At 40.6% G+C, this 57671-nt stretch carries 52 protein-coding genes (2 of these 52 cut by a window edge); 26 read left to right on the top strand and 26 right to left on the bottom strand.

Annotated elements, in window-relative coordinates:
- The 4 genes from ACIQZ2_RS02800 to ACIQZ2_RS02815 form a co-directional block, all read right to left on the bottom strand.
- Nucleotides 1–301 carry the start of an aldehyde dehydrogenase (NADP(+)) gene (locus ACIQZ2_RS02800; RefSeq protein WP_395767316.1) on the bottom strand. The gene continues 1172 nt to the left of window position 1, outside the view, so 301 of the gene's 1473 nt are visible here — the first part of the coding sequence; it begins with the start codon at nt 299–301; its stop codon lies off the left edge, out of view.
- Nucleotides 298–1125 carry a fumarylacetoacetate hydrolase family protein gene (locus ACIQZ2_RS02805; RefSeq protein WP_395767317.1) on the bottom strand — a complete coding sequence of 276 codons (828 nt, stop codon included), beginning with the start codon at nt 1123–1125 and terminating at the stop codon, nt 298–300. Before ACIQZ2_RS02805 ends, ACIQZ2_RS02800 begins: the two co-directional genes overlap by 4 nt.
- Before the next feature lie 103 nt (nt 1126–1228).
- Entirely contained in the window at nt 1229–1687 is a 459-nt protein-coding gene (locus ACIQZ2_RS02810; RefSeq protein WP_395767318.1) for a hypothetical protein, read from the bottom strand.
- Between the two features lie 76 nt (nt 1688–1763).
- Nucleotides 1764–2357 (bottom strand): IMPACT family protein, encoded by a 594-nt coding sequence (locus tag ACIQZ2_RS02815; protein ID WP_395767319.1) that lies wholly within the window; start codon nt 2355–2357, stop codon nt 1764–1766.
- Nucleotides 2358–2380: 23 nt separating this feature from the next.
- On the opposite strand from ACIQZ2_RS02815, the gene ACIQZ2_RS02820 reads away from it, so the two are divergent.
- The 3 genes from ACIQZ2_RS02820 to rocF all read left to right on the top strand — a co-directional run bounded on the left by ACIQZ2_RS02820 (nt 2381) and on the right by rocF (nt 6769).
- Complete coding sequence (locus ACIQZ2_RS02820) at nt 2381–3943, top strand: NFACT RNA binding domain-containing protein (protein WP_395767320.1); 1563 nt, start codon at nt 2381–2383, stop codon at nt 3941–3943.
- Between the two features lie 82 nt (nt 3944–4025).
- Nucleotides 4026–5708 carry a sodium/sugar symporter gene (locus ACIQZ2_RS02825; RefSeq protein WP_395767321.1) on the top strand — a complete coding sequence of 561 codons (1683 nt, stop codon included), beginning with the start codon at nt 4026–4028 and terminating at the stop codon, nt 5706–5708.
- Nucleotides 5709–5821: 113 nt separating this feature from the next.
- Nucleotides 5822–6769 carry an arginase gene (gene rocF, locus ACIQZ2_RS02830; RefSeq protein ID WP_395767322.1) on the top strand — a complete coding sequence of 316 codons (948 nt, stop codon included), beginning with the start codon at nt 5822–5824 and terminating at the stop codon, nt 6767–6769.
- Between the two features lie 191 nt (nt 6770–6960).
- On the opposite strand, the gene acs is transcribed toward rocF, so the two are convergent.
- Together acs and ACIQZ2_RS02840 are read right to left on the bottom strand one after the other, a co-directional pair.
- Nucleotides 6961–8850, bottom strand: coding sequence for an acetate--CoA ligase (acs, locus tag ACIQZ2_RS02835; RefSeq protein ID WP_395767323.1), 1890 nt, complete (start codon nt 8848–8850; stop codon nt 6961–6963).
- Nucleotides 8840–10501: an MFS transporter gene (locus ACIQZ2_RS02840; protein ID WP_395767324.1), complete on the bottom strand. Its 1662-nt coding sequence runs from the start codon at nt 10499–10501 to the stop codon at nt 8840–8842. Before ACIQZ2_RS02840 ends, acs begins: the two co-directional genes overlap by 11 nt.
- Before the next feature lie 66 nt (nt 10502–10567).
- Between ACIQZ2_RS02840 and ACIQZ2_RS02845 the strand changes: the two genes are divergently transcribed.
- The 3 genes from ACIQZ2_RS02845 to miaA all read left to right on the top strand — a co-directional run bounded on the left by ACIQZ2_RS02845 (nt 10568) and on the right by miaA (nt 13425).
- The gene (locus ACIQZ2_RS02845) at nt 10568–11026 is read left to right on the top strand and encodes a hypothetical protein (protein WP_395767325.1); all 459 of its coding nucleotides are present in this window, start codon (nt 10568–10570) and stop codon (nt 11024–11026) included.
- A gap of 214 nt (nt 11027–11240) precedes the next feature.
- Nucleotides 11241–12530, top strand: coding sequence for a DEAD/DEAH box helicase (locus ACIQZ2_RS02850; RefSeq protein WP_395767326.1), 1290 nt, complete (start codon nt 11241–11243; stop codon nt 12528–12530).
- A 1-nt stretch (nt 12531) separates the two neighbouring features.
- On the top strand, nt 12532–13425 hold the full coding sequence (gene miaA / locus ACIQZ2_RS02855) for a tRNA (adenosine(37)-N6)-dimethylallyltransferase MiaA (protein ID WP_395767327.1): 894 nt from the start codon (nt 12532–12534) through the stop codon (nt 13423–13425).
- On the opposite strand, the gene ACIQZ2_RS02860 is transcribed toward miaA, so the two are convergent.
- From ACIQZ2_RS02860 to ACIQZ2_RS02880, 5 genes are all read right to left on the bottom strand, one after another.
- Nucleotides 13407–13688, bottom strand: coding sequence for a rhodanese-like domain-containing protein (locus tag ACIQZ2_RS02860; protein ID WP_395767328.1), 282 nt, complete (start codon nt 13686–13688; stop codon nt 13407–13409). The two genes, miaA and ACIQZ2_RS02860, sit on opposite strands and share 19 nt — an antisense overlap.
- Nucleotide 13689: 1 nt before the next feature.
- Nucleotides 13690–13989, bottom strand: coding sequence for a rhodanese-like domain-containing protein (locus tag ACIQZ2_RS02865; RefSeq protein WP_395767329.1), 300 nt, complete (start codon nt 13987–13989; stop codon nt 13690–13692).
- Between the two features lie 2 nt (nt 13990–13991).
- The gene (locus tag ACIQZ2_RS02870) at nt 13992–14762 is read right to left on the bottom strand and encodes a PASTA domain-containing protein (protein ID WP_395767330.1); all 771 of its coding nucleotides are present in this window, start codon (nt 14760–14762) and stop codon (nt 13992–13994) included.
- Between the two features lie 347 nt (nt 14763–15109).
- Nucleotides 15110–16435: a Gfo/Idh/MocA family protein gene (locus ACIQZ2_RS02875; protein WP_395767331.1), complete on the bottom strand. Its 1326-nt coding sequence runs from the start codon at nt 16433–16435 to the stop codon at nt 15110–15112.
- Nucleotides 16436–16443: 8 nt separating this feature from the next.
- Nucleotides 16444–17811, bottom strand: coding sequence for a DUF1080 domain-containing protein (locus ACIQZ2_RS02880; protein ID WP_395767332.1), 1368 nt, complete (start codon nt 17809–17811; stop codon nt 16444–16446).
- A gap of 169 nt (nt 17812–17980) precedes the next feature.
- Here ACIQZ2_RS02880 and ACIQZ2_RS02885 point away from each other — a divergent pair, with 169 nt between their 5' ends.
- The 10 genes from ACIQZ2_RS02885 (at nt 17981) to ACIQZ2_RS02930 (ending at nt 28897) form a co-directional block, all read left to right on the top strand.
- Nucleotides 17981–19147 (top strand): trans-sulfuration enzyme family protein, encoded by a 1167-nt coding sequence (locus ACIQZ2_RS02885; protein WP_395767393.1) that lies wholly within the window; start codon nt 17981–17983, stop codon nt 19145–19147.
- Nucleotides 19147–20235: an NADH-quinone oxidoreductase subunit H gene (locus ACIQZ2_RS02890; RefSeq protein ID WP_395767333.1), complete on the top strand. Its 1089-nt coding sequence runs from the start codon at nt 19147–19149 to the stop codon at nt 20233–20235. Before ACIQZ2_RS02885 ends, ACIQZ2_RS02890 begins: the two co-directional genes overlap by 1 nt.
- A gap of 54 nt (nt 20236–20289) precedes the next feature.
- Nucleotides 20290–22692, top strand: coding sequence for a TonB-dependent receptor domain-containing protein (locus ACIQZ2_RS02895; protein WP_395767334.1), 2403 nt, complete (start codon nt 20290–20292; stop codon nt 22690–22692).
- A 2-nt stretch (nt 22693–22694) separates the two neighbouring features.
- Complete coding sequence (locus tag ACIQZ2_RS02900; protein ID WP_395767335.1) at nt 22695–23840, top strand: DUF4249 domain-containing protein; 1146 nt, start codon at nt 22695–22697, stop codon at nt 23838–23840.
- 19 nt (nt 23841–23859) lie between these two features.
- The gene (hemH, locus tag ACIQZ2_RS02905; RefSeq protein ID WP_395767336.1) at nt 23860–24870 is read left to right on the top strand and encodes a ferrochelatase; all 1011 of its coding nucleotides are present in this window, start codon (nt 23860–23862) and stop codon (nt 24868–24870) included.
- A 1-nt stretch (nt 24871) separates the two neighbouring features.
- The gene (locus tag ACIQZ2_RS02910; protein WP_395767337.1) at nt 24872–25741 is read left to right on the top strand and encodes an EamA family transporter; all 870 of its coding nucleotides are present in this window, start codon (nt 24872–24874) and stop codon (nt 25739–25741) included.
- A gap of 380 nt (nt 25742–26121) precedes the next feature.
- Nucleotides 26122–26457: a hypothetical protein gene (locus ACIQZ2_RS02915; protein WP_395767338.1), complete on the top strand. Its 336-nt coding sequence runs from the start codon at nt 26122–26124 to the stop codon at nt 26455–26457.
- A gap of 13 nt (nt 26458–26470) precedes the next feature.
- Nucleotides 26471–27379 (top strand): hypothetical protein, encoded by a 909-nt coding sequence (locus ACIQZ2_RS02920; RefSeq protein WP_395767339.1) that lies wholly within the window; start codon nt 26471–26473, stop codon nt 27377–27379.
- Nucleotides 27380–27403: 24 nt separating this feature from the next.
- On the top strand, nt 27404–28309 hold the full coding sequence (locus ACIQZ2_RS02925; protein WP_395767340.1) for a histone deacetylase: 906 nt from the start codon (nt 27404–27406) through the stop codon (nt 28307–28309).
- Between the two features lie 78 nt (nt 28310–28387).
- A complete protein-coding gene (locus ACIQZ2_RS02930; protein ID WP_395767341.1) occupies nt 28388–28897 on the top strand; it encodes a fasciclin domain-containing protein in 510 nt (169 codons plus the stop codon).
- An 83-nt stretch (nt 28898–28980) separates the two neighbouring features.
- Here ACIQZ2_RS02930 and ACIQZ2_RS02935 read toward each other — a convergent pair whose 3' ends face one another.
- From ACIQZ2_RS02935 to pdxA, 10 genes are all read right to left on the bottom strand, one after another.
- The gene (locus tag ACIQZ2_RS02935; protein WP_395767342.1) at nt 28981–31221 is read right to left on the bottom strand and encodes a hypothetical protein; all 2241 of its coding nucleotides are present in this window, start codon (nt 31219–31221) and stop codon (nt 28981–28983) included.
- A gap of 62 nt (nt 31222–31283) precedes the next feature.
- Nucleotides 31284–32300 carry a polysaccharide deacetylase family protein gene (locus ACIQZ2_RS02940; RefSeq protein ID WP_395767343.1) on the bottom strand — a complete coding sequence of 339 codons (1017 nt, stop codon included), beginning with the start codon at nt 32298–32300 and terminating at the stop codon, nt 31284–31286.
- Between the two features lie 64 nt (nt 32301–32364).
- Nucleotides 32365–33648, bottom strand: coding sequence for a hypothetical protein (locus tag ACIQZ2_RS02945; protein ID WP_395767344.1), 1284 nt, complete (start codon nt 33646–33648; stop codon nt 32365–32367).
- A 258-nt stretch (nt 33649–33906) separates the two neighbouring features.
- Nucleotides 33907–34797, bottom strand: coding sequence for a YicC/YloC family endoribonuclease (locus ACIQZ2_RS02950; protein WP_395767345.1), 891 nt, complete (start codon nt 34795–34797; stop codon nt 33907–33909).
- On the bottom strand, nt 34794–37238 hold the full coding sequence (locus tag ACIQZ2_RS02955; protein ID WP_395767346.1) for a YfhO family protein: 2445 nt from the start codon (nt 37236–37238) through the stop codon (nt 34794–34796). Before ACIQZ2_RS02955 ends, ACIQZ2_RS02950 begins: the two co-directional genes overlap by 4 nt.
- A gap of 6 nt (nt 37239–37244) precedes the next feature.
- Nucleotides 37245–37673 carry a peptidylprolyl isomerase gene (locus tag ACIQZ2_RS02960; protein ID WP_395767347.1) on the bottom strand — a complete coding sequence of 143 codons (429 nt, stop codon included), beginning with the start codon at nt 37671–37673 and terminating at the stop codon, nt 37245–37247.
- A 116-nt stretch (nt 37674–37789) separates the two neighbouring features.
- On the bottom strand, nt 37790–38290 hold the full coding sequence (locus ACIQZ2_RS02965; protein ID WP_395767348.1) for a tetratricopeptide repeat protein: 501 nt from the start codon (nt 38288–38290) through the stop codon (nt 37790–37792).
- On the bottom strand, nt 38290–40722 hold the full coding sequence (locus tag ACIQZ2_RS02970) for an endonuclease MutS2 (RefSeq protein ID WP_395767349.1): 2433 nt from the start codon (nt 40720–40722) through the stop codon (nt 38290–38292). The genes ACIQZ2_RS02965 and ACIQZ2_RS02970 overlap by 1 nt, the downstream gene beginning before the upstream one ends.
- Entirely contained in the window at nt 40719–41627 is a 909-nt protein-coding gene (locus ACIQZ2_RS02975) for an NAD(P)-dependent oxidoreductase (RefSeq protein WP_395767350.1), read from the bottom strand. The genes ACIQZ2_RS02970 and ACIQZ2_RS02975 overlap by 4 nt, the downstream gene beginning before the upstream one ends.
- Before the next feature lie 3 nt (nt 41628–41630).
- On the bottom strand, nt 41631–42638 hold the full coding sequence (gene pdxA, locus ACIQZ2_RS02980) for a 4-hydroxythreonine-4-phosphate dehydrogenase PdxA (protein ID WP_395767351.1): 1008 nt from the start codon (nt 42636–42638) through the stop codon (nt 41631–41633).
- 198 nt (nt 42639–42836) lie between these two features.
- On the opposite strand from pdxA, the gene ACIQZ2_RS02985 reads away from it, so the two are divergent.
- The 6 genes from ACIQZ2_RS02985 to ACIQZ2_RS03010 all read left to right on the top strand — a co-directional run bounded on the left by ACIQZ2_RS02985 (nt 42837) and on the right by ACIQZ2_RS03010 (nt 51225).
- The gene (locus ACIQZ2_RS02985) at nt 42837–46697 is read left to right on the top strand and encodes a pyruvate carboxylase (protein WP_395767352.1); all 3861 of its coding nucleotides are present in this window, start codon (nt 42837–42839) and stop codon (nt 46695–46697) included.
- A 4-nt stretch (nt 46698–46701) separates the two neighbouring features.
- On the top strand, nt 46702–47439 hold the full coding sequence (locus tag ACIQZ2_RS02990) for an alkaline phosphatase (protein WP_395767353.1): 738 nt from the start codon (nt 46702–46704) through the stop codon (nt 47437–47439).
- A gap of 305 nt (nt 47440–47744) precedes the next feature.
- The gene (locus ACIQZ2_RS02995; protein WP_395767354.1) at nt 47745–48638 is read left to right on the top strand and encodes a sugar phosphate isomerase/epimerase family protein; all 894 of its coding nucleotides are present in this window, start codon (nt 47745–47747) and stop codon (nt 48636–48638) included.
- Nucleotides 48639–48663: 25 nt separating this feature from the next.
- The gene (locus tag ACIQZ2_RS03000; RefSeq protein ID WP_395767355.1) at nt 48664–49875 is read left to right on the top strand and encodes a TCR/Tet family MFS transporter; all 1212 of its coding nucleotides are present in this window, start codon (nt 48664–48666) and stop codon (nt 49873–49875) included.
- Nucleotides 49876–49954: 79 nt separating this feature from the next.
- Nucleotides 49955–50686, top strand: coding sequence for an outer membrane lipoprotein-sorting protein (locus ACIQZ2_RS03005; RefSeq protein ID WP_395767356.1), 732 nt, complete (start codon nt 49955–49957; stop codon nt 50684–50686).
- A 92-nt stretch (nt 50687–50778) separates the two neighbouring features.
- A complete protein-coding gene (locus ACIQZ2_RS03010; RefSeq protein ID WP_395767357.1) occupies nt 50779–51225 on the top strand; it encodes a hypothetical protein in 447 nt (148 codons plus the stop codon).
- Here the strand turns inward: ACIQZ2_RS03010 and ACIQZ2_RS03015 are convergent.
- The 3 genes from ACIQZ2_RS03015 to ACIQZ2_RS03025 are packed head-to-tail and all read right to left on the bottom strand — an operon-like array spanning nt 51222 to nt 53209.
- A complete protein-coding gene (locus tag ACIQZ2_RS03015) occupies nt 51222–52142 on the bottom strand; it encodes a sugar phosphate isomerase/epimerase family protein (RefSeq protein WP_395767358.1) in 921 nt (306 codons plus the stop codon). The genes ACIQZ2_RS03010 and ACIQZ2_RS03015 overlap by 4 nt on opposite strands.
- Nucleotide 52143: 1 nt before the next feature.
- Nucleotides 52144–52503, bottom strand: coding sequence for a transmembrane 220 family protein (locus ACIQZ2_RS03020; RefSeq protein ID WP_395767359.1), 360 nt, complete (start codon nt 52501–52503; stop codon nt 52144–52146).
- A gap of 4 nt (nt 52504–52507) precedes the next feature.
- Nucleotides 52508–53209: a tetratricopeptide repeat protein gene (locus ACIQZ2_RS03025; RefSeq protein ID WP_395767360.1), complete on the bottom strand. Its 702-nt coding sequence runs from the start codon at nt 53207–53209 to the stop codon at nt 52508–52510.
- A 198-nt stretch (nt 53210–53407) separates the two neighbouring features.
- On the opposite strand from ACIQZ2_RS03025, the gene fsa reads away from it, so the two are divergent.
- Both fsa and ACIQZ2_RS03035 read left to right on the top strand, forming a co-directional pair.
- Entirely contained in the window at nt 53408–54064 is a 657-nt protein-coding gene (gene fsa / locus ACIQZ2_RS03030; RefSeq protein ID WP_395767361.1) for a fructose-6-phosphate aldolase, read from the top strand.
- A gap of 10 nt (nt 54065–54074) precedes the next feature.
- Nucleotides 54075–54746: a cell division ATP-binding protein FtsE gene (locus ACIQZ2_RS03035; RefSeq protein ID WP_395767362.1), complete on the top strand. Its 672-nt coding sequence runs from the start codon at nt 54075–54077 to the stop codon at nt 54744–54746.
- Here ACIQZ2_RS03035 and ACIQZ2_RS03040 read toward each other — a convergent pair whose 3' ends face one another.
- Nucleotides 54747–56312 (bottom strand): response regulator, encoded by a 1566-nt coding sequence (locus ACIQZ2_RS03040; protein ID WP_395767363.1) that lies wholly within the window; start codon nt 56310–56312, stop codon nt 54747–54749. It lies immediately after the preceding gene.
- Between the two features lie 130 nt (nt 56313–56442).
- Between ACIQZ2_RS03040 and ACIQZ2_RS03045 the strand changes: the two genes are divergently transcribed.
- Together ACIQZ2_RS03045 and ACIQZ2_RS03050 are read left to right on the top strand one after the other, a co-directional pair.
- Complete coding sequence (locus tag ACIQZ2_RS03045) at nt 56443–56739, top strand: HesB/IscA family protein (protein ID WP_395767364.1); 297 nt, start codon at nt 56443–56445, stop codon at nt 56737–56739.
- Nucleotides 56736–57635, top strand: a complete 900-nt coding sequence (locus ACIQZ2_RS03050; RefSeq protein WP_395767365.1) for a Ppx/GppA phosphatase family protein — start codon at nt 56736–56738, stop codon at nt 57633–57635. The genes ACIQZ2_RS03045 and ACIQZ2_RS03050 overlap by 4 nt, the downstream gene beginning before the upstream one ends.
- Here ACIQZ2_RS03050 and ACIQZ2_RS03055 read toward each other — a convergent pair.
- Nucleotides 57624–57671, bottom strand: the end of a protein-coding gene (locus tag ACIQZ2_RS03055) for a DUF3078 domain-containing protein (protein WP_395767366.1). It continues 843 nt past the right edge of the window; only the last 48 of its 891 coding nucleotides appear in the window; the start codon falls outside the window, past its right edge — the gene reads right to left on this strand; it ends in the stop codon at nt 57624–57626. The genes ACIQZ2_RS03050 and ACIQZ2_RS03055 overlap by 12 nt on opposite strands.

The following is a 57671-nucleotide window of genomic DNA, read 5'->3' on the forward strand; positions in this document are numbered from 1 at the left end:
CTGTGATTCGCGCTTCAGGGAGGCCAGATTCAGCGCAAGCTGTTTTGATTAAATCATCACCAATGGCCAAAATTTCTTCGGCAATAGCATTGAGAAATTTAGCTCTTTCAGCGTCCGAAAGATTTCGATAAACCTTAAATGCTGCGGAAGCTTTTAATAAGGCTTCTTGAGCTTCGTCGGCTGTTGCTTCAATAAATTCCTGTGTTAAAACCTCAGCTGTAGCAGCTTGTACGCCTTGAAAAATTCGGTGTCCGGCTGCTTTTGTTTGAAAGCCAATAATCTGTTTTCCTGTTAAGTTCATGCTTGTACGGTTTGAATCAGCGTTCCGATGGGTTCAATTTGAATGTGTATTTCGTCATTTGCTTGTAAGGTAAATGGCGGATCAGGAACGATGCAGGTTCCCGTCATGAGGTAAGCGCCTTGTGGAAAACTCATTTCTCGGGTTAAGTATTCGCGTAGTTCTTCGTGGCTTCGCTTCATTTGCGATATGTGTGTTTCTCCCTGAAAGACTTCTTGTGATGATCGGTAAATGCGCATGGAAATGACCGTATCAGGAGCTAGAGGCTTATCAGTCACCAACAAACATGGTCCAATTCCCGCGGAGGCGTCGTACACTTTAGCTTGGGGTAGGTAGAGTGGATTTTCACCTTCGATGTCGCGGGAGCTCATGTCATTGCCGATGAGGTATCCAGCGATTTGGTGTTGTTTATTGATGAATAGCGTTAATTCGGGTTCGGGTACATTCCAGGCTGAATCTTTACGAATGCGCACATGGCCGTTTTGGCCTACTGCACGCAGTTTATTGCCTTTGTAGAAAATTTCAGGTCTTTCAGCATCATAAACTTTATCGTAAAAGGTGTCGCCACCGGATTCTTTAGACTCTTCCATGCGGGCCACTTTGCTTCGTAAATAGGTTACGCCTGCTGCCCATATTTCTTGTGAATCTATGGGTATGTGCATTTTTTCGTGGTTTATGGATCCAAAAACTTGTTTATCGCAAAATTGAAATAAGTTCTCCTGATTGATGAAATCATCCCAGTTTACGGCTAATGTCGAGCTAAACTCGCCTTGAAGATTTTCGATTTGTACACCCGATTCGACGCGGTAGATTTTATAATAGTTCATAGGTTTAAATGCATGTATGATGCTAAAACAAATCTACAGAATGATTTTGTAAAATGAGAACGCTTGGCGGTGTCTTTTAAATGTTTATTATTAATAAATCTGATTAGATAGGGAACTCATGATATACCCAAAATGGCGTACAGTCAAAAGTATGTACAATGTCGTCAGGTAAAGGAATGGGCCCAAACCAAGTGAGCACTTTACCTGTTCCATCAAATTTAATCCATTGCCTGATTACGACCTTATGTTGGTATTTCTTCATTTCAAATCCATTGATGGCGTACGATAAACGCCAATCCTGCCATTGATGCATGCCAACAATCTTTTTGTCACCCACTTTCATTTGTTTTAATTTTCTTTGAACAACGGGAGAGGTTCGGATGTAATCACTTTGAAGATGTAGTGTTTCTCCATTTCCGAAGCAATAGTGTTTCAAAATGGTTGAAGCTTCAGGGAAAATGATGGCTCCAACAACAATCATCCCCAATACGATTATCTTTTTAATGTATAGGGTAAAAGCAATTAAACATATCAATATAGGCAACCAAACGTATTTTTTCATGAATTTTCTATTTCTGACTTTTGGAAATTAAACGAACAAGTAGCGCCTGATATTGCCTGCTACATCATGAATCAAATCAATACGTTTCTACTGATTTTTCAAAAGCTGCTTGGATTTCGGAAGCAATTCGATGTGGAAAACTTAATTTATACCAACAGTCAATATTGACCTCCTGCTCCACAATCTGAATCGGATATTTTTTGATCACCTTCATAACTTCATTCATCTGAGCATAGCTAAATCGAATCTCTAAGTTATCCATAGGTTCGATTTCAATGATATCGGATGCCGCGAAGGCCTCCAAGCTAGCCTCTTTATATGCTTGTATCAAACCTGGCACTCCGAGTAAAGTGCCACCAAAATAGCGTACAACAGCCACGAGCGTAAAATGGACATTTAGAGAAAGAATGGTATTTAATATCGGTTTTCCCGCACTTCTAGCAGGTTCGCCATCATCGTTTGAGCGGGCTTCCTCAGGACTAAATCCCAGTCGGTACGCATAACAGATATGTCGGGCCTTCGGATGCAATTCTTTTAAAGAATTTATCTGCTCCTTGATATCTTCAAGATCTTTCACAGGAAATACATACCCGATGAACTTACTTCCTTTATCTTTGTAGAGTCCCTCGGCAGGTTGTGCAATGGAAAGATAGGAATCAGGAAGGGACATGGTCAAAATTTAAAATTCAATTTATGCATAACAATCATTTTTTCCTACGAATTCTTGCTCGGGAGCTTCGTCAAATCTTGACCTATGCGCGTCTGAAGCAATGTTTTTCGCAGGAAAAAGATGAGTTGGTCATTGGTTTCGAACGTCAAAATGGGCAAGACTTGTGGATAAAATGTAGTTTTGGCTCACAGTTTTCCAGTTTGCAATTTCCTGATGATTTCCGTCGGGCCGGTCGAAATTCCGTGGATTTGTTTTCGGATCTCCTCTTACATGAAGTTCAAGATGTTCGTGTTTTCGAAAATGAGCGGGCCATTGGGATGTATTTTTTAGGAGAGCAAGTATTGGTCTTTAAATTGTTTGGGAATCGATCGAATGTGATTTTGTTTCAAGCTGGGGAGCATTGTTCCCAATTTCAGAAACGCCTAGGGAAAGATTTTGCCATACAATTGGATCAATTAGATCGAAAGTTGGATCAGCGTTTTGAAGCCTTCCAACAAGCCGACGGGGATTGGATGACATTATATCCAACTCTTGGAAAAGAGGGAGGCGTATATTTGAATAGTTTAGGCTATTCGAAGCAATCAGTATCAGGTCAATGGGCCTTGTTACAGCAAACAATGGAGTTGCTTCATGAACCTCAATTTACAATTATAGAAACGGAAAAAGGAATTGCCCTGTCGCTTTTTCCTGTTGCTGGAGAGGTCTTGTATCAAACCAAAGATGTGTTTGATGCCCTAAATCAATTTTATTCGCTACATTATTCAGTAGGGGAGTTTAGGAGGGAGAAGTCATTACTACGGGAAACATTGGGAAAATTACACCTCAAGGCGATTCATTATTTAGAATCACTTGAAAAGCAGCAAGTTAATCGCGATGCGAGCTTAGCTTATGAGGAAAAGGGTAATATATTGATGGCTTTTTTACATCTTATTCCTGCAGGTGCGAACGCGGTAGTGCTTGACAATTTTTATCAGGGTGGAACGGTCAGTATTAAGTTGAATGCCCAATTATCTGGCCCTGAAAATGCCGAAAATTATTATCGCAAGGCAAAGAATTTTTCGAAAGAAATTGCGCAATGGGAGTCCAATGTTGCACGGAAAAAAGCTGAAATTATTGAACTAGGTGAGCAATTGAAAGCGGTCGAAGCGGCTCAGGTTCGCCGAGAATTAAAGCCTTTCTTGCAATATCTTCAAGTACAGCAGTCGACCAAGCAATCTGCTGAGGAATTGCCCTTTAAACAATTTATTACGGGTGGTTGGACGATTTGGGTGGGGAAAAATGCCAAAAACAATGACCTGCTAACGCTTAAATATGCGAAGAAATTTGATATTTGGTTGCATGCACGAGATGTTTCGGGATCCCATGTAATCATTCGAAATCCCCAACAGCGTACCGTCCCCAAACATGTTATCGAGAAGGCAGCCGAATTAGCTGCGCATTTTTCAAAGCGGGCTAATGAATCATTATGCCCTGTCATTGTTACAGCAAAAAAATACGTTCGCAAGACGAAGGATCTTTTGCCGGGTCAGGTCATTGTGGACCGAGAGGAAGAAGTGGTGCTTGTCCGACCAACGTATTGGGAATAGCATAATTCCGCCTATTCCTTTTCTTTTCTGCTGAAATACCCTATTTTCGTAACTGATTACCAAAAAACTAAACCCTCAATTTATGCAATCACATAGTTTACATCAGCTCGATTACTTAGTCTTTTTGTTTTATTTTATTGTGGTTTCAGGCTACGGTTATTGGATTTATAACAAGAAAAAGTCGAAAATCACAGATTCAAATGATTTCTTTTTGGCTGAGGGTTCATTAACCTGGTGGGCGATTGGAGCTTCTTTAATTGCCTCTAATATATCAGCTGAGCAGTTTATTGGAACTTCGGGTGATGGTTTCCAAATGGGTTTAGCCATTGCTACCTACGAATGGATGGCTGCTGCTACGCTTTTGATTGTGGCAATTTTCTTTATGCCCATCTATTTAAAGAATAAGATTTTTACCATGCCGCAGTTTTTAAATCGGCGCTATAATTCAACGGTGAGTTTAATCATGGCCGTTTTTTGGCTGTTATTATACATCGCAGTTAATTTAACTTCTATTTTGTATTTAGGTGCTTTGGCAGTATCCACGATATCAGGATTAGACTTTACCATGTGCATGATTGCCATGTCGGTTTTTGCGATTGTCATTACGCTCGGTGGTATGAAGGTAATTGGATACACAGATGTAATTCAGGTGATTTTCTTGGTATTGGGAGGTTTGGTGACCTCTTACTTAGCATTGGATATGGTTTCTGACCAATTTAATGGTGATGGCGTAATAAGTGGGTTAAATATTTTAATGACCAAAGCACCGGATCATTTTCACATGATATTCGATAAAGACAATGCAAATTATCCATCATTGCCAGGTTTAGCGGTGTTAATTGGTGGTATGTGGATTGTTAATTTGAACTATTGGGGATGTAATCAATACATCACACAAAGAGCACTAGGAGCTGATTTACCAACTGCGCGTAATGGTATCTTGTTTGCAGCTTTCTTAAAAATGATGATGCCCATTATCGTGGTTTTGCCAGGTATCGCCGCTTATTTATTGTTTAAAGAAGGTACAGATGCAAATTTTCATGCGGCAATGATGAAGGATGGCCTTGTTAGTAAAGATAATGCTTACCCTGTTTTGTTAAACTTATTGCCTATTGGCCTGAAAGGTTTATCCTTTGCCGCATTAACAGCGGCAGTAGTCGCTTCGATGGCGGGTAAAGCGAATTCGATTTCAACAATTTTCACGTTGGATATCTACAAGAACTACATTAATCCAAATGCAACTGAGAAGCAATTGGTTTTGATTGGGCGTATTGCGGTTGTTGCAGCTACTGTTATTGCGGTTTTGATTGCTCCATTTATGGGTATTGATAAGAAAGGCGGATTCCAGTTCATTCAGGAATATACGGGGTATTTTTCACCGGGTATATTTGCCTTATTTATTATGGGATTCTTTTGGAAGCGTACGACGTCAAAAGCTGCTTTATTCGCATTATTGGGTGGGGTATCGTTCTCCATTATTTCCAAATACATTCCTACATGGACTGGAGTCACAGATAGTATTTTCTATAGTTCATTCCAAGATGCGGATGGCATGTATGTGATTCCGTTTATTGATCGAATGGGATGGGTATTTGCATTCTGTATTACGTCGATGGTTGCCATTTCATTACTAGATCCTGAGTCGAAGAACAATCCAAAAGGATTGGAAATCGATGCCTCGATGTTCAAATTGACTCCTTCTTTCATCGTGGGATCTGTGATCATCGTGATGATGCTTTTAGGCTTGTATACGTATTTTTGGTAGACTAAATTTGTAAAGGCGTTTAACTGATTATGCTTCGGTGTGATTTTTTAAACGCCTTTTTATTTGCCTAAGTTTTTCTAATAAGTCGTCAATTTTAAAAATATATCGTTCCATTGGAAATTAAATTAATCAAGAATCGATCGGATATCGGAGCCGGAACGAGAGGTTCTGACATGGGGATCGATGCCTTAGAAATTGCGGCAATCAATGCCGATGATGATTTTTTTCATCGCCACGTGCATGAAGATGTTCAGACGCATAACGAAACGATTTACCAAAAAAACACCAACTGCTTTGCCAAACGGATTGAGCATGTAGTCCAACAATGCGAGCGTGTTTGTTCGGTTGTTTCCAAGAACCTGCAGCAAACTTATTTTCCCATTGTGTTGTCGGGCGATCATTCATCTGCATTAGGTGTGATTAGTGGTATTAAAAAAGCGTTTCCGGATAAAAAATTGGGTGTTGTTTGGATTGACGCACATGCCGACTTACACTCTCCGTTTACATCTCCTTCAGGAAATATACATGGCATGCCGTTAGCCGCCGCTATGCAACTAGATAATTTACCGTGTGCGGTAAATGAGGTTTCAAATGATACGGTTGATTCTTGGAATCAATTAAAAAATATAGGCATAGCGCAACCTAAATTATCAAGTGAGCACTTGGTGTATTTTGGCTTACGGGATTTTGAAGCTGCTGAGGAGCATCTCATTAATCAATTCGGCATATTACATTACCGAGTAGAACAAATTCGTGCCGCGGGATTAACCCATTGTGTGCAAGAGGCTATCGATCGCTTACAAGACGCGGATATAATCTTTGTTTCATTTGATGTTGATTCGCTTGACTGTGACCAAATTTCATACGGGACCGGTACGCCCGTGAAGTCAGGATTTAAGCCAGATGAAGTCCTAAACATTCTTGAATTGGTTTTCGCAACCGGAAAGGTTGTCTGCCTTGAAGTTGCCGAGATTAATCCTTTGCTTGATAACAAAGGGAATAAGATGGCAGAGACAGCCTTTGGGATATTAAGACAGTTGGAGAAAAAGATTGTACAGTAGGCAGTGGGCAGTAGTCAGTGGTAAGTCGCTAGTCATTAGTCTAAAGTCCGGCGTCTAACGTCTAACGTCCAACGTCCAACGTCTAGCGTCCAAAGTCTAACGTCCAACGTCTAACGTCCAACGTCCATCGTCCAGCGTCTAACGTCCATCGTCTAACGTCCAGCGTCCAACGTCTAACGTCCAGCGTCTATTTAAAGAGCTCCTTTAATAATCGAATCAACCACACTTGGATCTAACAAGGTCGAGGTATCTCCCAAACTTCCAAATTCCCCTTCGGCAACTTTCCGCAAAATACGACGCATAATTTTGCCTGAGCGGGTTTTAGGTAAACCCGTCACAAACTGAATTTTATCTGGTTTGGCAATGGGCCCAATCACTCGGGCAACGGTAGCCAAAATATCCTTGCGGGTTAATTCATCATTGATGGTAGGGTGCTCACAGATGACATAGGCATAAATGCCTTGTCCTTTGACATCATGCGGATATCCCACAACAGCCGATTCAATTACGCCTGTATGCATGTTGATGGCATTCTCAACTTCAGCTGTTCCTATCCGGTGTCCTGAAATATTCATGACGTCATCGACGCGTCCAGTAATCCGGTAATACCCGTCCTCATCACGCATACAGCCATCCCCTGTAAAATACAATCCTGGATAGGTCGAGAAATACGTTGATTTGCATCGTTCGTGATCGCCATAAGTGGTGCGAATGATCGATGGCCATGGATATTTGATACACAAGTTTCCATTCACGCCATTGCCTTCAATTTCTTTTCCGTTTTCGTCTACCAGAATGGGTTGAACTCCAGGTAGGGGCAGCGTAGCGAATGCTGGCTTTAATGGGGTAATTCCGGCGATTGGCGAGATCATTAAACCACCTGTTTCGGTTTGCCACCAGGTATCGACGATTGGGCAATTGCCTTTTCCGATTTTATCATTGTACCATTGCCATGCTTCCACGTTGATGGGTTCGCCCACAGATCCAAGCACACGAAGTGAACTCAAATCTTTTCCTGCTAAGAACTCATCGCCAAAGCCCATCAACGAACGTATCGCCGTAGGAGCCGTGTAGAAAATATTGACTTGGTGTCTTTTGATAATATCCCAGAAACGTCCCGCGTCTGGGTATGTCGGGATGCCTTCAAACAATACCGAAATAGCACCATTTAATAAGGGGCCGTATACCAAATAGGAGTGACCTGTGATCCAACCGATATCCGCGGTGCAGAAAAACACATCGCCTGGATTATATTGGAAAACATTGGCAAACGTATAAGCCGTGTAAACCATATAGCCACCGCAGGTATGAACAACCCCTTTGGGTTTACCAGTAGAGCCGGAAGTATAGAGAATAAACAAGGGATCTTCGGCATTCATAGCCTCCGGAGCACAAACTGCAGAAGCTTCAGCTTCTTCCTCTTCCCACCACAAATCACGTCCTTTCAACATGGATACCGGTGTTTTTGTGCGCGTTTTAACGATTACTGTTTCCACACATGGACACGAAAGCAAGGCGTCATCCACCGTTTCCTTCATCGGAATGGTTTTATTTCCACGTACAGCGCCATCCGTTGTGATTACTAGTTTACATTGGGAATCGTTAATCCGATCTGAAATGGATTGTGCTGAAAAACCGCCAAAAACCACCGAGTGAATAGCACCGATTCGCGCGCAAGCCAAAACGGCTATGGCTAATTCCGGAATCATGGGCATGTAAATACATACACGATCTCCTTTGCCTACACCTTGCGCTTTTAAAACATTACTGAATTTGCAAACGCGCGCATGGAGTTGGCGATAGGTCAACGTAATCGCCTCGTCCTCCGGTTCATTGGGTTCATATACGATTGCCGCTTGATCTGGAATCGTATTTAAGTGACGATCTAGCGCGTTTGCGGTAATATTCATTTGGCCGTCTTCAAACCATTTGACCGAATAGTCGTCAAAACTCCAATCTAAAACTTTGGTAAATGGCTTAATCCAATCAAACTCATTGGCAATTTCAGCCCAAAATTGTTCAGGTTTTTCTACACTTAGGGAATACGCTTCATGGTATTCTTGTAAACTTTTAATTCTCATGTTTTTTTTGGTCAAACTCTCCGGTCAAGGCAAAGTATCCGAATAGGGACATACCGATGCTGATGAAAGGAGCTAAAATAAACGTATAAATAATGGCTGGGACTAGGTCATTTCCACCTTTTTCCCACAAGGGTAATGCTTGGAAATAAACCAAATATAAGCCGGTTGATATGCCAAGAATTATCCAAACGATTCCTAACAATCTTTTTAAGCCATTGAGCTGGTATGTCTTTTTGATTTTAACATCCTGCATGTAGACCAAACCGATGATCAAACAAACGGAAATCATGGCGATCGGATAGTTCAATCCTTCCAAATAAGGTTTCGCTATGGTCGAATCGTTCGTTGCCGTAGTGACTAAAAATGTGGCGATGGCCGGCATTAATCCGCCAAAAATTCCATTACCAATGTGGTACGGAAAGGACATGGAAGTATACCTGATTTTGATCGGGAAAAGCTCAACCAAAAATGCGGCAATCGGTCCGTAGGCCATGCTGACAAAGATAATCAAGCAGAAAATCAAGCCGATCATTTTCCATTGCGATGAAGCGGGAATATGGATGGTAGGACCTTTGTCGGTCGTTGTTTCAACTGTGCCATCCGTAAAAGTCCTGATGGTTTTACCTTGTTCATATTTGATGGATTCCGCTACTTCTGTTTTTTGTTTCGTATCCACAAGGTCATACATCGTCGAAAATATCGGTCGGTAAAGGAATAGGGCAAGGGCCATGCCGGCCAACATGATTCCTTTTCTGCCCCATTTGTCCGATAAGGCACCAAATAGTACAAATAGGGGAGTTCCCGCGAGTAAGCCGATGACCAAAATCAGGTTTGTTTGGGTTTCTTCGAGATGGCAAATTTTCAACAAGAATGTTTGGGCGTAAAATTGGCCTGTATACCACACCAAACCTTGTCCCATCGTGGCTCCAAACAAGGCAAGTAACACGAATTTTAAATTTAATTTATTGCCAAAGGATTCTTTCAAGGGGTTTTTTGCGACATTTCCGCTCTTTTTGGCTTCTTCAAAAAGGGGCGACTCCGACATGTTTTTACGGACGATTATTGAACCGATGACCATGACAATGGAGATGAGGAAGGGGATGCGCCAACCGTAATTGTCGAATTCTTCGGCAGATAAGAGGCTACGCGTCAACATGATTACCCCCAATGAAATAATCAGTCCGAGTGTAGCTGTGGTTTGAATCCAGGACGTATAAAAGCCTCTCTGATGCTCCGGTGAGTGTTCCGCGACGTAGGTGGCCGCTCCGCCGTATTCTCCACCAAGCGCTAATCCTTGTAATAAGCGGAGAATTAAAACGAGAATAGGAGCTAGGGCACCAATGCTCTGGTAGGAGGGAATTAAGCCTATGGCAAATGTCGCGCCGCCCATGAGCATGAGTGTCACCATAAAGGTGTATTTACGCCCAATGACGTCCCCAATCTTACCGAAAAAAAGTGCACCAAAAGGTCGTACAACAAAGCCTGCTGCAAAAGTTGCCAAGGTGTTTAAAAAAGCAGCCGTGGGGTTATCGGTGGGAAAAAACTTAGTTGACAAGACCGTCGCCAAACTACCAAATATGTAAAAGTCGTACCATTCTATCAACGTACCTACGGACGAGGCGCCGATGATGTAACTTAATTTTTTATTCACAGGTTTAGAATTTTAAACGAATATATCGAAAAAATAGCTAAAATTTGCCATTAAAATATTCAATAAATGATTGAATTTAAGGAAACACAGCGATTTACGCAGTGGTGGTTATGGTTGATTTTGTTGGGATCGTGGGGTGCGATGGTTTTTGCCCTTTTTATGGATCCGCCCAAAACGCTTGGAAGTCAATTGATAGTAGGAATACTAACAATTAGTTTGCCGACCTTTTTTTGGCAAATGCGTTTGATCACTCGGATTACCACAGAGGGTATTTATGTGCGTTTCATTCCATTTCATTTCAAAGAGCAGTTTTATTCGTGGGATTCGATTGAATCCGCTCAAGTTCGCACCTATGATCCCTTGTCTGAATACGGTGGTTGGGGGATTAAATATGGCTTTAACGGCCAGGGGAAGGTGTATAATATAGCTGGGGACCAAGGGCTTCAATTGGTCTTCAAATCAGGAGAAAAACTATTGATAGGCACCCAAAAGCCAGTCGAGATACAAGCTGCAGTTCGTTTGTAGATTATCAAGTTCTTGAGCAATTTATCTCAGTAAAAAAACGTTCGCAAGTGAGCGGCCACGCTGCCGGGGTCAACGACCGCGGCAGCGTCACCCACCGCACGAGGCAACAACCCAAAAGCGCTAAATGCCAAAATAAAGCCTTAACTTGCGACATCATTATGAGAATGCTTGTTATTTCCAGTTATTACTCATAAGCACACATTCTCATTTTGATATGACATTTCAAGAGTTACACCTCATTGAGCCTATCTTAAAGGCGCTCGGTGAGGAGGGTTACACAAACCCAACACCCATTCAAGAACAAGCGATTCCTATTGTACTTAAAGGCACCGACCTACTGGGTTGTGCCCAAACAGGTACTGGTAAAACCGCCGCATTTACACTTCCCATCATTCAGTTGATGGATGCAAATCAAACATTCCAAAAGCCTAAAAAAATCCGTGCCCTAATTGTTACCCCTACCCGGGAATTAGCCATTCAAATCGGAGAGAGCTTTAAAGCCTACGCACGCCATACCTCACTTAACTATACCGTTATTTTTGGTGGAGTGGGGCAGAGCCCACAAGTTTCCGCACTCAGATCGGGCGTTGATGTCGTGATTGCGACCCCAGGACGTTTGTTGGATTTAATGAATCAAAAGCTTTTGTCAATCGCCAATGTCGAATATTTTGTCCTCGATGAGGCCGATCGTATGCTCGATATGGGATTCATTCATGACGTAAGAAAGCTCCTAGCAGCTTTGCCTCGCCAAAGACAATCTTTGTTTTTCTCGGCCACCATGCCACCTGAAATCGTGCAATTGGCGGCGTCTATTTTGCGAAACCCAGCAGAAGTTTCGGTGACACCCGTTTCGTCAACCGTTGAAATCATTAATCAATCGGTGTATTTCGTTGACAAAAACAACAAGAATACCCTTTTGCTAGATATCCTAGAAGACACCAAAATCAAAACGGCATTAGTCTTTACCCGCACCAAACATGGCGCAGATAAAGTAGTCAAAGTATTATTAAAAGCCAGCATCAAAGCCGAAGCCATTCATGGAAATAAATCCCAAAATGCACGTCAAACAGCCTTGAAAAACTTTACGGCGCAAACGACACGTGTATTAGTAGCAACGGATATTGCAGCTCGTGGCATCGATGTGGATGATTTGGAATATGTGATTAATTTTGAATTGCCTAATATTCCCGAAACCTATGTCCACCGGATCGGTCGTACAGGGCGGGCTGGGGCACGCGGTACCGCAATTTCTTTCTGCGATATTGAAGAAAAAGACTATTTGAAGGATATAGAGAAGTTGATAGGTAAAAAGGTGCCCGTTGTGGAAGCACACCGTTACCCCATGAAAGTATTAACTATCGAGAAAAAAGCTAAGCAAGGACCTCCAAACCGCGGTGGCAAACCAGCCGGTTCTGGAGCCGCAGCAAAACCTGCTGAAAGCCCGCGTTCATTCGATAAAGCCAAAGCTGGCCGTAAATGGTACGGCAAAAAGAATACGTATTAAGATGGAAAAAACACTTTTGGTCATTGCGGGTCCTACGGCTGTTGGCAAAACAGCTTTATGTGTCGAAATGGCCAAAAGTCTTCATACTGAAATCATCTCCGCGGATTCCCGTCAATTCTACCAAGAACTTAGCATCGGTACCGCAAAGCCTAGCCTCGAAGAGCAGGGTGGTGTCAAACACCATTTCATTGATTCACATTCTATTCACGACTATTTCTCCCCGGGGGATTTTGAGCGTGAGGCGCTGCTAGTGCTGACCAATTTATTCCAGATGCATGATGTCGTTATTCTAACCGGAGGGTCTGGTTTATACCTAAAAGCCTTGATGGAAGGACTTGATGACATGCCGGATGTAGATTTGGATTTACGGACAGATTTAATGCGTCGATTGGAAGAAGACGGTTTGGAAAGCCTCCATGCGGAACTCCAAGAATTAGATCCTGAATATGCAGCAAAAGTGGACGCTCAAAATCCGCAGCGGGTTGTTCGGGCTTTGGAAGTATGCCTGTCAACTGGCAAGTCATATAGCTCATTCCGTAGTCAGCAAAAGGCTGATCGTCCTTTTGAGATGATAAAGATTTGCCTTGATCGACCACGTGAAGAATTGTATGCGCGTATCGATATGCGTATGGATCAAATGCTTCAAGCCGGACTTATGCAGGAAGCTAAAGAATCCGAAGCCTATCAAGACCGTTACGCCTTAAAAACCTTAGGTTATAAAGAAATATATGGGTTTTTCCGAGGGGAATATGATGAGACTGAAATGGTTCGTTTGCTGAAGCGCAATTCCCGGCATTATGCTAAAAAGCAATTGACTTGGTTTCGCCATCAGGATGATTTTGAATTTGTGCATCCCGATCAGGCCATTGTTTATATTCAGGCTAAGCTTAAATAAGCTTCCAGACCTCCCGTAACATTTTGGGCTTTATATCCTTTGGCGGATAGGAGCCGACAAGCAATTTGGCTTTGTGTGCCGTTATAGCAAATAACGGTATACAAAACATGTAAATCTAACGCTTGAATTTGAGTCAATAACTCATCGAGAGGAATATGAATTCCCCCTAAATCAAAATCCGCTCGTTCCCTCGGTGTACGAATGTCCAAGAGGGAAAGAGCAGATAAATTTTCCTTGAATTCTTTCGCGGAAATGGATTGCATCTTAATATCCAGCAGCTTGCCAAGCAAGCACGCCGCCTAAAACATTGCGTACATTTGAATAGCCTTCGCTCATTAAATATTCTTTGGCACGTCCAGAGCGAGCGCCAGAGCGGCAATGGATTAAAATTTCTTGATCTTTCCAGGCTTCGATTTCCTCCAAACGATTTGGTAACTCGCCCAAAGGAATCAAGGTTGCCCCGATGTTGAACTCATCAAATTCATATTCTTCACGGACATCTATCAGGTTTAATTTTTCACCTTTGTCCATACGCTCTTTTAACTCTTCAATTGTAATATCCATGATTATTGATCTTCGCCACCTACTACCCAAAGGTCAATTAGGTCGCCTGGTTTAACACTTGGTCCATCACATGTGGCACAGGATTGTTTAAATACAGTTCCTGTAGGAAACGTGTCATGTGCTTCATAACTGATTTTTCCGATACGTAAATTCATACCTGCCAGTATAATTTCGACCTCATCCATCGGTTTACCTACGAAATCTGGCATATCCATTTCAACGTCTGCGGTTCCATTTCCGATATATAAATCGACCATCGTACCTTTTGGAATACTTGCTCCTGCTTCTATTTTTTTACCAAATGCCTGGACTTCAATAACCTCTTTAACGCGTGGATCATTTACTTCATGCACTATACCTTTTCTTAATCCAGCAATGTATAATTGTTGTTCTGCACTACGAACCGATAGGCCTACAAGGGTTGGTAATTTGATGGTTGGCGGAGTCTCAGAATTAATTGTTATGTATATTTTTCGCCCTGATTTAACAAGTGAATTGGGTAGGGGATATTGTGATAAAATTGTCAAGGGTGGTTTATCAGCGGTATAAGTACAATCAGCAACTTCATAGGCTAAGTCCCGCTCATCAATCGCTTCTTCCATTTTTTCTAAAGTCATACCTTTCAAATTTGGTACTTGAATAGATTCTCCATGGTGCGTACTCCAAGGTAAATACACAAAGAAAAATCCAAAGAATAAGACAAGGCTTAACAAGATTAAAATCGCAATGTGCGTTATTAAGTCTTTCTTAGATTGAGTTGGTATTTGAGCCATAATCGGAATTACGAATTTGCGTGCAAGATAGGGAAAACAATAATCCTAGGCAAGAGGAAAAGTAGTCAGTAATTAGTGGTCAGTCGCTAGTCGCTAGTCGACAGTCCGAAGGGAATGAGTCCGAAGTCCAGCGTCCAACGTCTAACGTCCATCGTCTAACGTCCAACGTCTAACATCCAACGTCCATCGTCTAACGTCCAATGTCCAATGTCCAACGTCTAACGTCCATCGTCCAACGTTTAAAAGAAAGTCCGAAGGAAAAAGCTCTTGACTGAATAAACAGACTTAGAACTTTCCCTTCGGACTATTTCCCTTCGGACTGTCGACTAGCGACTTGTGACTAGCGACTAGTACTTAAAAACTTTATCTCCCGCCATCACTTCTTGCGTCTTCTCATTAAAAGTAACACGCTGTCCAGTGCGATAGGCCGCATTTGACATGATGGTTGCGATGGAGTGCTGGTAACCTGCCTCGATCGGAGCATTCGGAGTTTTGCGTGAACGTACACATTCCATCCAGTTTTTCACATGGTTAAATGTTAAGCTATCGCCTCCTGTATCTGCTTCTGTGGCCACTTTGGCACCTTCGATTTTCATGGTAGGCAATAAATTCGCCTGCATACCCATCGCTTTTGCCTCACGCTCGCGCAATCCGCCATTAGGAGAAATCGTATTGGTATCCAAGTTTAACTCACCCGCATTAGAGTAGTAAATCTCTTTCGTTCCTCCCGCTGAATTTGAGAAGCGAGATGTAAACTGAACTTGGAATCCTTTGTTTCCTTGACCATAATCGAACACCACGGTCATCGTATCTGCATTCACACGCCCATCGTTCCATTGGTAAATACCCCCATTGGCTACAACCGAGTTTGGATGAGATAAGCCTGAGAACCAGTGTACGGTATCGATTTGATGTGACATCCATTGTCCTGGAATACCAGACGAATAAGGCCAAAATAGACGATATTCTAAGTATTTACGTGGATCAAATTTATCTGCTGGACGGTTCATTAAGAAACGCTTCCAATCGATATCTGATTCTTTTAAGATGCTAGTTAATTCGGGACGTCTCCAGCGACCTGGTTGGTTTACATTCCACATCAACTCCACCATTTTGATATCGCCGAATTTACCAGATTTGATAAATTCATCCGCTGCCCAGTAGTTTTCACCCGAACGACGTTGTGAACCAATCTGGACAATTTTTCCTGATTCTTTCACTGCTTTCAATACTGCACGGTTATCTTCCATGGTTTCCGCCAATGGCTTTTCTGTATACGTATCACAACCCGCTTTAACCGCTTCTATCGTATGCAAGGCATGCTGGAAATCCGCTGTTGAAATAAACACCGCATCAATTCCCTTAGCAGAATATAATTCCTCATTATTGCGATAGGTTTGAATGGTTCCACCTAATTCCTTCTCTAAAAACGCTTTTCCTTCGTCGCGTCTGCGGTTCCAAAGATCCGACAAAGCAACCATTTCAAAATTCATTCCCTTTGCCAAGGCCTTGAATGGGGGAACATGGGATGCGCGGTGACGATCTGAAAAACCAACACAAGCTACACGAACACGATCGTTCGCGCCAATGATTTTACTGTACGATTTGGCACTAAATGCGAGCGTTCCCAACGTCGCCAAAGCACCTTTTTGAATAAATGATCTTCTTTCCATGGTAAGGTTTAGTTAATTTCTCTGATTTTGATGTTTTTGTAAAATACGGAATCTCCGTGCTCTTGAAATAAAATGGGTCCTTTGTCTTGAGCGCCATATCCATCCCATTTAGCATGTTTGCTATGCGCCACAAGTACTTTGAAAATATTGCTCTTACGCTCATATTCCAATACCTTAAATCCGTTTAACCAATGTTGGACAATATTATTTGGATAAACAATGATACGACCTTGATTCCATTCGCCAATTTTCTTGCGGAATCGTGGATCCAATTTATTGGAAGGGATGATGTCATATAAACTGGCAAGTGTGCGATTGCCAACAGTTCCTAACTTCGCGTCTGGGTGTTTCTCGTCATCCAATACTTGGTACTCTAAACCGATCGCCGACATCCCCGAATTGTAGGTTTCGTTTACAAAATACTTAACACCCGAATTAGCTCCTTCGGTTAATTTGAAATCAAAAGTCAACTCAAAGCTACCAAATTGCTCATTCGTCAAAATGTCACCACCGTTACCCGACTCCTTGCCACCCGATGAATTTACGTGCAAGGTTCCATCCTCAACAGTCCAAACAGATGGAGGCGCCGTGGTTTTGAACGCTGAACGGAAACCGGTTAAATCTTTTCCATTGAATAATAATTTAAATCCGGCAGCCTTTTCTTGCTCAGATAAATTGTTCAACATGTAATTCTCAACGACCGTTTTACCATCTATTGGGCGTGGTTGCATATCTTTTCCTGTTTGAATGCGGATATTTTTCCACATCACTTGCATACCTGGTTTCATCTCGCCATAAATCGCATGCACTTGGAAAGCGATAAATCCTTTGGCCGTCATATCATCCACCAAGTACGTTACAGGAACGTCATTAATCCATGTACGAATCGTAGTCCCAATCGCCTCAACGCGGTAATGATTCCAAACATCGCCTAATTTAAATGCTTTTTTTGCCTCAGGCTTACCTTCGTTTTGAGATAACCAGCCACGACGTGATTCGTCGTAGATACCGCCTGACCAGCCGCGGGTTGAAGGATCAATTTCAGCTTGGTAGCCGTGTACACGACCATTTTGGTATTCAGGAATTGACAAACTTCTGAACTGCACGCCAGAATTCATCTTATTGTCCACCTTCACATCGAATTCCAGGATAAAATCACCATATTCTTGTTCAGTAGCCATGAAAGAATTAGGCGTATTGGCTACGGTAGTTCCTACCATGACACCATCTTTCACCTCATATTTTGCTTGACCATTTAGTTGTTTGAAGCCTTTAAAGGTTTTTCCGTCAAATAAATTAGTCCACTTTTGCGCATTAGATTGCAAAGAAACGCATAAGAGCGCTGCGCTGAGCGCATACAGTAATTGTTTTTTCATAGTTCTATTTTATTGTATTCTAAAGGAATCGCCTCAGCGAAATTTACTCATTATATCTTGAAATAATTCAGTTGGCTTGTATGTCTATTTCAGAGCAAAAAATACTACCTGCTGAATTGGCACGATTTCCCACTATTCTATTACTTTTGTAGATTAATTTTAATGAATGATGCAAAAACAAACGAAAGCCATTCGGATCCAGGCTGATCGGTCATATAACCGCGAACATTCGGTACCCCTTTATTTAACTTCAAGTTTTACTTTTGAAGATGCCGAAGAAGGCCGAGCCATTTTTGCCGAAGAGAAGGCTGGTAATATCTATTCACGTTACATGAATCCCAATGTGGATGAGTTCGTGGAAAAAATGATTATGTTGGAAAACGCTGAAGCCGGATTAGCTTTCTCAACGGGTATGGCCGCCATTTTTGCATCTATGGCGGGTTTGTTGAAAGCAGGTGATCATATTGTAGCTTCCAAAGCACTATTCGGATCATGTATTCAAATTTTAACGAAAATTACTTCTAAATGGGGGATTGAATGTACATTCGTTCCCGGTGCTGATATAGCTGCTTGGGAAAAAGCCATTCAACCTAATACCAAGTTCTTTTTCTGTGAGTCGCCTTCGAATCCAGGTTTGGAATTGATTGACTTACCGGCATTGGCCAACTTGAAAAAAGGTCGCGATATAGTTTTAGCGGTAGATAATTGTTTTGCTACACCTATTTTACAAACTCCGTTAGATTTAGGTGCTGATTTAGTGATTCACTCGGCAACAAAATACATCGATGGCCAAGGGCGTGTTTTAGGTGGCGTTATTTGTGGAAAAAAGATTTACCTAGATGAAATTCGTTTCTTTGCCCGCCATACCGGTCCATCTTTGTCCCCATTTAATGCTTGGATCCTTTCCAAGAGTTTAGAATTATTAGACTTACGGATGCAGAAACATTCGGAAAATGCACAAGCACTAGCTGAAGCTTTGGAAGGTCATGCCGCGCTAAATGTTGTAAAATACCCCTTTTTGAAGTCACATCCCCAATATGATTTAGCTAAACGCCAAATGAAATATGGTGGTGGTATCTTAACCATCGATATCAAAGGTGGATTTGAAAAAGTTGTTGCCTTCAGTAAACATTTAAAAATCGCTTCGATTTCACCCAATTTAGGGGATTCAAGAACGATCATCACGCACCCAGCTTCTACTACGCATTCGAAAATAGCTGCGGAGGAAAAAGTAGCTTTAGGCATTACGGATGGGTTAGTTCGTGTGGCTGTCGGCCTAGAATCCATCGAAGATCTGAAAGCTGATTTCTTACAAGCCTTAAACGCGATTATATAATGTTTATCGCGCTCATCATTTGCCTCCTTTTGTTGACCGTTAATGTCATCATTGGCGTCTATGTCGAGCGTAAATTATCGGCCTTTATGCAAGACCGTTTAGGGCCTATGGAAGTAGGTAAATGGGGGTTATTGCAAGTTTTTGCCGATTTGTTAAAGCTGATTCAAAAAGAAGATATTGTTCCTGCATTGGCACAAAAGCGCTTGTTTTTGATTGCGCCATGGATCATCTTTTTGTCTATTTTTGGTGCTTTTTCGGTAGTTCCGTTGAGTTCAGGTTCTTGGTTACAGGGGTCTCAGACAGAGATGGGGATTATGTTATTAATGGGTATTGTATCATTGGATACCTTAGGCATTCTATTGGCGGGTTGGACATCAAATAATAAATACGCTCTTTTAGGTGCTATTCGTTCTGCGGCTCAATTGGTTTCTTTTGAGATACCTTTGGGATTGACCATTTTATGCGTGGTTATTATTTCAGGTAGTTTGAATTTGCAGGAGATTGCGGGCCAACAAGGGATTTTTTCTTCTGACGTTCAATATTTATTTGGAATAAAATCCCTCGGTATTGAAGTTCAAACGATTGGAGGGGTTTTAGCATGGAATGTGGTTCGCATGCCGCTGTTTTTTTTCCTCTTCATTCTGTATTTCATTGCCTCGTTAGCAGAAGCCAATCGTGCCCCGTTTGATATTCCGGAAGCAGAATCGGAGTTGGTCGGTGGTTTTCACACGGAATATGCCGGAATGCGTTGGGCTTTGTTATTTTTATCTGAATACGGAATGATGCTCTTAGTTAGCATCCTAGGGGTTATTTTATTCTGGGGGGCATGGTATTCTCCTTTTCCAAACATAGGATCTGTGCGTTTGGCTGATTGGACAAATGGCACGCCTGGCACATTAACGAGTACGCTTTGGGGCTTTGCTTGGATTATGATAAAAACGTATATGTTGATTGCTTTACAAATGTGGGTAAGATGGACCTTGCCAAGACTACGTGTAGACCAATTTATGTACCTTTGCTGGAAGGTTCTTATTCCTTTCGCTCTGCTCTTCGTCGCATTATCTTCCCTATGGTCGCTATTCGGGTGAGAAAAGTCTTGGAATTTGTGTATCATTGATGATTGCAAATTTCAAATCCTTTTCATGTATAAAAACTTTACTCAATTTTGGCTATGCCTGCTACTTTTATTTTCAATTAATTTACAAGCACAGGAGAATTTATTGCCTGTTTTAAGTGGAAAAGTTAGTAATGCTCAAACTGGAGAGCCTGTTGCTGGAGCTTCAATTTCCGTTGATTTTAAAAAATCAGGCGTTACATCTGATGCCAATGGACTTTATAAAATTTCACTGCCTTATGGTGAATATGTTCTAAAAGTTAGCTCTGTTGGATATAATCCGTATCGTACGAAAATCTACATGCAAAGTAATTTGGATATTAATGTAGAATTGAACGAAGTAACGAAACAACTGGAAGAAGTAATTGTATCAGCGTCTTCAAATAAACGGGATATTCAAACACCTTCCCTAGGTGTAACGGTATTAAGTCTGAAAGGAATTAAAAAACTGCCTACGATGATGGGTGAGGTTGATGTGATTCGAAGTTTGCAATCTCTTCCGGGTGTTTCTTCCGTAGGAGAAGGCGCTAATGGATTAAATATTCGAGGGTCGAATGTGGATCAAAACCTTATATACATTGATGATACACCGATCTTCAATCCAACTCACATGTTTGGTTTATTTTCGGTTTTTGCTTCCGATGCTATACGTGATTTAGAATTATACAAAGGAGGAATTCCATCTCGTTTTGGTGGAAGAACCGCTTCTGTTTTGGATATCAAAATGATTGAACCCAATACTGAGAAGTTTAAAATGCAAGGGGGCATTGGATTGGTATCTAATCGAATAATGGCTGAGATACCTATTATTAAAGAAAAATTAAGTGTTTTAGTTGCTGGTCGTCTTTCTGCCAATGATTTCCTTTTCAAAGCATTTGCACCCGCTGAGTTAAAAAATATTCGCGCTAATTTCTCCGATATCGCTACCAAGATTTACTACAGACCTGATCAAAAAAATACCATATCATTATCAGCCTACATAAGTCATGATTATTATCGGGTAGATTCTCTATTTAGTATTGAAAATGTGATTGCTAAGCAAACTTCGTTTGATTATGGACATAAAAATGCCTCTTTTCATTGGAATCATTATTTTTCACCCAAATTAAGTATGTTGGTTTCAGGGGCAATTTCAAATTACTTAACGAAAACATATGCGCCTGATTCGGTCAATACCATCGATTTAAATAGTTCTATTTTATATCGTAATGCATCATTGAGTTTTGATTATCAGCCACTAGAAAATCATAAATTCAACTTTGGTACTTCCATTACTCGGTATACGATTAATCCAGGTGTTTTAAATGAAGGAGTCGTTTCTCGGGTATCATCGGTCATTGTTCCTATTGAACAATCCATGGAAGCAGCTCTATATTTAGATGACGAATGGAAAATAAATGAAAAGTTGACTATACAAGCGGGAATTCGGTACACGAAATATTGGCGAATTGGTGCAGGAACGGTAAATGAATATGCCCCTGGCCTCATGCCTTCTATTAATACCGTTTTACGGAAAAAGGAGTATGCTGATGGCGAAATTATGGCAACTTATGGTGGTTTTGAACCTAGGTTAACTTTAAAATATTCGTTGGCGGATAATACAACGATGAAATTGGGATATAATCGCCAACAACAGTTTTTCCAATTGTTATCAAATAATACGACTCCTTTACCAACATCGCGATGGAAAACGGCAGATTCCTTTATAAAGCCTCAGCAAAGTGATTTTGCTTCTTTAGGTTTCTTTAAGACATTCAATGAAAATGTTTTTGAGATTTCTCTGGAATCGTATTACCGTAATGTCCGAAATACACTTGATTTTGTTTCAGGAGCTAATCTGCAGTTAAATCCGAATATAGAAACGCAATTGATTACGGGTAAATCCAAAGCGTATGGTTTTGAGTTAATGTTACAAAAGAAGAAAGGGGAGAACTCTGGTTGGATTTCATATACGTATGCACGAGCCTTCAATCAAATGATTGGTGATTTCCCTGAGGTACAAGCCATCAACAATGGGAATTGGTTTGCTACAAATTACGATAAACCCCATTCATTTAACGTGATGTGGAATATTCAGCCATCAACCCACCATAGTTTCTCATTTACCTTTGCTTACAATACAGGTCGTCCCTTTTCATCTCCCTCGGGTAGTTATAACATTGCAGGAAAAAAATATGCCGTTTTCGCTGAGCGAAATAATGATCGCGTAAGGGATTATCATCGGCTCGATTTTTCTTGGACGATAAGCAATCCTTCTATGAAGCATAAACGCTGGGAGGGAAGTTGGGTATTTACCGTATACAATTTATATGGACGACAAAATCCCTATTCTGTTTTCTTCAAGTCAACGAAGAATGGTCTAAAAGCCTATGAGTTGAGCGTTTTCGCAACGCCATTTATTTCGATGACCTACAATTTTAAATTTTTATAAGAATGCCTTTTCATAAAATATTTCTATATCTATTTGTCCTTTCCTTGTTTTCATGTGTGCAACCCATTGAAAACTTCGTACAAAAGGATGCCACATCTTACGTAACCATAGAGGCTGATTTAGCCGATGACCCGGAGCTATGTAAGGTTCGTTTGTCTAGTTCTGCTAATCGTATTTCGTCGGTTTTAGCGCAGCCTATTACCAAAGCAGAAGTTTATGTGATGGATGAAAAAGGGGTTAAAACCTTTTTTAAAGAATCCATTATGCCCCTTGGTACTTATTTGCCTCCAGCGGAATTCAGAGGACGCGTGGGTGGGATATATAAGTTGTTTGTTAGAACCTTGACAGGTGATCAATACGAAAGTTCAGTTGAAACGATGCGTGCTGTGCCTGAAATAGAAAATGCCATTGTTCGTTTTGAAGCATTGGAACAATATGCAAAAGTCGATCCACGTCGAGCAGGTTTTACGGTCTATTTGGACTTTAAGGATGCAGCTACCGAAGGTGATTATTATATGTGGAATTGGAAGCATTATGAACAACCTCAATTTTGTGCGACGTGTACTGATGGAGGTAGATTTGATTTTGTTAAAACGTTGGATTGTATTTTGCCTCGATTCCCCAATAATAATATATTGAATTACCGATGCAATGGTAATTGCTGGGATGTTACGACAAATAATGATTTGAATGTATTTTCAGATGTTTTGACTAATGGTCAGCGTGTAGTTGGACGCCAAGTAGCTCGTTTGCCGTTTGATGGATATGGGTTATATTATTTTAGATTGGAACAACGCTCCGTTACGAAAAGTGTATATAACTTCTATCAGTCTTTGATTTCATCACAACAATCAACAGGTTCCTTGTTTGATGTTCCTGCAGAAACGCGATTCAGTTTAAACATAAAATCGATAACTAAACCCCAAGAAAGAGTATTGGGTATCTTCAATGTATTTTCGGTTCGTAAAAAAATCTTTAATATTGACCGTAAAATCGATATCCCGGTTGGTTATGTGCCCATTACGTTCCCCATACCGGGCGTAACTTTTGCTTGCCCTCCAGGTTCTGTAGGTTGTCAAGATCTTGCTCCTTGTGTAGAAGGACCTACCCGAACAAAAATTACGCCAGAAGGTTGGGTGTTCCAATAAATTAGCCCAAATTTGTGTTATGATTGGAGTTTTATTAGTGAATTTGGGTACCCCGGATAATCCGAAAACCCCTGCGGTTCGTAAATATTTACGGGAATTTTTGATGGATGGCCGAGTAATTGACATTCCTTACATTTTTCGTTCCTTGTTAGTGAATGGAATTATTGCCCCATTTCGGGCTCCCCAATCAGCCAAAATCTACAAGGAATTGTGGGATGAGCGTGGCTCGCCTCTTAAATATTACGGGGAGGACGTCGCACGTGATTTGCAGGTTCAGCTTGGAGATTCTTATTATGTCCGTTTAGCCATGCGATATCAGTCACCTGATATGAAATCAGCTTTAGCTGACATGCAATCGAAGGGGCTAAAAAAGCTTATTGTAATTCCTTTCTTTCCTCAGTATGCCTCTGCAACGACCGGTTCCGTGTATGAGCGGGTGATGGAATTAATGAAAGATTGGCAAGTTATGCCAGATCTTTCACTGGTGAGCTATTTTTATGACCATCCGGCATTTGCTAAATATTTCGCTTCAAAAGCTGCGAATTACCAAAAGGATGTTGATTTCGATTATTATTTATTCTCTTACCATGGAGTTCCCGAGCGGCACATTCGGAAGGGTGATTATTCCAAAAATACCTGTGTGTTTGGAACATGTTGCGAGTCCATTACCGAAAAAAATCACGGCTGCTACCGGGCACAATGCCATGAAACTACCCGTCGGATTGCGGCTGAAATGGGCCTAAAGCCCGGTACCTATGGAACCGCCTTTCAAAGCCGATTAGGACGTGATCCTTGGTTGCAACCCTACACCGATGTAACGATCAAGCAATTAGTTTCTGAGGGTAAGAAAAAAATTCTCGCATTCTCACCCGCGTTTGTTTCTGATTGTTTGGAAACGACAATTGAAGTGGGAGAGGAGTATAAAGAATTGTTTGAAGAAGCCGGAGGAGAACACTGGCAATTAGTTGAAAGTTTAAACAATTCTCCTGAGTGGGTAGGTATTTTAGAGGATCTGGTCAAAAAGTCATAACATGCTCTATTTAGTTTTAAGTGTTATTTTCTCAGTGCTTTTGCTGGTGAATTTCAGAGCTCATGCACGTTTTCAGGTTGATACGCGCATTGCTATCTTGTTGAATTATCCGGTGTGTTTTTTAACGGCATACTTCCACCAGCCAACTGCCATACCCTTTCATTGGCCTTCTGCTATAGATTCGGCTCTATTGATGGTGATGGGTATAGGATTCGTGATAACGTTTTTACTTTCCGGTTTTTCAACTCAAAAAAATGGCATGGCGCCTACGTCGCTGGCCAATAATATTTCCTTAGTAATTCCGGTCCTCATTAATCTATTTATTCTGAAGACAGGTGGAGAGATTACGTGGTCGATTGCTGCGGGATTAGCTTTCTCATTTGTAGCCATATATTTCTGTAGTCCACAAGTAGATGTTTCAAGTGATTCTAAACCAGTTGTGGCGTTGTTATTAGCTGTTTTCGTAGCTTATGGGCTTACAAACACACTTTTTAGTTATTTAAATAGTACGTTGACTTCGAAGGTTCACGGAACGTTGCCTTTCATCATGATGTTGCTGATCGGCTCCATGGCAAGTTCTTTCATCGTGCTGATATGGAAGTCGGTAAATGGTACCCTCAACTGGAATCGCAATTCAGTTTTAGCTTCAATTCCGTTGGGCTTACCAAATTTCTTTTCCTTTTATTACTTGTTGAAGGCATTGGACGCCTTCCAAAACAATGCGGCAGTTGTCTTGACGATGTATAACCTGAGCGTTATTCTATTGAGTGCTATTGCTGCCTATGTTTTCTTCAAGGAGCACTTAAGTAAAAGACAATGGCTTGGCCTAGCTATGGGATGCGTGGGGATTGCGCTGTTGAACGGTTTGTAAGTAGGTCTAATTTATCTTTTTCTTTCTTATTTTTCTTTTCGTTCGATTGAAACCTAAATTCTATCGCTAGTAAGTTAGGTTAATTTCTAAATCGTATAACAATTTCATTTAGAATTAGTTATACGCTTTGTGAACAATTTGTTCATAGTCGCCATTCTGGCTATTCCGTCGTTTTCACCCTAAGACAATCAACTCATGTTTAAAAAATTTAAGGCATCTGAGATGCTCATTATCGTTTTGGTCATCATTATCATATTTTTTAGTGAATATAATTACTTAGTGGTCGGTGATAAAGACAAGGCGATATTCATTGGTCTTTGGCCTCCTACAATTTTGGGTTTGTTAAATTTTTTCAACTCTAAACTGAATAAATAATGGAAATGGATGTAGTTATATTGACGGCAATAATCGTCACCCTTTTTATCGTATTCATCATCGCGGTATATCGGGAGTTTAGTGTCATGGAAAATGAAACTTATGTTTTTCAAAAAGAGTCGGGGCCTCGCGCAGGACTGGTAAATTTTGTTGGTAATCTTGCGGCCAATAAGTCATTATCTACTTCGGAAAGGAAGTCGATTTACAAAGCAATGAATCGCAATATTGCCGATATGGAATCCGACGGGGTTTATTTTGATGAAATCGTGAAAGAAATGATAAAAGAGCAAATGGCTGAATTGAAAAAACATGACGTATCTGACACTTCGGCCACTAGTTAGTAATTGATTATTTATGAAACTGTATCAACTCATTTCACGTGTTTTTGACACCTTACTTTCGCGTGAGGCTAAGAAGTCCGTAGAAAAGGTAATTCTAATCATTTCAATCATCAGTTTCTTAGTTCATTTGGCATTAATTTACCTTGTAAAGTACGACATCGTTCATTTTCATTCGGACGTTTCCTTATTTAAAAGTCCAATTGCGGCCATCTATACGCCCTTTTCTTTTATATTGATTTATGAGGTTTACTTGCTCGTTTATTATATTCCCAAGTCGGTAACAACCTACGTAAGTAAGCAGTATGAGATTATAACCTTGATTGTAATCCGAAGAATTTTTAAAGATTTGTCCAACTTAGAATTATCTCAAGACTGGTTATCGATTAAAAATGACCGACAGTTTACGTATGATATTTTACTGGCTGTCATCTTGTTTTATTTGATTTATTTATTCAAGGTTAATTTCTTTCCCAAAGGAATGGTAAATTCTATTCAATCTAAAAACAGATTTAATTCTTTTATAGAATTCAAGAAAGCAATTGCCATTTTTCTTGTTCCAGTACTGGTCGTGATGGCCAGCTACAGTTTGTTTCATTGGTCGAATTCCGTATTGAATCAATTACCGTCCGCATTATCTGAGTTCAAAAAAATCAATAACGTATTTTTTGAAGACTTTTTTACGCTACTTATCGTGGTTGATGTTCTGTTGCTGCTCATCTCGTTTTTCTATAGCGACAGTTTTCAAAAAGTGATGCGAAATTCAGGATTTATTATTTCTACAATCCTAATTCGATTGTCTTTTTCAACGGATGGAGTGGTCAACAACGTATTAATTCTATCTTCAATTATTTTTGGTTTGTTGATTTTAGTAATTCATAATCAATTTGAGAAAAAAGAATCTTTGGTGCTAGATGCGGAGTAGTATTAGGCTTGATTTCCCAGTTGTATGTTAAAAATAGCACATAGCTCAATTTATGCTCATCCTTTGCCTGAGGGACATCGTTTTCCAATGCTCAAGTATGAACTCATCCCTGAACAGTTACTGCATGAGGGGAGCATTACAGCAAAGCATCTCTTTGTTCCTGAGTCGTGTTCCGCAACTGATGTATTTTTGACGCATGATTTAGCTTATTACGAGCGGCTAATTCACCTACAACTAAGTCCATCAGAGCAACGGGTGATAGGTTTTCCACAGTCGGAGGAATTAATTAGGCGAGAGCAAATCATTACACAGGGAACCATTGATTGTTCGCTGTATGCGTTGCAACATGGCTGTGCGATGAATGTCGCGGGCGGTACACACCATGCTTTTGCGGATCGAGGAGAAGGATTTTGTTTATTGAATGATATGGCTGTCGCGGCCAATTATTTACTACATCACAATTTGGTTAAACGGATTTTGATAGTTGATTTAGACGTTCATCAAGGGAATGGGACTGCTAAGCTTATGGAAAATGTGCACGAGGTCTTTACATGCAGTGTACATGGAAAAAATAATTATCCATTCCGAAAGGAAAAATCAGATCTTGATATTGGCTTGGAAGACGGAATTTCGGGGGAAGCTTACTTGCACACCCTAGATTCTTTTTTGCCTAAACTGGTCGAAACCTTTCAGCCTGATTTTGTTTTCTATTTAGCAGGGGTGGATGTCCTAGCTACAGATAAATTGGGCCGATTTAATTTAAGTATTTCGGAGTGTAAACAGCGAGATAAGTGCGTGCTGGAGCTGATGCACAAAAATCGGATACCTGTGTCTATTGCGTTAGGTGGTGGATATTCGCCTGATATAAAGGATATCGTGGAGGCTCATTGTAATACTTTTCGGCTGGCCTTGGACTTGTTTGATTCGTAAAGGAGGTGCCTAACTTATTTATTTTCAAAACATTACGTCCAATCTAGTGTTTGAGATATGAACTTAAACTCAAGAAAAATGAAATTGAAATTTGTTGCCGGAATTATTGCCTTTTTTGTTTCTGTTGCATCTGCATCAGCACAATCAACAGTTGTGGATATTGCTATCAGCTCAAAAGACCACACGACGTTAGTAGCAGCAGTAAAAGCGGCTGATTTAGTGGCTACATTACAGAGTGCAGGACCATTCACGGTTTTTGCTCCCACAAATGCTGCATTTGCGAAGTTACCTGCAGGAACGGTAGAAACACTTTTGAAGCCAGAAAATAAGGCAACCTTAGCTAAGATTTTAACGTATCACGTAGTCGCAGGAAATTTGAATGCGGCAGCAGTTATCAAAGCAATTACAGATGCCAAAGGATCATTATCTGTGAAAACAGTTAGTGGTGGTATACTAATTGCATCCATAGAAAGCGGTAAAGTTATTCTTACGGATGAAAAAGGAGCAAAAGCTACGGTTGTTGCTACTGATTTAAAAGCTGGTAATGGTGTTGTTCACGTGATCGACTCAGTGGTATTGCCTAAGTAGAAAATTCCATAATGGATTTTGATTAAGGGTCGCCTATATTTAGGTGGCCCTTTTTTCATTTTGCTAAGGATAAATTATTGTATCTATTGTCCCTTTACTGGCGAACTGATCACCTGTAGATACCTTCCCATCCAATAAGGCAATAACCAAATGTCCCCCGCGCTATGCTCGGAAATTCCATTTCCAGTTTTGCGATCTAACGTAAACATATTGGCATTATGTCGTTGAATCGGTCGCTCATCGGGGGGTAAGACTTCTTTGGTAAATTGCTTGCGAAAGTTAGGGGCTAAAAGTTCGATGTCTTTGCGGTGACTATTTTCAATGGCCCAATCGACCATGTCTAGTGGATGTTCCCGTAAATACCACGCCGCTTCCGCTAAATCAAATGTATTTGTTCCTGTCAATGCCGTGAAAATGTTCCAAGCTCCTTCTTTTTCAGGTCTTTCAATTTCCCAATGATCGATGATGGCCTTTTTGTAATTAGCACGTAAGGTATCATTAAAGGCATAGCGATATAAACCCCAGTAGCCTACAAAATACATTTCGTCATCTGAATGATTCCAAGCATCAGATAGATTTTTTGCGTGTGGATCTGCATTATCCGGGGCAAGGCCTATTTGATTCATAGGTCGCATTAAATTTTCAAAATACCCATGCTTTTGCATGAGCTCAAAAGCTTTTTCCTTGTATATCGGTTTTTTAGTAAAGTGATAGGCCGTCTGCAACATCGAAATAATATTCGATGAGTTTAATTTCCGATCTCCTATATTGGTTGGAAAACCATTCACATAGGACGGATTCCAGCGTCCCCACAAGGTAGGTTTCCCATCATAGTCTATCAAATACCACTTGTTTTTTATGATGTGCGACATCAAAGTGTCCATCAACACAATGGATCTTTTTTGTAAATCGGGTACGTTAACTAATTCCGCTAATGCCCCAAAGGCAAACATGTGGCCAATTACCTCGTCCGATGAAGTCGTAGATTTCCAATCCCATGCGGCATCCGACGCGTGTTGCCAGCGCTCAGGATCTGAGAGCTGGGCTATATAACCACTTCGCTCATAAGACCGTGCAGGAAATCCCGGTACTGAGGTGATCATGTATAATCTTTCCATTGCCTCAAACGCTTCACGAACATTCGCTAAGGCATCCGCTTCCTTGGTCACGGCATACCTGAATATCTCCGCACCCAAATACATTGAAGTCCATAACCCGTCATTATCTGAATCTGCCAAATACCCTGTGCTGATATTACCATGTTCCATTTGACTCAAACTCGCATTAAATCCATGTCTAATATGCCTTTCGCGTACCTGTGCCTCAAAGTACATCGCTTTTTCGTGTAAAGTCATCGACTTAACGTGGAGTTGCGCTAGTCCCGCTTTTGTTACGATTAGAACGGATTGATTCGGGCCAGCATTTATGGATGTAACTTCATTATTCGGAAGCCAGCGCTCTCCCTGAAAATAATCAAATTTCCCATCTTTGCGCAAAGCAAATGCACCATTAGTAGACCCAAACCAGGTTTTGTCACCCAAGATTTTTACGGCTGTAATGGACGGGACAGGAATTTTTTGTTGCAGTGCCCCCACTTTTTTCGTCGCTAAATCCACCGTAAAAAAACCTTCAGTGCTTCCCACAACAGCCTTATTTTCCCGTACATCAAAAGCTGTAAATTTGTTTCCAGCTATCCATAGGGCTAATTGCCCCGTCTTTGGGTCAAATCGATGTAGTCCATAAGATGCCAAAACCCAAAAATACCCCGTGCTGGAATCGAAGGCAAGCGCACTTATTTGATCACCTTCTACACGGGATTTAAAAAGTGTTTTAGAGCTATGCACAAGATGTAAGGATGTTCCATCACTAATTAAAAACGTAAAGTCATTTCCGCCTGCACCCATCGAGGCGCCTGGTAATTCATGTCTCGATTGCAATGTTCCTGCCCATGCGTGGCTGAAGATTGATTTGTCATCCAAAAAGACAAATTGGTCAGCATAGGTGAAAAGGTGTTGGATTTTTTTAGCGCCGCTAGTTCTGTTTCGCTGATCGGATACTAAAGTTCCTGGATTTAAAAATTGGCCTGCGTGGGGCAACATCAATCCAGTGGAACTAAAAATTTTGATGGATCCATTCCGGTCGGCAGCGACTGATTTTAACAGTACTTGGCTATCCTTGGCATAGTATTTGACGCTATAATCTTGCCAAAATGGTTTATCTTCATAAACGGGTAGGGGAGATTTTTTTTGTCCGTAAACACATGAAGCTAAACTCAGAAATAGTAAGGCTAGCTTACTTGATTTTTGTAGGGTCGAGTACCACATATTTAATCGATTTTTGATTTGTGCCTATATGAGATGAGTAGGTTATTCAGACCACGCGCGTGTTAGTTTACTTTTTTTCGCCGCTCCAATAATTCTCGGAAAGTGGTTAATATGATTCCTTCTTTTTCAATATAGGCTTTTAATGCGGGATTCATCATGGAATTCATGTCGGCAAGGCGCGATCCCCCAGAACCCGAAATGAATTTGAATTCTTCTGTGATGTCACTGCTGTGAACAATCATCATGGCTACCCCCGGCTTCATATGTTGGATTGCCTCAATCCACTGCTGGGCTTTGTACGCACCCCATTCCTCTGCCGTGGGGTTGCCAGCAGGTTTCCAATCTCCGCTGTAGGTATGTAAGTCATCGAGTACAGGTAGTCCCGCATTCCAAAGTTTCTCTCCCAGTTTACTAGCTTCACCAAACAAATCTGTCAGTCCATATCGTTTGGCTTCTAGCTTGGTACCTTCTTTCCAGGTTCCGTCTGCTTTCATTTTCTTGATAAGCGGAAGGTTCATGGACTCGATCATCATTTTATTATTTCCTCCAGGAAACATGACTGGGATGCCCATTTCAATGCCAACTTTCACATAGCGTTCTAAAAATGGCGGATAGGCGAATAATGTCCCCATGTGTGAATCAAGGTGGGTTGGTGCCCAACCTAGCCGTTTGGCACGTGCTATTTGTGCTCTAATTTCCCTTTCTACCTCATCAGGACTGGCATTTTTTATTACCTGTTCCACACTCGGATATAGACAACCATCTCCATCGCTGAGGCCGGGGACTTGTTGGAACCCCGCCAGCGGAGGCCAGCGATAATCTTTCCATTCCGACGTTAAGGTCAGGTGTAGTCCGGCATCAGCCTGGGGATTATTTTTTTGTAGGTAATGGATAAAACTAGCTGCCCAAGGACAGGGCATCATGATGCTGCAAGAAGTTGCGACCCCTTGCTCCATTGATTTGTAGGCGCCTTGGTTTGAAGAGTAGGACATGCCACAATCATCGACATGGAAAATTAAAACCTTTTTGCCTTTGGGAAATCCGAGCCGTTCGGCATAGGTTTTGTCTGATTGTGCCATTAGTTGCCCACTTAACAGGCAAAAAAGGGCGATGAATTTTAAGGACTGATGCATGTATGGTTGATTAATTTTGTGGCTTGGGACTTTCCTTTACTAATTTCAAAGCTTGCTCCATGTAGATTTCGGCAGTCATTTCACCCAATGAAGTTTGGGAGACGTATTCGTAGCGTTTGAAGGAATTGAAGTCAACTTTGGCTAACATATAGCCAAATGCGTCATTTGTCAAACCAAATAAAAAGGGCATCTTGCTATTCATATTTCGTTTCACATAATAACCTACATTGGGTAATGCTTCTCCGGGAACGGTTAAAATTTGTGCGGGTCCGATATTCAAAAGATTGAGTTGGGTCGTCACTTGATTTTCTTTTCCACCTTCGAATTGTAAAGGTGATTTTTTCAAGATATACCGCATGATTTCAGAATCAATGGGGAATGAAATTTTTCGCGAAGTACAATACAGGGAAGGGTTTTCGAGTACAGGTGCCGCCGCTACGATACGCATCGCTTCATCAGCTAATAGTTCGCCGATACGAATGCATTCCTCCCAGGTATTCGCCTCTTTTTGATTTTGCCCTTCTTTCACATATTCCAAGCGGGTATCCGCGGTAACCATACCACCCTGAGCTCCGTTCATGAATAAGGCAATACCGCCAACGGTCGATTCAATTTTTTGATACATAGGCCCAATCATATCGGGGCTCAAAATACCTCGGCTATTACCTAATACTTCGGGATGGACGGCATAATTAACCAAGGTTGCAATGGGTTTCCCCATGTTTGAGCCTGTGGTTGCTATGGCTTGAATAACGCCACAACGTGGGTCATATAAGGCAGGAGCATAATAATTATAGGCTATTTTACCCTTTGCTTCCCCCATGGCTACCTTTAAAGTAGCAGGTTGTAAGCGGGAAGTTGCCTCATTTACGGCATCTGCAATCTGCGTTACGCACCAGTCCAAATACTTCAAATCTGCATAACTCTTTCCGGACATGTCTGGAAAACCATAAGCATCAGGCGCGCTATGCGTGTGTGTGGCGCCAATCAATACATTTTCAGGCGCGATGCCTTTAATCAGGGCACGGGAGCGATTACCCAAGATGGAAGTCCAGCCGAGATTGTCGACATTCACAATGGCAAACCGCGTGTTTCCTTGTTCAAACACCATAGCGCGCGCAAACAGATCACCCCGCTTTTCTGTAACAGGATGTGGAACCCCAATTCCCCCAGAAACAGGTAGGAGTGGATCGGGTGTTATTACCCGAACAGCTGCACCAACACGAATATTTTGGGCATTAGTCAACAGATTGACCAGCAAAAAAAAGCAAAGGTATGTGAGTTTGTAACGCATATTTTTGAAAATTTAAAGAAAACAGACGATATTTTACTTGGAGCTAATTTAAGTAAAATTCTAATTTATTTGAGCAAGCTTATTCCAATAGTCAATAGGTCTATATTATAGCCACTTTTTACCACCTAAATTTGTAAAGGACTTTACTGTATATTATTGAAAGTGGTTTTTGTAGTTTTCTAAAGACAAAAAAAAGACGCGAAGTGTCGCGTCTCTACAAATCATTCCAGGATCCAACGTCCAGCGTCCAACGTCTATTTAAAGAACATTTGCCGTTTGCTCCTTAATCTTCTCCAACTCATCCTTCATGTTCACCACTAAATGCTGAATCTGCGAGTCATTGGCCTTAGAACCGATCGTATTAATTTCCCGACCAATCTCTTGCGCCATAAAGTTGAGCTTCTTGCCATTTCCCTCAGCTAGGATGTCAATGAAATAGCCTAAATGTGTATTTAATCGGACTTTCTCCTCTGAAATATCGAATTTTTCAATGTAATAAACCACCTCTTGCTCGAAGCGATTTTTGTCAAAATCTTCATTGAGACCTAACTCCAACAAAGACTTTTTCATTCGCTCTCGAATTCCCGGCATACGAATTAAATCTTGCTCTGTTACTTGCTGTAAACCCGTAGCAATCGAAGCAATGTATTCTCTGAATTTATCCTCAACGATTTTTCCTTCACGCGCGCGAAATTCCTTACATTCAGCTACCGCCTCTTGAATCGCTTCGTAAATTACCTGCCATAAAGCCTCAATTTCCTCCTCTGTTTCCTCTTTGGTGTCTTGTGAAATGCTTGCTGGTACATTTAACGCCTGTAAATACAAGGCTCCTTCGTCTACATTCGTTACACCTAAGTCGGTCGCTACACGCTTCAGCTCTGTAAAATACAAGGCAATGTGTCCCTGTGGCAGAATACTTACCTCACCACCATCGTGATTTTTTTGAATCTGTACACTTAATTCGATTTTCCCTCGCTCTAATTGCTGTGTTAAATAATTACGAATTTCGATTTCACGTGCAGAAATAGATTTGGGGAGCCGACAAAAAATATCGGTAAACTTTGAATTCAAGGTCTTTACTTCTACTCGAATTTGTAGCTCTTGCGCCTCTTTTTGGGATTTCCCAAAACCTGTCATTGAATAAATCATGCCTCTTTTTTAGTTTGTTTAATCGTCAGGCCGATAGCCAAGGCGATGAATAATAGTAAGCCTATGGACGCAAATCCATCTACTTTTTGACCCATCTCAACAGAATATGGCTCAAATTTAAATTCAATGGTATGTTTTCCTGCTGGTATTGCTAACCCACGTAATACATAATTTGCCCGAACGTGGTTCGTTTCTTTTCCATCTATGTAGGCTTTCCAGTCTTTATTTCCTCGGTAGTAGATCTCGGAAAACACCGCAAAGCCAGGCTTGTCTGAATTTGATTGATAGGCCAAATGATTTGGTTCGTATTTTTGAAGTGTAATTGTAGCATTAGCCGACGAATCTATCAAAACAGCTCCCGCATTTACTCGATCTTGTTCCTCTACAATCACCTGTTTTGCTGGATTAATTTTCTCAATTCCATTCAAAGCCTCGTCCGCATTTTTCGCCCATACTATGGATTGTACAAACCATGCATTTCCTAAGGCAGTCGGGTTTGTTTGTTTAATGGCTTGACCTGCCGAATCTGTCACAATGATGTATTTAGTATTTAACATGTTCAATACATTCATTTGGCCCGGATTACCTGCAAAATACTTCTCAACTAATTCCTGGTAACGACGCAATTTAGCAGCATGATATCCACCTATTGATTGATGGTAATAACTGGTTGACGCATCATTCATGAACGAAACGGTAGAGTTTAAAACACGGAACTTACTTTGGTCAGCCGAGATTTGTTGGTCTACAGCCGTAGGCTGAACCTGTTCCTCCAGTGTACTTTTGGACACAAATGCTTCTTTCCCAAAATAGCGTTTGGCAACCGGTGTCAAATCGAAAATTCCCAACAAAACGATTCCGATGACCCAGACAGATTTTTTAACCTTAGCCATACTCGCACTATATACCAATACAGCACCGATAATGATGATAATTAAACTTCTAAATGCGTCTGATTGAAACAAGTCAATACGATCCAATCGAATGCTATTCCAAATGGCTGAATTCAATGCTTGATCTTGAATAATGGCTGCACCATCTTGAGCACCCTTAAAATCATAGAATAAATCAGGTAGAATACCAAACATCAAACACAAACCACCACTTAACCCAAGTGCGTACAACAAGGGTTTCTTGATTTCAGCCAGGTTTGGTTTGTGTTTAGCTAATTGAATTAATCCCATCAAGCCTAAACTCACCATCCCAAACTGTACAAAAGATAAGACCATCGTGATGGCACGGAATTTATTGAACATCGGGATGTAATCAAACCAAATAAAATTCAATGGAAAATTCTTGCCCCATGACATGGTTAAAAACAATAGCGTAATTCCAATAATCCACCATTTTTCACCTGATTTCACGTAAAAGGCTGCGAATAAAAACAAGAAGATGACCAACGCCCCCGCATAAGCTGGTCCAGCAGTATACGATTGCTCGCCCCAATAGGTTGGCGCTTTTTCCACAAATCCCAACACCTGATCCTCCGGAAAACCCGCGTCAACCATCGTTTTGTAGGTATTCGATTTAGTTCCTCCCAAATCTCCTTGAGACGCGCCACCCTTAAAATTTGGAATTAATAATGTTCCTGTTTCTGATAATCCATAGGACCAGTCGAACGCATAGCCACTATCTAGGCCGTCGCCCCGACTGGCATTAGCAGCTAATTCAGATTTACCTCTTGTGGTTTCTTTGGCATAATCATAATTATTCCAAAGACGCATGCTGTGGGTTCCGATGGCCAAAAGCAGTCCAATACCCAATAATAATCCTCTTGAAAACCAATCGTTCAAGGTCTTATTTCGAAATGAATGGATCAGCATGTACAGTTTGTATGCACCGATGATGAAAAATAAATAATAGGTGATTTGAACGTGATTGGCATATAATTCGAGGGCCATCGCCAGCGCAAATACAGCTGCCCCCAACCATTTAAATGCGCCCCAGCACATGCGTATTCCCGCAAGTACCATCGGCGCATAGGCTAAGGCTAATACTTTTGAGGTATGTCCTGCTGGAATAATAACCAAATTATAGGTAGCAAACGTGTAGAATACTGCTCCTGCAAAACCGAGTAGGGGTGAAGCCCCCATCGCCCAAAGAAACAAATACATACCCAATAATTGTAGGATAAGTAAATTTACTGGTGTCGGGAATAAATTGGTTATGAAACTTCCTAAGTAACTTGAAACACTATAGGGATATGAACCAGAAATTTGGTAAGTCGGCATCCCTCCAAACATCGAGTTGGTCCACCAGGCATCCGTTCCTGTTTCCTTTTTAAATTGCATGCTTTCCTGTGCCGCCGCCTGAGCCTGCTGAATATCGTGTTGGGCCAAAACCTTACCCTGTAAAACGGGACCGCAATACAGGAAAGAAATGATGATAAACCCGAAAATTACGAGTCCGTGGGGGATAAAGGAACGCAAATCAATTTTCATATAAAGCTATTGAATACTTACTAATTCTAATTCAAACGTTAAATCACGACCTGCTAATGGATGGTTTGCATCCAACGTAACATGTGTCTCTGTTAAATTGGTAATCACAACTTCTACTACGTGACCACCATCTTGGTGCATGCTTAGCGAACTGCCTAATTCGAGTTCAATGTGAGCTGGAATTTGCGCACGCTCAATGGTTACCGTATTTTCTGGCGAATGCTCACCATAAGCTTCTGCCGCAGGGATTACTACCGTTTTTTTCTCACCAATTGTCATGCCCGTTACTCCCTCATCAAATCCCTTGATGACCATTCCTGAACCTAATTGAAATTCTAAAGGAGTACGGCCGACGGATGAATCAAATATTGAACCATCATCGTGTTTTCCTGTGTAATGTACGGCTACTTTATCGCCTGTTTTTGCAATAGACATGTTGTTAAAATTAATCCTGTTCACACGATTGTGGCCAGGCAGTAAATAAATTGATTTTTTTATAAAGCTAAAAGCCTATCCTTCAAAGTTCAGGATTTTTTTTGCTTTTTCATAACCTATTCGGGACGCTTTAGACTGCGGCAATAAATATTTAAATACCCCAAAGAAAGTGTATCTCCCAAATCTGCCGCGTACTGAAAATCATAACAGGCCTCCAGCACATTTCCTGTACTTAAAAGTTTTACCCCGCGATTAAAGTAACTCTCCTGATAATAGGGATAAATCGCAATGGATTTCGAATAATCGGCGATGGCCCCTTTTTCATTTCCCAACTTCGATTTAAAATAGGCCCGATAAAAATAGTAATCGGCATGATCGTTTTCGAGCTTAATAGCGCGCGTCAAATCGGCCACTGCCCCTGAGTAGTTTTCTTGAAATCCCCGACTGATACCTCTAGAGAATAAGATTTGAGGATTTTTGGGATATTGTGCGTGGGCTTTAGTGAGTAATTCGGTTGCTTCTTGAAATTTCCCTTCCTTGATTTTAGCAAGCCCCATGTTGTAGTCGATCATGCAACCACCAAGCAATAAACAACTGAAATACAACAGATACCTCATTATTTAAAAGTTACTATAGAAATTCCCGCACCTCCACGGTCGGCATGTTCATCTTGCACCAACTTTACCTCGCGGTAGCGTTTTAATTGTTCTTTGACCAAATTACGTAAAATACCATCTCCTTTTCCGTGTAGTATACGTACTTCAGGAACGCCTAGTAGCAAGGCATCATTCATGTATTGATCTAATATCACATATACTTCTTCGCCACGTTTGCCTCTGACATCCAGCGTTAATCCAAAATGCGCCATGCGGTCATTCATATCAATTCCGCGCATCGCAGTTCTTGTTGATTTTTCAGTTTTCGGAGCCTTTACTTGCTCCAATCGATTCAATTTAATTGTACTTCTTATGCCCCCCAGTGCAACTACGGCATCTTTGCCTTTGAGTTCCATAACTTCTCCAATGGCACCTTCGCCATCTGCTTGTTTGATGGCCACCCAGGATCCGACGGTTATAGGCCCAGTGATGGATATTTTTTGAGGTTTTTCAATTATTGTGGGAGTCTGAACTTTTAGCTTCTTCTCAGAAAACTCATTTAATCCTTTGCGGATTTCCTTGGTCACTTCTTTTTCTGCTGACTTCTCCTTGATTTCGCGGATGGTTTGTTCAATTTTCTGATTGGCATCCTTTACTAATTGCTTGGCCTCCGACTTTGCGAGATTTAATAAGCGCTTCTGCTCTTCCTCCAAGTGATTTTTCAAACGCGCATATTGCTCTTTGATACTCTCTGCCTGTGCTAATTGGACCGATAAGCTGGTATTTTTTGCTTCCCAAATCTGCTTCTCGGTCTCTGTTTCCATCAACAATTTGTCAAAATCTACCTGGCTCTTGCCGAGTTTTTTTCGGGCATTTTCAATGATTTGATTTGGTAATCCAATTTTTTGGGCAATTTCAAAAGCAAATGAACTACCGGGTTTCCCCATATCCAAAATAAACTGAGGTTCTAAATGTGTGGTATCATACCGCATCGCCGCATTGAATAAACCTTGCTTCCGATCCGCCAAACTTTTTAAATTACCAAAGTGCGTATTAATGGCTCCATATGAACCTTTATCAGCCAGTTTTTCCAAAATCGATTCTGCAATGGCACCTCCCAATGATGGTTCTGTGCCTGTGCCAAATTCATCTACGAGCAACAACGTTTTATCTTGTGCATGTGCCAAGAAATGCCGCATGTTGCTTAAGTGAGACGAATATGTACTCAATTCATTTTCAAGGTTTTGCTCATCACCCATATCCAAAAAGATTTGGTCAAAAAAGCCCATTATTGAGCCTTCCATCAAGGGTACCAAACAGCCTGCTTGAAATAAATATTGCAATAAGCCAATCGTACTTAAAGTCACAGATTTTCCGCCTGCATTTGGTCCTGAGACTACCATAATGCGTTTTTGGTCATCCAATGTGATGTCCAAAGCCTTAATTTTTTTACCTATTTTGACTAAAGATTCTTCTAAAATTGGATGTCTTGCGCCTTTCCATTCTACCCATGGGCTGGATTTTACATGAGGTAAAATGGCATTGTGTTCAACGGCCCAAACGGCTTTAGCTCGAACGAAATCGATAATGCCCAACCATTGGTACCAGGCGGTCAACATGGGGACCATCGGACGTACTCGGTCGGATAAACGAGATAAAATCTGAATAATTTCACGGCGTTCAGCTGATTCCAGCGACTTGATTTCGTTGTTTAAAACCAAGGCATCTGCCGGTTCTAAATACACCGTTTTACCCGTATCTGATTCGTCTTGTACGAAACCTTTGATTTTTCTTTTATGTTCTGCCGCCAATGGAATAACCATTCGGCCATTTCGCAGAGTCAATGAAAAATCCTTACTGACCCAGCCTTCTTTATAGGCTTGCTGGATATAGGAATCCAATTTCTTTCTTAGGTTTTGTTCCTCAGCAAAGCGCTTTCTTCTTAAATCGCCTAAAGCTGCTGATGCTGTTTCCTTGATTTGACCATTGTTATCAAATACGCGATCTAATTCCTGAATGATGGGAATGATTTGTCGAAAATTGGATCCTTGTTCTTCTTCTTTTTGAATAAAGGATTGTGTGATTTTACTTATTTCAGGATATTTATCGACATCGATGCCCGCGAAAAATCGAATCACTTGATAAAGAATATCCAAACCACGGTGCCAATCTCTCCACTCCTCCGGAGCTAGGTAATGGCCATCCAATGTCAAAGGAGCAAACCATGGCCGCAAATCAAAAAAATCTTGTTGGGGCCATTCTCCTCCGTGCTCCGCCATGATTTGTTTCATCTCATTTACTTGTTCTACCCATTGTTTAACAACAGGAAACCGAGTTGAGAATTTCATTTTTGCTGCATATTCTGCACCCATCGGGCTTAAGCAAGCCTGCTGTATGTGGTCCTTTATCTGATGGAAACCGAGTTTTTCAGCAATGTTTTCTGGATAATTCATAGCTGATAATGGGCTTTGATTTTTTCAATGAGCACATCATTAATCTTCCAATAGCTTTCTTTTGTCCATCCCGCTACATGGGGACTGAATAGGGTAGTAGGATGGGATGAAATTTGCTCAAAAAGGGCTTTTTCTTCGGGTGACCAAGTCGCTAACTTTTCATTAGGAAGTACATCTATGGCAATACCTTTTAGTTTTTCTGAAGCTAGTCCCCAAGCTAGAGCTTTCAGGGAACAGATAGCTCCCCGGGAACTGTTGATCAATACAATTGGTTTTGCAAACTTTTCTAAAAAAGTCTGATTTACCATTTCCCTTGTCTCATCTGTTAATGGGATATGCAAGCTGACAATGTCCGCATGTTGAAATACATCGGCTAATGTATGTGTTCCGGGGGCATATTTATCATAGGCCAAGATGTTCATCTCAAATCCTTGCAATTTTTTGGCCAGACTTTGACCCATATTTCCATACCCGATAATGCCCAATGTTTTACCTTGTAATTCCCAGCCTCTATTTCCTTCTCGGTCCCAAACACCTTGACGAACTTGAGAATCTGCTGAATTAATTTTACGCGCTAAGGTGATTAATTGACCAATCACATGTTCTGCGACGGCATCTCGGTTTCCTTCATTGGCACTGAAAACTGCGATTTGATTGGCTTGACAATAGTTTACGTCGATTAAGTCCAGGCCAGCTCCTGCGCGAGCAATGAATTCTAAATCCGAATTAGCTAGTTCTATAGCTCCCAAAGCCAATTTCGAACGAAGTACCAATCCTTGATAACCTTTTAATGAAACATCCTTTTGGAGAATATTGGGGTGCTCATCAACCACAAATCCCAAGGACCGTAAGCCAAGGGCTAAGGAAGGATGAACTTCATCGATGATAAGGACCTTTTTACCCATTCGTTAAACGTTCATTCGGTTTTTTACTAAATCAATGGCTAAGAAGAACGCATGTAAGAATGAACTGGGATCCGCCTCATTTTTACCTGCAATATCGTAAGCTGTTCCATGATCTGGTGAGGTACGAATAATGGGTAAACCAGCCGTAAAATTAACCCCTGTTTCAAAGGCGATGTATTTAAATGGAATCAATCCTTGGTCATGGTACATGCCCAATACCCCATCAAATTCCTTGAATTGTGCTTTCCCGAAGAAACCGTCTGCCGGATATGGCCCGAAAACCAAGACCCCTTTTTTACGATATTCCTCGATCACAGGTTGGATAATTTCCAATTCCTCTTGTCCCAACAAGCCTGCCTCACCCGCATGTGGATTAAGTCCTAATACAGCTAATTTGGGCTTTTCAATTACGAAATCTTCCTGTAAACTTTGCAAGAAAACATCTATTTTATTCTTTATTAACTCTTTTGTTAATGCTTTGCTGACGTCCTGCAAAGGTAAATGACCCGTTGCGACGCCCATCCTGAAACCTTCACTAACCATCATCATTAAAGCGTTTTTGGCCTCAAAACGTTCGGTTAAGTATTCGGTATGACCAGGGAAATTAAATTCTTCCGACTGGATATTGTGCTTGTTGATCGGAGCGGTTACTAAAGCTGCCAACAATCCTTTATCTAAATCTTGTGCTGCTCGGTCTAAACATGCAAATGCTGCCTTTCCAGCTTCGGGGGTTACTTTTCCGGGTTCAACAATCGTATTGGCGTCATCCCAGCATGTGATTACAGCTATATGACCTTCTTTTACATCTTCTATTGAAGAAATCTCTTTTATTGACCAATCCTGGAGTTCAAAGAGATTGCGATAGAATTGAATAACTTTATTTGACCCATAAATTACCGGAGTACACCACTTTAAGATGCGCTGGCTGCCCAATGACTTTAGTATTACTTCTGGACCTATACCATTGTAGTCTCCTAAGGTAATGCCAATAAAAGGTTTCGTTGCGCTCATATTTAATGGGTAAAATTTGGGTCTGCAAGTTAAGAAATTTCACAGGAAGGCCCGCGATATTTTTTTTACTTAGAATATTTTGGTAACGAACCCAATAATAATTGTAAATTTTCAAGTTTCGCCAAATAAAATAGATGTTAAGCCACCTAAATACCAATTTATTTATGATTTTTGTTATGATGCACTAAATATATTAGCATGCCAAAATCTTACGTTAAGAAAATCTCGAGTCTTCTCATCGCAAACCGCGGTGAAATTGCTATTCGTATCATGCGTGCTGCCTCTGAACTTGGAATCAGAACTGTAGCTGTTTATACTTTTGAGGATCGCTATTCCTTGCACCGGTACAAAGCGGACGAGGCGTACCAGATTGGAAAAGACAACGAGCCGTTAAAGCCTTATTTGGATATCGAAGGTCTGATCACCCTTTGTAAAGTCAAGAAGATTGATGCCATTCATCCAGGCTATGGTTTTTTATCCGAGAACGTAGTTTTAGCGCGTCGTTGTAGAGAAGAAGGCATTGTGTTTGTTGGCCCTTCTCCTGAGGCCATGAATGCTTTGGGGGATAAAGTGGCTGCTAAAGTGGCTGCGCTCAAAGCCAATGTTCCAATGATTCAGGATTCCAAGGGGGATATGTCAGTGTATGAAAACGCTCTTTCTGAGGCACGTCGCATTACTTTTCCTGTGATGGTGAAAGCGGCAGCAGGAGGTGGAGGACGAGGTATGCGGGTTGTACGTTCTGAGGAGGAGTTGGAAAAAGCACATTCCGAAGCTAAAAATGAGGCAAAAAATGCTTTTGGCGATGATACCTTGTTTATTGAAAAATTTATTGACGATCCTAAGCATATCGAAGTGCAGTTGCTTGGGGACCAGCACGGTAATTTGGTACACCTTTACGAGCGTGATTGTTCAGTTCAACGCCGTTTTCAAAAGGTTGTAGAGGTTGCACCATCTTTTGGTCTAAAAGAAGAAACAAAGCAAAAATTATATGCCTATGCCTTGTCAATAGGTAAGGCAGTAAATTATTACAATGCGGGTACGGTAGAGTTCTTGGTGGACAAGGATGAAAATATATATTTCATTGAAGTAAATCCGCGTATTCAAGTAGAGCATACAATTACAGAAGAGGTAACGGGTATCGACATCGTTAGAACACAGATTCTGGTAGCTCAAAATTATAAATTGTCAGATCCGGGGATCTTTATAAAAGATCAGGAAGATATTCCACTAAAAGGATTTGCGATTCAGTGCCGTATTACGACGGAAGATCCATCGAACGGATTTAAACCTGATTTTGGAACCATAATTGCGTATCGAAATGCGGCTGGGTTTGGTATACGTTTAGATGAAGGTTCTTCTTATCCAGGGGTGAAAATATCCCCTTATTTTGACTCGATGCTTGTAAAAGTATCTGCCAAAGGCCGTACGTTGCGTGGGGCATCCGAGCGATTAAATCGCGCTTTGTCTGAATTCCGAATTCGTGGAGTAAAGACGAACATCCCTTTCTTACGAAATGTAATTACTCACCCCGTTTTCCAAGATGGTAAGTGTACCGTTCCATTTATTGCAAATCATCCTGAGTTATTCAATATAAGGCCTACGCGTGACCGTTCAACCAAAGCGTTACGCTATTTGGGGGAAGTTATTGTGAATGGAAATCCGGATGTTAAAGTAAAGCCATCAGCTCCATTTCGTACGCCAATTATACCATCCTTTGATGAGTTTGCGGAGTTTCCGCGTGGACACAAGCAACTTTTAACGGAACTTGGGCCGGAGCGTTTTGCCAAACACATTCGCGATTCAAAACAAGTATTATTCACTGATACGACTTTTCGAGACGGACACCAATCACTTTTAGCTACCCGCGTACGTACGCAGGATATGCTAGCCGTTGCCTCGGGCTTCGCTAAATCTTTCCCAAATTTATTTTCAATGGAAGTTTGGGGTGGGGCAACATTCGACGTGGCCATGCGATTCTTACACGAATCCCCTTGGAAAAGGCTAGCGGAGTTTAGAGAGGCGATGCCAAATATGCTGTTGCAGATGTTATTCCGTGGGTCAAATGCCGTTGGTTATTCAGCCTATCCAGACAACTTGATCGAGAAGTTTGTGGAGAAATCATCCGAATCGGGAATTGATATCTTCCGGATTTTTGATTCTTTGAATTGGATTGATGCCATGAAGGTGTCCATTAAAGCAGTACGTGAACGTACTCCTGGTATTGCTGAGGCATCGATTTGTTACACAGGGGATATGTTTACCAATGAAAAATATAATCTCCAGTATTATTTAGATTTAGCAAGGCAGTTGGAAGATATAGGAGCCCATGTTCTTTGCATAAAAGATATGGCAGGCTTATTACGCCCTTTCCAAGCGGAGAAATTAGTTACTGAACTTAAGAAAGCGGTTGATATTCCCATTCATTTACACACACATGATACGGCATCCGTTCAATCGGCTACCTATTTGAAGGCGATTGAGGCAGGAGTGGATGTGCTCGATGGGGCTTTGGCAGCTATGTCAGGCTTAACTTCCCAACCCAACATGAATTCATTGGTTGCTATGATGCAAGGTCATCCTTACGATAGTGGTTTGAATTTGGATGCGATGAATGATTATTCCAATTATTGGGAAGCGGTTCGATTGATGTATTTCCCATTCGAGTCTGAGTTGAAGGCTGGCACTGCTGAAGTATATAACAATGAAATTCCGGGTGGTCAATATACCAACTTGCGTGGCCAGGCAATTGCCCTGGGTGTTGGGGATAAGTTTGAGTTATTGAAGGATAATTATTCTGAGGCAAATAAATTATTTGGTGATATTGTCAAGGTAACACCATCCTCTAAAGTTGTGGGGGATATGGCAATCTTCATGACAGCAAATAGTTTAACGGCGGAAGATGTGTATGCCAAAGGATCAACTTTATCCTTCCCAGAATCGGTGAAAGATTTCTTTAAAGGAGGTTTAGGTCAACCACATCAAGGATTTCCTAAGCAATTACAAGAGATTGTGTTAAAGGGAGAGGCCGCTTACGAAGGAAGACCGAATGATCAACTTGCGCCAATTGATTTTGAAAAAGACTTTGCAGCTTTTCTAGCAAAATTTCCAGAAAATGAAGATGGATTCTTGGATTATTTATCCTACAAAATGTATCCGAAAGTCTATGAAGATTTTTACAAGAATCAAGCTTTGTATGGCGATTTATCCATGATGCCCACACCAGCCTTTTTCTATGGCTTAAAGCAGGATGAGGAGATTATGATTACCATTGAGCCGGGCAAAACGATTATTGTAAAGTATCTGTATATGTCGGATCCTGATGAATCGGGCTTACGTAACATTACTTTTGAATTAAACGGACAGGCTCGCCGATTAAAGATTTTAGACAAGAATGTAAAGGTAGAGCGTGCTCAGCATGCTAAAGCAAAGGTAAAAGGTGATATTGGTGCTCCATTACAAGGTCGTTTGAGCCGCATTTTAGTTAAACCTGGAGAAGAAGTAAAGAAGAACGCACCATTGTATGTGATCGAGGCGATGAAAATGGAGTCAATCGTTTCGGCGCCATTTGAAGGAATAATTGGTAATGTAGTATTGAACGAAGGTACGGTTGTGGAGCAAGATGATTTGGTATTGATCTTAGAGGAGGCGAAATTACCAGAACCGGATGTGGAGGAATACTTATTCGTTTATGGAACTTTGCGACGAGATTGCGGAAATGATCTACATCGTTTGATTGCGCGTAATTCAGATTATGTGGGCATGGCGACCTACCAAGGACAAATGTACCAAGTAGCAGATTATCCTGGTATAATTCCCTCAAAAGATCCCAAAGACCAAGTTGTAGGCGAGTTGTATTTACTTTCAAACACGATTAAATTATTAAATGTCTTGGATGAATACGAGGAATTTGATCTTGAGCATACGGATAAATCTTTGTTTGTTCGTGAGCATGTGACAGTTAAATTGAAAGATAAGGAAATTACATCCTATGCCTATTTGTACAATAAGCCGATTGATCAGAAAAAGCGTATTGTCTCGGGTGATTATTTAAAAAGTTAAAAGAATGAAAAAGTTGCTATTGTTATTGATGATTTCCTCAACTGTTTGGGGGCAAAATTTATTGACAAAGGCACACGCGCATAATGATTATGAACACGAAAGGCCTTTTTATGAGGCTTTTTCGTTGGGGTTTGGTTCTATTGAAGTGGATGTTTATGCAATTAATGGCGAGTTGTTGGTAGCCCATGATATTAAGGATATCAAGGCATCCCGAACATTTCAAAATCTTTATCTCGAGCCTCTGGTTAACGTTCTTGAGGCGGGAAAAGCAGGGAATTATCATCAATTGTTGATTGATAGTAAAACATCCGCTGATTCTACGATGCCATTGCTATTAAAGGCCATAGAACCCTTTAAAGATTTAATTTTAAAGAATAAATTTCGAATTGTTATTTCGGGTAATCGGCCAGCGGTGTCCGATTATGTTAAGTTTCCGAATTGGATTACGTTTGATGGCCGGCCTAATGAGGAAGTTCCTTCCTTTTTGGCTTCACATGTAGTTTTGGAAAGTGAAGCTTTTTACAAATTTGGTTTTTGGAATGGGACTAGTCCTATGACGCCGGCTTTGCGGGATAAACTGAAGACGTATGTAGATAAGGTTCATGCAGCTGGCCGTGTGGTTCGTTTATGGGCAACGCCGGAGGGTATATTAACTTATCAGACTTTGTTGGATCTGGGTGTAGATTACATTGGTACGGATCAGTTGGGGGCTTTGGCTGCGTATTTGAAGGCGAGTCGTTAGTTATCAGTTGTCAGTAATCAGTAGTCAGTAATCAGTTGTCAGTAATCAGTCGTTAGTTATCAGTTGTCAGTTATCAGTTGTCAGTAATCAGTTGTGCTGTATAACTGTTTCATATCTATATCGATACGGGTATTTATGCAATTTTGAAATGTCACAACTAACTACTGACTACTGATTACTGAATACTGCCAACTGTTTCTCTTTTTTCTTTGTGTTTTTTTTCGTTGTTTTGAATAAACCTATTTAATCACTCAAGTTTGATGTCTAACGTCCAACGTCTAGCGTCCAACGTCTAACTTTAAACTATGCTATCACGCCGTCGATTTATTGCACAAAATTCCCTTTTGGCATTAGCTGCCTTTCTTCCATCTGCCAAATCAAAAACCTACCGCATGGGTTATTCTGCGATCACCTGGGGAGGAAAAGATGAGCAAGCCATTGAAGAGTTGTCGGCGCTAGGGTATAAAGGGATTCAGTTGCGCGCCAATACTTACGCGAAATACAAGGATAATCCAGCTGAAATCAAAGCTTTATTAGATGCAAAAGGATTGTCGCTGGTCATGTTTTCAAGTGGTAATGTGGAAATTGATCCAGCTAAAAAAGAAGCTAATGCAGCCATGCATTTAAACCACGCGCGATTTGTGAAAGCGTTGGGAGGTACTTCCATTCAATTGACGAATAGTTTACGTAAAAATAATGTGCCGCCTACGGCTGATGAATTAACTCGTTTGGGGGCGGCTATGAATGAAATCGGGGCATTAACAAAGGAGATTGGTATTCAGTCGACTTATCATAACCACATGAATCAATATGGCGAGACGCCTGAGGAAGTGGATGCATTGGTACAAGCCATGGATCCTACGTATGTCCGTTTGCTATTGGATGTAGCTCATTACCATCAAGGTGGCGGTAAGCCAGCTGAAGCAGTACTTAAGTACAAAAAGATTTTACATAGCTTGCACATGAAAGATGTAGAATGTCCGATTGTTGGGAATCCCAATCCAAAATCCTATAAATTTGTGGAGCTAGGTCAAGGAAACGTTGATTTAGTGGGTGTATTCGCCGCACTTGATAAAATTAAATTTGCAGGCTGGACTATTGTTGAATTAGATGGCGTACCTGATAAAGCGAAAACGCCGGCTCAGTGTGCACAAATTAGCAAAGATTTCCTTCAGGCTAGAATTCAATATCAATTTTAGTAAATTGCCGACCTAATTATTTGATATGTTGAAGAAGCGCGATGCGGCCATTGGTTTTATATTTGTAACCTTGTTGATTGATGTGATGGGCATTGGAATTATTATTCCTATGATGCCAACATTAATTCGCGGATTTACTGGTGGTGATTTAAGTGTTGCCTCGCAATATTCAGGATGGTTGATGGCTTCATATGCTATCATGCAATTTATTTTTTCACCTGTGCTGGGTGGATTATCGGATCAATTTGGTAGACGACCTGTGATTTTAGCCTCGCTATTTGGTTTTTCTTTGGACTATTTACTACTTGCCAATGCCCCTAATATTACCTGGTTATTCGTTGGTCGTATCTTAGCGGGTATTACAGGAGCTAGTTTTACAACTGCCCAGGCCTACATTGCTGATGTTTCTACGGCCGAAAATCGCGCGAAAAATTTTGGTATGGTAGGCGCCGCTTTTGGTTTAGGCTTTATCATAGGCCCCGCGATAGGAGGTGCATTAGGAAATATTGATGTGCATTTACCTTTTTATGCTTCAGCAGTATTAACGATGTTGAATGCCTTGTATGGATATTTTGTATTACCCGAGTCTTTGAGTTTAGCGAATCGTCGGCCGTTTAATTGGAAAAGGGCAAATCCATTTGGCTCTCTTAAACATATGACCCATTACCATCCGATGGTTTTAGGATTGATTGGTGGTTATTTCCTTATACAATTAGCGGGACAAGCACACCCAAGTACTTGGTCATATTTTACGATGAAGGTTTTTGATTGGACGCCTGATGAGGTGGGTTATTCATTGGCCTTTGTAGGATTGATTGTGGCGCTAGTTCAAGGCGGATTAACTCGGGTAATTACACCCAAAATTGGGGAGCGTAAGGCAATCTCCTATGGTCTTTTATTGTGGGCGGCAGGATTTATATTATTTGCTTTTGCCTCTAAGTCGTGGATGATGTATGCATTTATGGTGCCATTTGGGTTAGGAGGATTAGCTGGTCCAGCTTTGCAAAGTTTGATTACCCAACAGGTTGGGGCAAATGAACAAGGAGAATTACAAGGAGGATTAACTAGTTTGCAGTCTATCACGACCATATTAGGCCCCTTATTTGCTTCCAATTTGTTTGCGTATTTTACGATGAAGGAGCACAATTTTCCGGGAGCAGCATTTTTTGCGGCGGGGATTATAGGCTTTATGGCTTGGGGAATTATTATGCGTTCAATTCCCAAAATTAATCAGTAAACTGATAATTGGTTTGATTTAATGTTTAATGGAAGTTTGAATTCAACAAAAATCAATACCTTTCGAAAAAATAAATCATATGAAAAATACATTTAAAGCTTTATGCTTGAGTACGATGGTTTTCTGCTCATTGGCATTACGTGCTCAAAGCACCGAAGAAGTATTGAGCAAACATCAAACAGCTATGGGAAGTCCAGAAAAATGGTCGTCTGTTAAAAGTCTAGTGATGAAAAATAAATTCAGTGTTCAAGGGATGGATATTGAGAGTAAGTCATCTGTTTTGGTAGGAAAAGGGTTTCGTACTGAAGTTGAAGTTATGGGTGCTAAAATCATTACCGCAATCAATGGCGATTCTGGATGGATGTTGAGACCTGCCATGATGGGTGGAACAGGCGAGCCTGAAATTATGCCAGCTGACCAAGTAAAAATGTCTGCGTCACAGAAGAATATTGGTTCTGCGTTAATTATTGCTAAAAAAGAAGGGGATACAATTGAATTGATCAGCAAAGAAAAATTGGACGGAGCTGATGTTTATTTGTTGAAAGTAAATAAAGCCAATGGGGATGAATCACAAGTTTATGTTTCAGCTAGCACATACTTTATCGTAAAAGTAGTTGGGAAAGTTAAAGTAAATGGTCAAGATGTCGAATCTGAAGTTGTTTATTCTAATTATAAAGCTGTAGATGGATTATTTTTCCCTCATTCGATGGAGACTGCTAGTCCAATGGGTGGTATGATGACTGTTGATACTGTTTCAATTGAGATTAATCCGGCTATTGACGAGAAAATATTTGCTAAACCTACCAAGTAGATTTTCATCATTTGTAGATTAATGGGGGGCTATTTAGCCCCTTATTTTTTTCTTCGGACTTATTCGTAATTTTGTTGTTCATTCTTCCATTCATGAGATACATTTATATCCTTTTTTGTTTGATTTTTCTGATAGCATGTCAAGATTCAAGTTTAGATCCTAGGACAAAAACTGAAATTTTGTTAAGCAAGACTTGGCAGATTCAGGAGATAACCGCTAGTGGTTATTTAAATGGAACGGTTTATCAGCGGGGAAGGACAGCAGAAGGTTCGCAATACGATATGTCTAAAGTACGATTAACTTTTTTTTCAAATGGTACTTGTCTAGCCATAGATAACACGGGAAATAATACCGCATCTGGGAAATGGAAATTGATAAATAATGACAAACAATTACAGATTTTCGAGACTAATTATTTCGTTTTGGATGGAATCGGGGAAGTAAATAGTCTATTGAAAACTGAATTTGTTTTTTCAGGAACACGTAGTTATAAATCAACGTTTGTCAATGCAACGGTGCGAATGGTACCGGCCAATTAAGGAAGGAACGTATTGATGTGATTTCTTGCCATGTAAATTGCTTTCTGTACATCGTCTTCAGATCCTTCAAAGGCTTTATCTTCTACCTCTATAACAATGGGTCCCCTGTAGCGGACATCATGCAATGCGCTGATGAATTTACCCCAATGAATATCGCCCAAGCCTGGTAATTTAGGCGAATGGTATTCCAAAGGATTTGCCATAATTCCCACGCGATCCAATTTGTCCTGATATACCTTTACATCTTTTAAATGTATATGATGCAATTTTTCGGCATAATGGTAAATCGGATATAAATAATCCATTTGCTGCCATACCATATGCGATGGATCATAATTCAAACCGAAATTTTTTGATGGGATGATACTAAATAATTGGTCCCAAATTTTAGGCGTTGTTGCCAAGTTTTTACCACCTGGCCACTCGTCATCTGTAAAAAACATCGGGCAATTTTCGATACCAATTTTGATGTTCAGCGCGTCAGCTAATTCAATTATTTCAGGCCAAACCTCTTTAAATTTATCAAGATTATAGGCAACGCTTTTTGTAAAATCTCTACCAATAAATGTGTTTACTACAGGTATCTCTAATGCCGACGCAGCACGAATAACCTTTTTTATATGTTCTCGGTAAAATGCTGCTTGCTCCTCATTGGGGTCCATCGGATTCGGATAATACCCTAGTGCTGATATTTTAACAGGATGTTGATTTAAATAGGTTTTTAAATTCAACAGTCCTAATGAGTCCATTTGGTCCACGGCAATGTGGCTTACTCCCGCATATCTACGTGTATCGCTATTTTGGGATGGCCAGCACATGACTTCAACACAAGAAAAGTGTGCACGATGTGCGAAATCCAATACTTGCTCCAAGGTTAAATTGGGAAGAATCGCAGAGGCAAATCCAAGTTCTAACATTTTATTTTTTATCTAAGGAATAATACAAAGCAAACGAAAGGGAGGCAATCCATAGGCCAACTGCCTCTCGAGCCAATTCTTGGTTAACTGTTTTCATCGTCAGCCCATCGGTCATGAAGCCTTCCCAGGCTGTCATTTCAAGCCAAAGCTGAAGGCCAGCCATCGTGGATAAGATGAATAATATCGCAAGTAATTCTTTGTTCACAAAGCCTCGAAAGGCTTGAAATGATACAAAAGCAGTTATGCCATAAATAGGCACCCATAAAATTGGGTCAGGGTCATTGAATTGCCAATAGGAAAACAATAGAAAAATAATACTGAATAACAATCCAAAATAAGAACGGATATTTTTGGTTTTCATAGGTTTACGGACATAAGTTTTCTACCGCTTCTTTTGCTCCCGGATACTTGAGTTTTTTTGCTTGTTGAAGGGCATAACAAGCCTTATCGGTAAGATTTGCTTTGTAAAAGCTTAATCCCATCGCGTAGAAACCTTTTCCAAAACTAGGGTCAATTTGAACCGAAGTTTCAAAATCTTGATTTGCAAGTGCATAATTTTCTTGTTGAAAGTAAATATTACCTCGGTTATACAAGGCATTGATTTCCTCCGGATTCTTTTTGATGCATTGAGTAAAGTCGGCAAGTGCTTCAGACGGTTTGCCTAATGCAGCTTGGATGATGCCTCTTTGTAGGTAACCTGCACTCGAATCAGGTTGAATGTTAATGGCAGCCTCGGTGGGCTTAAGTGCTTTTTGCCATTGACCTTGTTCCATTTCAAGGGCACCTAAATTGAGTTGTGCTGTATATAATGATGGTTTCAACTCAATCGCTTTTTGATAATTTGTACGCGCCTCATCCCAGTTTTTTTCTTGAAATGCTATGACACCTTGTAAGTTATAGGCTTCAGCCAATCCCGGATTTTTTTCTAATGCCTTTTTGATAGCTTCTTTTGCAGAAACGGTTTCTCCTTTTTGCAGACGTGATTTAGCTTCATTAAGCCAGGTTTCAGCATCAGAGGAACAGGATAGCAAGAAAATAGAAAAACAAATTATCGTAAGAATGCGCATATTTTAGATTTGAAATTAAAGTTAAGTGGTATTCGGAAATTATTGGCATATATTTTGAAAAAAGCGCGAATTATGCCATATTTGCAACGGCAAATTACCAGCTCCCGCTGAATCCTCCAGGTCGTGAAAGAAGCAAAGGTAGGTTGGTTGTAGCGGTGAATTTGCCATTTTTTTTTGTCCTTTTTTAACTACCTTCCTATGAAATTTTTTATCGACACGGCTAATCTAGCCCACATCAAAGAAGCACAAGATTTAGGTGTTTTGGACGGGGTAACAACAAATCCTTCACTGATGGCCAAAGAAGGTATTAGTGGTAAAGATAATGTTTTACGGCATTACAAGGCGATTTGTGATTTAGTAGATGGTGATGTTTCAGCAGAGGTAATTGCAACTGATTATGAGGGAATGATTCGCGAGGGAGAAGAATTAGCTGAATTGGACGAAAAGATTGTTGTTAAAATACCCATGATAAAAGATGGCATTAAAGCCTTAAAATATTTTTCTTCACGTGGAATTAAAACCAACTGTACCTTGGTTTTTTCTGCAGGGCAGGCCTTGTTAGCTGCGAAAGCAGGAGCTACGTATGTTTCTCCATTTATTGGTCGCTTAGATGATATTTCATTTGATGGCATGGATTTGATTGATCAAATTCGGGTGATTTATGATAATTACGAATTTGATACACAAATTTTGGCGGCTTCTGTTCGTCATCCCATTCACATCATTAAATGTGCCGAGATTGGTGCCGATGTAATGACAGGTCCACTTTCCGCTATGCTTGCTTTATTGAAGCACCCATTAACTGATAGTGGTTTAGCAACTTTCCTTGCTGACCACGCTAAGTCTAACCAATAATTTAAGATTTATGTCCGTACTGACTTTTGAAAATGTTACTATTTCACAAGAAGGAATTCCTACGTTAACAGATGTGTCTCTTTCAGTTAGCGAGGGCGAATTTTATTATTTAATTGGTAAATCGGGGTCTGGTAAAAGTACATTTTTTAAATCTATTTTTGGAGAATTACCTATCGATTCCGGGAATGCTCAGGTTGCAGGCTTCGATTTAATTAACATTAAGAATAAGGATATTCCCTATTTACGAAGAAAGCTTGGTTTCGTTTTTCAGGATTTTCAATTATTGACTGACCGTAACGTAGAACGAAATTTAGCTTTTGTTTTGGAGGCAACTGGACATCAAGATAAGGCTGAAATTAAATCTCGTATTGAGGCTGTTTTGGATCAAGTGGGAATGGCTAATTCAATTCACAAGCGCGTACACAAACTATCAGGCGGGGAGCAGCAGCGCATTGCAATTGCTCGAGCATTATTGAATAAGCCTGTTTTAATTTTAGCGGATGAGCCTACTGGACATTTGGATCCGGAGGTTTCATTGGAAATTATGGATCTGTTTAGGCAGCTTACCCTAAAAGGAACTTCCATCATTATGGCTAGTCATGACTACCACACGATTCAACGTGTTCCGGGTAAAATCCTGAAATGTGAAGGAGGTACTATCACGCCCGTTAGTTCACTTTAATTACTTGCCAGTCAAATAGGTTACTGGAATAATACATTCCTCTAATGAGATACCTCCATGTTGGAATGTGTTTCGATAATGGTTTACATATTGATTGTAATTATTTGGGTAGGCGAACATATAATCCTCTTTCGAGAATACATAAGAAGTAGAAACATTGGGCTTAGGTAAAAATAGTTGTTCGGGCTTTCTGCAAACCATCATTTTGCTGGATGCATCCCAATTGAGATTCTTGCCTTGTTTATACCTTAAATTGGTATTTGTATTCCGATCTCCGATGATTTTAATAGGGTTTTGAACGCGAATCATTCCATGATCGGTTGTGATGATTACGCGTCCTTTTTTCTCAGCAATCCGTTTTAATAAATCAAATAAAGGGGAATGTTGGAACCAACTTGCTGTTAGGCTTCGATAGGCTGACTCGTCTGGCGCTAATTCCTTAATCATGGCCATATCTGTTCTCGCATGAGAGAGCATATCGACAAAATTATATACGACAACATTCAATTGGTTTGTGAGTAGTTTGTTGAAATTATCTACTAATTGCTTCCCCTGGTATTGGTGGATAATCTTATGGTATGATGCTTTTGCATTAATGCGCAAGCGTTTCAATTGCTCATTCAAATAAAACTCTTCGTTCTGATTATAACCTTCTTCATCTTCCGAATCTCCCAAATCAAAGACCCATTTATCTGGATAGTTTTTTTGGATTTCCATCGGCATCATTCCAGCAAAAATGGCATTTCGAGCGTATGCGGTAGTGGTGGGCAAAATTGAATAATAGGTCTTTTCTTCCTCCACTTGAAAGTAATCTTGGATAAAAAGCTCAAGTGTTTTCCATTGGTCGAAACGAAGATTGTCAATTAATATGAAAAATAAGGGTGATTTTTCGTTAATGCGCGGAAATACATGTTTACGCATCATTAAATGGCTTAAGATAGGGGTATCACTATCAGGTTTTTGTAACCAAGATTCATAGGAATTTTCGATGAATTTACTAAAATGAACATTGGCCTCGGATTTTTGATTAATCAAAACCTCCGACATAGATTTGTTTTCTGTTTGATCTATTTCTAATTCCCAATAGGTGAGTTTTTTATAGATTTCTGCCCATTCAGCGGCATTTAATCGCTCTTGGTAGCGCATGGAAAGTTCAAGGAACTCTTGCTGATAACTCAAATTAGTCTTTTCTTCCTCCAATCGTTTCTTATCAAAAATTCGCTTGACAGATAAAAGTAACTGCTTGGGATTTAATGGTTTAATGAGGTAGTCTGCTATTTTAGAGCCAATAGCATCTTCCATCAATTCTTCTTCTTCTGATTTGGTAATCATAATAACCGGGAGATTTGGCCTAATTTGCTTGATAGCAAGCAATACCTCTAAACCAGACATTCCCGGCATATTTTCATCCAAAAACAATACATCAAACTTTTGTTTGTTGACCAAATCAAGAGCATCTGCCCCCGAATTAACAGAAGTAACCTGGTAACCTTTATCTTGAAGAAAAAGGATGTAGGGAGTTAATAAGTCAATTTCGTCATCAGCCCAAAGAATCGAATAGTTCATGCTCAATTGTTTTATTACCTAAACGAATCTTTAGGTATTTATTGCCTTATTATCCTTAAAAATTGTTATCATTAAAAAGCTTTTTGGCAGGTTAAAATTAACTAAATTTGCGTTGGCTATCATTGCATTTATGTCAAATAATTCTCCCATTACTTTTTCTAATTCCGCTCGGGAAAATCTTTTTTCTTTATTTAAACATGGGAAAATGCCTGAACCTTTTTTACGCGTAGGTATGAAAGGTGGAGCTTGTGGAGGAACTTATGTGTTGGGTTTTGATCAAAAGACCGAATTCGACGAGGAGTATTTTATTGATCAGATTCCCGTGGTTATTGATAGAAGGCAGTTATTATTTGTTTTGGGAACAGAAATTAGTTTCGAGCCCAGTGCCAATGGATTTTATTTACATAAACCAACACCCGCCTTATGAAGTTCGCAGCCATTGATATCGGTTCAAATGCCGCTCGTTTACAAATTTCTAGCGTCCTAGAGAATGACGGCATGATTAGTTTTAAACGGGTAGAATATGTACGATTTGCATTAAGATTAGGACATGATGTCTTTAGTCAAGGTGTAATTTCGCCAGAATCTGAAGTTCGTGTTTTTAAATTGTTGCATGCCTACAAATTGTTAATGGATTTACATGAAGTGCAAGATTATGCGATTTGTGCGACATCTGCCATGCGTGAGGCGGCAAATTCAGCGGAATTAGTAACCCGTATACAAAAAATATTGGATATGAAGATCCAAATTATTGATGGTGCTCGTGAAGCTGAACTAATTAATGATGTCGTCGTAAAATCGTTAAATCCTAAAAAGAACTACCTCCATATTGATGTTGGTGGGGGGTCAACAGAATTGAATTTCTACCGAAATCAAGAAAAATTTGCTTCTAAATCCTTTAAAATCGGTTCGGTAAGATTATTAGAAGGCAAGGAAAAGGAAGGTGACTGGGATAAGATGAAAAAATGGATTTCAATGCAAATGGAATCCCTGAAAGGTGCTGTTTATGCAGTCGGTACAGGTGGAAACATTAGCAAGTTATACAACTTATCAGACCAAGTAAGCGATCAAAAAACAATGGATTTTTCAGAGTTGATGCGTATTTCTACCTACATCAGCGCATTTACCTATGAAGAACGTGTAAATAAATTACGATTAAATACGGACCGTGCCGACGTAATTGTTCCCGCTGCATCAATTTATTTGACGGCTATGGAATTAGCGGGTTGCCAAACCATATTTGTTCCAGATTTGGGATTAAAGGATGGAATTATTCAATTATTACATGAGCGAATGCAACAACGAAAGCGATCAATCAGCTAGTCGATACAAGACACCCATAGAAAGTATTTGCGAGAA

It is taken from the genome of Aquirufa sp. (assembly GCF_044342065.1).
Lineage (GTDB): Bacteria > Bacteroidota > Bacteroidia > Cytophagales > Spirosomataceae > Aquirufa.

Excerpts from the sequence above, each read along its gene's own strand:
- ACIQZ2_RS02805 (WP_395767317.1), bottom strand. The coding sequence starts at position 1,125 with ATGAACTATTATAAAATCTACCGCGTCGAATCGGGTGTACAAATCGAA.
- ACIQZ2_RS02810 (WP_395767318.1), bottom strand. The coding sequence starts at position 1,687 with ATGAAAAAATACGTTTGGTTGCCTATATTGATATGTTTAATTGCTTTT.
- ACIQZ2_RS02815 (WP_395767319.1), bottom strand. The coding sequence starts at position 2,357 with ATGTCCCTTCCTGATTCCTATCTTTCCATTGCACAACCTGCCGAGGGA.
- ACIQZ2_RS02820 (WP_395767320.1), top strand. The coding sequence starts at position 2,381 with ATGCATAACAATCATTTTTTCCTACGAATTCTTGCTCGGGAGCTTCGT.
- ACIQZ2_RS02825 (WP_395767321.1), top strand. The coding sequence starts at position 4,026 with ATGCAATCACATAGTTTACATCAGCTCGATTACTTAGTCTTTTTGTTT.
- acs (WP_395767323.1), bottom strand. The coding sequence starts at position 8,850 with ATGAGAATTAAAAGTTTACAAGAATACCATGAAGCGTATTCCCTAAGT.
- ACIQZ2_RS02845 (WP_395767325.1), top strand. The coding sequence starts at position 10,568 with ATGATTGAATTTAAGGAAACACAGCGATTTACGCAGTGGTGGTTATGG.
- ACIQZ2_RS02850 (WP_395767326.1), top strand. The coding sequence starts at position 11,241 with ATGACATTTCAAGAGTTACACCTCATTGAGCCTATCTTAAAGGCGCTC.
- miaA (WP_395767327.1), top strand. The coding sequence starts at position 12,532 with ATGGAAAAAACACTTTTGGTCATTGCGGGTCCTACGGCTGTTGGCAAA.
- ACIQZ2_RS02860 (WP_395767328.1), bottom strand. The coding sequence starts at position 13,688 with ATGCAATCCATTTCCGCGAAAGAATTCAAGGAAAATTTATCTGCTCTT.
- ACIQZ2_RS02865 (WP_395767329.1), bottom strand. The coding sequence starts at position 13,989 with ATGGATATTACAATTGAAGAGTTAAAAGAGCGTATGGACAAAGGTGAA.
- ACIQZ2_RS02870 (WP_395767330.1), bottom strand. The coding sequence starts at position 14,762 with ATGGCTCAAATACCAACTCAATCTAAGAAAGACTTAATAACGCACATT.
- ACIQZ2_RS02875 (WP_395767331.1), bottom strand. The coding sequence starts at position 16,435 with ATGGAAAGAAGATCATTTATTCAAAAAGGTGCTTTGGCGACGTTGGGA.
- ACIQZ2_RS02880 (WP_395767332.1), bottom strand. The coding sequence starts at position 17,811 with ATGAAAAAACAATTACTGTATGCGCTCAGCGCAGCGCTCTTATGCGTT.
- ACIQZ2_RS02885 (WP_395767393.1), top strand. The coding sequence starts at position 17,981 with ATGCAAAAACAAACGAAAGCCATTCGGATCCAGGCTGATCGGTCATAT.
- ACIQZ2_RS02890 (WP_395767333.1), top strand. The coding sequence starts at position 19,147 with ATGTTTATCGCGCTCATCATTTGCCTCCTTTTGTTGACCGTTAATGTC.
- ACIQZ2_RS02895 (WP_395767334.1), top strand. The coding sequence starts at position 20,290 with ATGTATAAAAACTTTACTCAATTTTGGCTATGCCTGCTACTTTTATTT.
- ACIQZ2_RS02900 (WP_395767335.1), top strand. The coding sequence starts at position 22,695 with ATGCCTTTTCATAAAATATTTCTATATCTATTTGTCCTTTCCTTGTTT.
- hemH (WP_395767336.1), top strand. The coding sequence starts at position 23,860 with ATGATTGGAGTTTTATTAGTGAATTTGGGTACCCCGGATAATCCGAAA.
- ACIQZ2_RS02910 (WP_395767337.1), top strand. The coding sequence starts at position 24,872 with ATGCTCTATTTAGTTTTAAGTGTTATTTTCTCAGTGCTTTTGCTGGTG.
- ACIQZ2_RS02915 (WP_395767338.1), top strand. The coding sequence starts at position 26,122 with ATGGATGTAGTTATATTGACGGCAATAATCGTCACCCTTTTTATCGTA.
- ACIQZ2_RS02920 (WP_395767339.1), top strand. The coding sequence starts at position 26,471 with ATGAAACTGTATCAACTCATTTCACGTGTTTTTGACACCTTACTTTCG.
- ACIQZ2_RS02925 (WP_395767340.1), top strand. The coding sequence starts at position 27,404 with ATGTTAAAAATAGCACATAGCTCAATTTATGCTCATCCTTTGCCTGAG.
- ACIQZ2_RS02930 (WP_395767341.1), top strand. The coding sequence starts at position 28,388 with ATGAAATTGAAATTTGTTGCCGGAATTATTGCCTTTTTTGTTTCTGTT.
- ACIQZ2_RS02935 (WP_395767342.1), bottom strand. The coding sequence starts at position 31,221 with ATGTGGTACTCGACCCTACAAAAATCAAGTAAGCTAGCCTTACTATTT.
- ACIQZ2_RS02940 (WP_395767343.1), bottom strand. The coding sequence starts at position 32,300 with ATGGCACAATCAGACAAAACCTATGCCGAACGGCTCGGATTTCCCAAA.
- ACIQZ2_RS02945 (WP_395767344.1), bottom strand. The coding sequence starts at position 33,648 with ATGCGTTACAAACTCACATACCTTTGCTTTTTTTTGCTGGTCAATCTG.
- ACIQZ2_RS02950 (WP_395767345.1), bottom strand. The coding sequence starts at position 34,797 with ATGATTTATTCAATGACAGGTTTTGGGAAATCCCAAAAAGAGGCGCAA.
- ACIQZ2_RS02955 (WP_395767346.1), bottom strand. The coding sequence starts at position 37,238 with ATGAAAATTGATTTGCGTTCCTTTATCCCCCACGGACTCGTAATTTTC.
- ACIQZ2_RS02960 (WP_395767347.1), bottom strand. The coding sequence starts at position 37,673 with ATGTCTATTGCAAAAACAGGCGATAAAGTAGCCGTACATTACACAGGA.
- ACIQZ2_RS02965 (WP_395767348.1), bottom strand. The coding sequence starts at position 38,290 with ATGAGGTATCTGTTGTATTTCAGTTGTTTATTGCTTGGTGGTTGCATG.
- ACIQZ2_RS02970 (WP_395767349.1), bottom strand. The coding sequence starts at position 40,722 with ATGAATTATCCAGAAAACATTGCTGAAAAACTCGGTTTCCATCAGATA.
- ACIQZ2_RS02975 (WP_395767350.1), bottom strand. The coding sequence starts at position 41,627 with ATGGGTAAAAAGGTCCTTATCATCGATGAAGTTCATCCTTCCTTAGCC.
- pdxA (WP_395767351.1), bottom strand. The coding sequence starts at position 42,638 with ATGAGCGCAACGAAACCTTTTATTGGCATTACCTTAGGAGACTACAAT.
- ACIQZ2_RS02985 (WP_395767352.1), top strand. The coding sequence starts at position 42,837 with ATGCCAAAATCTTACGTTAAGAAAATCTCGAGTCTTCTCATCGCAAAC.
- ACIQZ2_RS02990 (WP_395767353.1), top strand. The coding sequence starts at position 46,702 with ATGAAAAAGTTGCTATTGTTATTGATGATTTCCTCAACTGTTTGGGGG.
- ACIQZ2_RS02995 (WP_395767354.1), top strand. The coding sequence starts at position 47,745 with ATGCTATCACGCCGTCGATTTATTGCACAAAATTCCCTTTTGGCATTA.
- ACIQZ2_RS03000 (WP_395767355.1), top strand. The coding sequence starts at position 48,664 with ATGTTGAAGAAGCGCGATGCGGCCATTGGTTTTATATTTGTAACCTTG.
- ACIQZ2_RS03005 (WP_395767356.1), top strand. The coding sequence starts at position 49,955 with ATGAAAAATACATTTAAAGCTTTATGCTTGAGTACGATGGTTTTCTGC.
- ACIQZ2_RS03010 (WP_395767357.1), top strand. The coding sequence starts at position 50,779 with ATGAGATACATTTATATCCTTTTTTGTTTGATTTTTCTGATAGCATGT.
- ACIQZ2_RS03015 (WP_395767358.1), bottom strand. The coding sequence starts at position 52,142 with ATGTTAGAACTTGGATTTGCCTCTGCGATTCTTCCCAATTTAACCTTG.
- ACIQZ2_RS03020 (WP_395767359.1), bottom strand. The coding sequence starts at position 52,503 with ATGAAAACCAAAAATATCCGTTCTTATTTTGGATTGTTATTCAGTATT.
- ACIQZ2_RS03025 (WP_395767360.1), bottom strand. The coding sequence starts at position 53,209 with ATGCGCATTCTTACGATAATTTGTTTTTCTATTTTCTTGCTATCCTGT.
- fsa (WP_395767361.1), top strand. The coding sequence starts at position 53,408 with ATGAAATTTTTTATCGACACGGCTAATCTAGCCCACATCAAAGAAGCA.
- ACIQZ2_RS03035 (WP_395767362.1), top strand. The coding sequence starts at position 54,075 with ATGTCCGTACTGACTTTTGAAAATGTTACTATTTCACAAGAAGGAATT.
- ACIQZ2_RS03040 (WP_395767363.1), bottom strand. The coding sequence starts at position 56,312 with ATGAACTATTCGATTCTTTGGGCTGATGACGAAATTGACTTATTAACT.
- ACIQZ2_RS03045 (WP_395767364.1), top strand. The coding sequence starts at position 56,443 with ATGTCAAATAATTCTCCCATTACTTTTTCTAATTCCGCTCGGGAAAAT.
- ACIQZ2_RS03050 (WP_395767365.1), top strand. The coding sequence starts at position 56,736 with ATGAAGTTCGCAGCCATTGATATCGGTTCAAATGCCGCTCGTTTACAA.